At 65.6% G+C, this 55,961-nt stretch carries 55 protein-coding genes and 1 tRNA gene (1 of these 56 running past the window's edge); 28 read left to right on the top strand and 28 right to left on the bottom strand.

The annotated features are described in order from the left end of the window. The 11 genes from RBB42_RS19525 to RBB42_RS19475 all read right to left on the bottom strand — a co-directional run. Positions 1-863 carry the 5' portion of an ABC transporter permease gene (locus RBB42_RS19525; protein WP_305971256.1) on the bottom strand. It extends 181 nt beyond the left edge of the window, so only the first 863 of its 1,044 coding nucleotides appear in the window; the start codon lies at positions 861-863; its stop codon lies beyond the left edge, outside the window. A 52-nt stretch (positions 864-915) separates the two neighbouring features. Continuing rightward, entirely contained in the window at positions 916-1,545 is a 630-nt protein-coding gene (locus RBB42_RS19520) for a LysE family translocator (RefSeq protein WP_305971257.1), read from the bottom strand. Further along, positions 1,545-2,639: an ABC transporter permease gene (locus tag RBB42_RS19515; protein ID WP_305971258.1), complete on the bottom strand. Its 1,095-nt coding sequence runs from the start codon at positions 2,637-2,639 to the stop codon at positions 1,545-1,547. The genes RBB42_RS19520 and RBB42_RS19515 overlap by 1 nt, the downstream gene beginning before the upstream one ends. Before the next feature lie 38 nt (positions 2,640-2,677). Further along, positions 2,678-4,294, bottom strand: coding sequence for an ABC transporter ATP-binding protein (locus tag RBB42_RS19510; RefSeq protein WP_305971259.1), 1,617 nt, complete (start codon positions 4,292-4,294; stop codon positions 2,678-2,680). Between the two features lie 580 nt (positions 4,295-4,874). After that, positions 4,875-5,879: a BMP family lipoprotein gene (locus RBB42_RS19505; protein ID WP_305971260.1), complete on the bottom strand. Its 1,005-nt coding sequence runs from the start codon at positions 5,877-5,879 to the stop codon at positions 4,875-4,877. Positions 5,880-6,004: 125 nt separating this feature from the next. Next, complete coding sequence (locus tag RBB42_RS19500; RefSeq protein ID WP_305971261.1) at positions 6,005-6,418, bottom strand: GNAT family N-acetyltransferase; 414 nt, start codon at positions 6,416-6,418, stop codon at positions 6,005-6,007. Continuing rightward, positions 6,415-7,056 (bottom strand): tRNA (adenosine(37)-N6)-threonylcarbamoyltransferase complex dimerization subunit type 1 TsaB, encoded by a 642-nt coding sequence (gene tsaB, locus RBB42_RS19495; RefSeq protein ID WP_305971262.1) that lies wholly within the window; start codon positions 7,054-7,056, stop codon positions 6,415-6,417. The genes RBB42_RS19500 and tsaB overlap by 4 nt, the downstream gene beginning before the upstream one ends. A 117-nt stretch (positions 7,057-7,173) precedes the next feature. Further along, a complete protein-coding gene (locus RBB42_RS19490) occupies positions 7,174-7,737 on the bottom strand; it encodes a NifU family protein (protein WP_305971263.1) in 564 nt (187 codons plus the stop codon). A 94-nt stretch (positions 7,738-7,831) separates the two neighbouring features. After that, entirely contained in the window at positions 7,832-8,287 is a 456-nt protein-coding gene (locus RBB42_RS19485) for a universal stress protein (RefSeq protein WP_069209279.1), read from the bottom strand. Between the two features lie 55 nt (positions 8,288-8,342). After that, positions 8,343-9,002, bottom strand: coding sequence for a hypothetical protein (locus RBB42_RS19480; RefSeq protein WP_305971264.1), 660 nt, complete (start codon positions 9,000-9,002; stop codon positions 8,343-8,345). A gap of 18 nt (positions 9,003-9,020) precedes the next feature. Next, positions 9,021-9,881 (bottom strand): branched-chain amino acid aminotransferase, encoded by an 861-nt coding sequence (locus RBB42_RS19475; RefSeq protein WP_305971265.1) that lies wholly within the window; start codon positions 9,879-9,881, stop codon positions 9,021-9,023. 296 nt (positions 9,882-10,177) lie between these two features. On the opposite strand from RBB42_RS19475, the gene fdhF reads away from it, so the two are divergent. The 4 genes from fdhF (at position 10,178) to RBB42_RS19455 (ending at position 15,513) form a co-directional block, all read left to right on the top strand. Next, a complete protein-coding gene (gene fdhF / locus RBB42_RS19470; RefSeq protein ID WP_305971266.1) occupies positions 10,178-12,961 on the top strand; it encodes a formate dehydrogenase subunit alpha in 2,784 nt (927 codons plus the stop codon). Positions 12,962-13,017: 56 nt separating this feature from the next. Next, positions 13,018-13,953: an HNH endonuclease gene (locus tag RBB42_RS19465; RefSeq protein WP_305971267.1), complete on the top strand. Its 936-nt coding sequence runs from the start codon at positions 13,018-13,020 to the stop codon at positions 13,951-13,953. Positions 13,954-14,054: 101 nt separating this feature from the next. Continuing rightward, positions 14,055-15,257, top strand: a complete 1,203-nt coding sequence (locus RBB42_RS19460; RefSeq protein ID WP_305971268.1) for a hydantoinase/carbamoylase family amidase — start codon at positions 14,055-14,057, stop codon at positions 15,255-15,257. A 67-nt stretch (positions 15,258-15,324) separates the two neighbouring features. After that, positions 15,325-15,513, top strand: a complete 189-nt coding sequence (locus tag RBB42_RS19455) for a hypothetical protein (protein ID WP_305971269.1) — start codon at positions 15,325-15,327, stop codon at positions 15,511-15,513. Positions 15,514-15,558: 45 nt separating this feature from the next. On the opposite strand, the gene RBB42_RS19450 is transcribed toward RBB42_RS19455, so the two are convergent. Next, on the bottom strand, positions 15,559-16,254 hold the full coding sequence (locus RBB42_RS19450; RefSeq protein ID WP_069209274.1) for a response regulator transcription factor: 696 nt from the start codon (positions 16,252-16,254) through the stop codon (positions 15,559-15,561). A 9-nt stretch (positions 16,255-16,263) separates the two neighbouring features. Continuing rightward, positions 16,264-18,171, bottom strand: coding sequence for a hybrid sensor histidine kinase/response regulator (locus tag RBB42_RS19445; protein ID WP_305971270.1), 1,908 nt, complete (start codon positions 18,169-18,171; stop codon positions 16,264-16,266). A 226-nt stretch (positions 18,172-18,397) separates the two neighbouring features. On the opposite strand from RBB42_RS19445, the gene RBB42_RS19440 reads away from it, so the two are divergent. From RBB42_RS19440 to RBB42_RS19395, 10 genes are all read left to right on the top strand, one after another. Beyond that, positions 18,398-20,371, top strand: a complete 1,974-nt coding sequence (locus RBB42_RS19440) for an AMP-binding protein (RefSeq protein WP_306043428.1) — start codon at positions 18,398-18,400, stop codon at positions 20,369-20,371. 190 nt (positions 20,372-20,561) lie between these two features. Next, positions 20,562-21,317: an ABC transporter ATP-binding protein gene (locus RBB42_RS19435; protein WP_305971305.1), complete on the top strand. Its 756-nt coding sequence runs from the start codon at positions 20,562-20,564 to the stop codon at positions 21,315-21,317. Positions 21,318-21,405: 88 nt separating this feature from the next. After that, positions 21,406-22,359, top strand: coding sequence for a branched-chain amino acid ABC transporter permease (locus RBB42_RS19430; protein WP_043136078.1), 954 nt, complete (start codon positions 21,406-21,408; stop codon positions 22,357-22,359). 82 nt (positions 22,360-22,441) lie between these two features. Further along, positions 22,442-22,690: a hypothetical protein gene (locus RBB42_RS19425; RefSeq protein WP_305971272.1), complete on the top strand. Its 249-nt coding sequence runs from the start codon at positions 22,442-22,444 to the stop codon at positions 22,688-22,690. A 1-nt stretch (position 22,691) separates the two neighbouring features. Then, a complete protein-coding gene (locus RBB42_RS19420; protein ID WP_305971273.1) occupies positions 22,692-22,967 on the top strand; it encodes a hypothetical protein in 276 nt (91 codons plus the stop codon). 3 nt (positions 22,968-22,970) lie between these two features. After that, on the top strand, positions 22,971-23,456 hold the full coding sequence (locus RBB42_RS19415; protein WP_305971274.1) for a hypothetical protein: 486 nt from the start codon (positions 22,971-22,973) through the stop codon (positions 23,454-23,456). A gap of 28 nt (positions 23,457-23,484) precedes the next feature. Beyond that, positions 23,485-24,561, top strand: coding sequence for a branched-chain amino acid ABC transporter permease (locus RBB42_RS19410; RefSeq protein ID WP_305971275.1), 1,077 nt, complete (start codon positions 23,485-23,487; stop codon positions 24,559-24,561). Positions 24,562-24,650: 89 nt separating this feature from the next. Further along, positions 24,651-25,946, top strand: coding sequence for an ABC transporter substrate-binding protein (locus RBB42_RS19405; RefSeq protein WP_305971276.1), 1,296 nt, complete (start codon positions 24,651-24,653; stop codon positions 25,944-25,946). 113 nt (positions 25,947-26,059) lie between these two features. Further along, a complete protein-coding gene (locus RBB42_RS19400) occupies positions 26,060-26,884 on the top strand; it encodes an ABC transporter ATP-binding protein (RefSeq protein WP_043136089.1) in 825 nt (274 codons plus the stop codon). A 62-nt stretch (positions 26,885-26,946) separates the two neighbouring features. Continuing rightward, entirely contained in the window at positions 26,947-27,363 is a 417-nt protein-coding gene (locus RBB42_RS19395; protein WP_305971277.1) for a cupin domain-containing protein, read from the top strand. Positions 27,364-27,411: 48 nt separating this feature from the next. Here the strand turns inward: RBB42_RS19395 and RBB42_RS19390 are convergent, their stop codons facing one another. Next, positions 27,412-28,281, bottom strand: coding sequence for a hypothetical protein (locus RBB42_RS19390; RefSeq protein WP_305971278.1), 870 nt, complete (start codon positions 28,279-28,281; stop codon positions 27,412-27,414). 197 nt (positions 28,282-28,478) lie between these two features. On the opposite strand from RBB42_RS19390, the gene RBB42_RS19385 reads away from it, so the two are divergent. Together RBB42_RS19385 and RBB42_RS19380 are read left to right on the top strand one after the other, a co-directional pair. Continuing rightward, positions 28,479-29,651 carry a phenylacetate--CoA ligase family protein gene (locus RBB42_RS19385; protein ID WP_305971279.1) on the top strand — a complete coding sequence of 391 codons (1,173 nt, stop codon included), beginning with the start codon at positions 28,479-28,481 and terminating at the stop codon, positions 29,649-29,651. A 214-nt stretch (positions 29,652-29,865) separates the two neighbouring features. Then, positions 29,866-31,554 carry a peptidoglycan-binding protein gene (locus RBB42_RS19380; protein WP_305971280.1) on the top strand — a complete coding sequence of 563 codons (1,689 nt, stop codon included), beginning with the start codon at positions 29,866-29,868 and terminating at the stop codon, positions 31,552-31,554. A 109-nt stretch (positions 31,555-31,663) separates the two neighbouring features. On the opposite strand, the gene ykgO is transcribed toward RBB42_RS19380, so the two are convergent. Both ykgO and RBB42_RS19370 read right to left on the bottom strand, forming a co-directional pair. After that, positions 31,664-31,789, bottom strand: a complete 126-nt coding sequence (ykgO, locus tag RBB42_RS19375) for a type B 50S ribosomal protein L36 (protein WP_305971281.1) — start codon at positions 31,787-31,789, stop codon at positions 31,664-31,666. A 99-nt stretch (positions 31,790-31,888) separates the two neighbouring features. Beyond that, a tRNA-Val gene (locus RBB42_RS19370) sits at positions 31,889-31,963 on the bottom strand. Positions 31,964-32,114: 151 nt separating this feature from the next. Between RBB42_RS19370 and RBB42_RS19365 the strand changes: the two genes are divergently transcribed. Beyond that, positions 32,115-32,978, top strand: a complete 864-nt coding sequence (locus RBB42_RS19365; protein ID WP_305971282.1) for an N-formylglutamate amidohydrolase — start codon at positions 32,115-32,117, stop codon at positions 32,976-32,978. A gap of 10 nt (positions 32,979-32,988) precedes the next feature. On the opposite strand, the gene lpxK is transcribed toward RBB42_RS19365, so the two are convergent. From lpxK to RBB42_RS19340, 5 genes are all read right to left on the bottom strand, one after another. After that, on the bottom strand, positions 32,989-33,984 hold the full coding sequence (gene lpxK / locus RBB42_RS19360) for a tetraacyldisaccharide 4'-kinase (RefSeq protein ID WP_305971283.1): 996 nt from the start codon (positions 33,982-33,984) through the stop codon (positions 32,989-32,991). Further along, positions 33,984-35,189 carry a 3-deoxy-D-manno-octulosonic acid transferase gene (locus tag RBB42_RS19355; RefSeq protein WP_305971284.1) on the bottom strand — a complete coding sequence of 402 codons (1,206 nt, stop codon included), beginning with the start codon at positions 35,187-35,189 and terminating at the stop codon, positions 33,984-33,986. Before RBB42_RS19355 ends, lpxK begins: the two co-directional genes overlap by 1 nt. Positions 35,190-35,193: 4 nt before the next feature. Further along, positions 35,194-35,433 carry a DUF4170 domain-containing protein gene (locus RBB42_RS19350; protein WP_043136110.1) on the bottom strand — a complete coding sequence of 80 codons (240 nt, stop codon included), beginning with the start codon at positions 35,431-35,433 and terminating at the stop codon, positions 35,194-35,196. A gap of 149 nt (positions 35,434-35,582) precedes the next feature. Next, positions 35,583-36,356: a 3'(2'),5'-bisphosphate nucleotidase CysQ gene (locus RBB42_RS19345; protein WP_305971285.1), complete on the bottom strand. Its 774-nt coding sequence runs from the start codon at positions 36,354-36,356 to the stop codon at positions 35,583-35,585. Beyond that, the gene (locus RBB42_RS19340; RefSeq protein WP_305971286.1) at positions 36,343-37,686 is read right to left on the bottom strand and encodes a TldD/PmbA family protein; all 1,344 of its coding nucleotides are present in this window, start codon (positions 37,684-37,686) and stop codon (positions 36,343-36,345) included. The genes RBB42_RS19345 and RBB42_RS19340 overlap by 14 nt, the downstream gene beginning before the upstream one ends. A gap of 191 nt (positions 37,687-37,877) precedes the next feature. On the opposite strand from RBB42_RS19340, the gene RBB42_RS19335 reads away from it, so the two are divergent. Beyond that, the gene (locus RBB42_RS19335) at positions 37,878-38,276 is read left to right on the top strand and encodes a hypothetical protein (RefSeq protein WP_305971287.1); all 399 of its coding nucleotides are present in this window, start codon (positions 37,878-37,880) and stop codon (positions 38,274-38,276) included. A gap of 15 nt (positions 38,277-38,291) precedes the next feature. On the opposite strand, the gene RBB42_RS19330 is transcribed toward RBB42_RS19335, so the two are convergent. Further along, on the bottom strand, positions 38,292-39,041 hold the full coding sequence (locus RBB42_RS19330; protein ID WP_305971288.1) for a phosphodiester glycosidase family protein: 750 nt from the start codon (positions 39,039-39,041) through the stop codon (positions 38,292-38,294). A 4-nt stretch (positions 39,042-39,045) separates the two neighbouring features. Further along, complete coding sequence (gene rbfA / locus RBB42_RS19325; RefSeq protein WP_305971289.1) at positions 39,046-39,441, bottom strand: 30S ribosome-binding factor RbfA; 396 nt, start codon at positions 39,439-39,441, stop codon at positions 39,046-39,048. Between the two features lie 113 nt (positions 39,442-39,554). Between rbfA and dapB the strand changes: the two genes are divergently transcribed. After that, positions 39,555-40,364, top strand: coding sequence for a 4-hydroxy-tetrahydrodipicolinate reductase (gene dapB / locus RBB42_RS19320; RefSeq protein ID WP_305971290.1), 810 nt, complete (start codon positions 39,555-39,557; stop codon positions 40,362-40,364). Positions 40,365-40,462: 98 nt separating this feature from the next. Here the strand turns inward: dapB and RBB42_RS19315 are convergent, their stop codons facing one another. Next, a complete protein-coding gene (locus RBB42_RS19315; protein WP_305971291.1) occupies positions 40,463-40,660 on the bottom strand; it encodes a DUF1674 domain-containing protein in 198 nt (65 codons plus the stop codon). 87 nt (positions 40,661-40,747) lie between these two features. Here RBB42_RS19315 and RBB42_RS19310 point away from each other — a divergent pair, with 87 nt between their 5' ends. The 7 genes from RBB42_RS19310 to RBB42_RS19280 all read left to right on the top strand — a co-directional run bounded on the left by RBB42_RS19310 (position 40,748) and on the right by RBB42_RS19280 (position 49,482). After that, positions 40,748-41,995: an RsmB/NOP family class I SAM-dependent RNA methyltransferase gene (locus tag RBB42_RS19310; RefSeq protein WP_305971292.1), complete on the top strand. Its 1,248-nt coding sequence runs from the start codon at positions 40,748-40,750 to the stop codon at positions 41,993-41,995. A 91-nt stretch (positions 41,996-42,086) separates the two neighbouring features. After that, on the top strand, positions 42,087-43,835 hold the full coding sequence (locus RBB42_RS19305; RefSeq protein ID WP_371931805.1) for a heparinase II/III family protein: 1,749 nt from the start codon (positions 42,087-42,089) through the stop codon (positions 43,833-43,835). A 45-nt stretch (positions 43,836-43,880) separates the two neighbouring features. Beyond that, positions 43,881-45,470, top strand: a complete 1,590-nt coding sequence (purH, locus tag RBB42_RS19300; protein WP_305971293.1) for a bifunctional phosphoribosylaminoimidazolecarboxamide formyltransferase/IMP cyclohydrolase — start codon at positions 43,881-43,883, stop codon at positions 45,468-45,470. A gap of 182 nt (positions 45,471-45,652) precedes the next feature. Beyond that, positions 45,653-46,123 carry a signal peptidase II gene (lspA, locus tag RBB42_RS19295; RefSeq protein WP_305971307.1) on the top strand — a complete coding sequence of 157 codons (471 nt, stop codon included), beginning with the start codon at positions 45,653-45,655 and terminating at the stop codon, positions 46,121-46,123. Between the two features lie 54 nt (positions 46,124-46,177). Next, the gene (locus RBB42_RS19290; RefSeq protein WP_305971294.1) at positions 46,178-46,699 is read left to right on the top strand and encodes a DUF3035 domain-containing protein; all 522 of its coding nucleotides are present in this window, start codon (positions 46,178-46,180) and stop codon (positions 46,697-46,699) included. A gap of 102 nt (positions 46,700-46,801) precedes the next feature. Next, the gene (locus RBB42_RS19285) at positions 46,802-48,166 is read left to right on the top strand and encodes a M16 family metallopeptidase (RefSeq protein WP_305971295.1); all 1,365 of its coding nucleotides are present in this window, start codon (positions 46,802-46,804) and stop codon (positions 48,164-48,166) included. After that, complete coding sequence (locus RBB42_RS19280) at positions 48,163-49,482, top strand: M16 family metallopeptidase (protein ID WP_305971296.1); 1,320 nt, start codon at positions 48,163-48,165, stop codon at positions 49,480-49,482. The genes RBB42_RS19285 and RBB42_RS19280 overlap by 4 nt, the downstream gene beginning before the upstream one ends. Positions 49,483-49,569: 87 nt before the next feature. Here RBB42_RS19280 and dapA read toward each other — a convergent pair whose 3' ends face one another. Beyond that, positions 49,570-50,445, bottom strand: a complete 876-nt coding sequence (gene dapA / locus RBB42_RS19275; RefSeq protein ID WP_305971297.1) for a 4-hydroxy-tetrahydrodipicolinate synthase — start codon at positions 50,443-50,445, stop codon at positions 49,570-49,572. A gap of 145 nt (positions 50,446-50,590) precedes the next feature. Here dapA and RBB42_RS19270 point away from each other — a divergent pair, with 145 nt between their 5' ends. Then, complete coding sequence (locus RBB42_RS19270; protein ID WP_305971298.1) at positions 50,591-52,543, top strand: lytic transglycosylase domain-containing protein; 1,953 nt, start codon at positions 50,591-50,593, stop codon at positions 52,541-52,543. Between the two features lie 105 nt (positions 52,544-52,648). Here the strand turns inward: RBB42_RS19270 and RBB42_RS19265 are convergent, their stop codons facing one another. Together RBB42_RS19265 and mnmC2 are read right to left on the bottom strand one after the other, a co-directional pair. Then, positions 52,649-53,518, bottom strand: a complete 870-nt coding sequence (locus RBB42_RS19265) for a DMT family transporter (RefSeq protein ID WP_305971299.1) — start codon at positions 53,516-53,518, stop codon at positions 52,649-52,651. 52 nt (positions 53,519-53,570) lie between these two features. Next, positions 53,571-54,245, bottom strand: a complete 675-nt coding sequence (mnmC2, locus tag RBB42_RS19260) for a tRNA (5-methylaminomethyl-2-thiouridine)(34)-methyltransferase MnmC2 (protein ID WP_305971300.1) — start codon at positions 54,243-54,245, stop codon at positions 53,571-53,573. Between the two features lie 48 nt (positions 54,246-54,293). Between mnmC2 and RBB42_RS19255 the strand changes: the two genes are divergently transcribed. Then, complete coding sequence (locus tag RBB42_RS19255; protein WP_305971301.1) at positions 54,294-55,334, top strand: NAD(P)/FAD-dependent oxidoreductase; 1,041 nt, start codon at positions 54,294-54,296, stop codon at positions 55,332-55,334. A gap of 106 nt (positions 55,335-55,440) precedes the next feature. Here RBB42_RS19255 and RBB42_RS19250 read toward each other — a convergent pair. Then, a partial coding sequence (locus tag RBB42_RS19250; RefSeq protein ID WP_305971302.1) for a hypothetical protein occupies positions 55,441-55,961 on the bottom strand: 521 nt, incomplete at its 5' end.

The following is a 55,961-nucleotide window of genomic DNA, read 5'->3' as shown; positions in this document are numbered from 1 at the left end:
AGCAGGCAGGCGCCAAGCGCGTACCAAGGGCGCCATTTCGAGAAGATCAGCGCGGCAAGCGCGATATAGCCGCGGCCCGCGGTCATTTCCTTGCCAAAGAAGGGCTGCAGCCCGGTGGCCATGTAGGCGCCGGCGATCCCGCAGAGAACCCCGCAGATGGCGACGGCGGCAAACCGCAGCCCGACGACCGAGACACCTGCGGTGTCCACGGCCTCGGGCGCCTCACCTACCGCGCGCAGGCGCAGGCCGAAACGGGTGCGGAACAGCACCCACCATGTCGCGGGCACCAGCGCGAAGGCCAGGTAGACCAGCGGTGCGTGCCCGGACAGGAGATCGGAATAGATCGGCCCCAGGACCGGCACGTCACGCAGGCTGTCGGCAAAGGGCAGATGCCATTCCGACAGCCGTGCATCGCCGGTCAGCGTCGGTGTCTTGCCCCCCTGCCGAAACCAGCTTTGCGCGATCAGCACGGTCAGGCCGGAGGCGAGAAAATTCAGCGCCACCCCCGAGATCAACTGGTTGCCCCGGAAGGTGATCGAGGCCAGGCCGTGGATCGCCGAGAGCGCCATCGACGCGGCAATGCCGGCCAGAAGCCCCCAGCCGACCGGCGGCAGCAAGGACCGGAGCCAGGTCAGGCCGATGCTCGCGTCGGTCAATGGCAGATGCAGGGTCCATGTCTCGTTGGTCACGGCCAGGTAGGCCACCGCGGCGGAAAAGAAGGCCGCGATCAGCATCTTGCCCTCCAGCCCGATGTCAAAGATGCCCGCACGTTCCGAGAAGAGCCCGGCCAGGCAGGCGAGCAGCAGCGGGGTCGACAGGCGGATGGTCGATTCAAGGACCGGGATGAGCGTGGCGAGATCCATGTGCGGTGTCAGCCTCTTGGTTCGAGGGAGGGCGGATGGGCGGGAAACCTGGTCATGGGCGTGCCAGCGCCAGGCGAAGGGCGGCAAAACAGAAGAACGCGCCGAGCGCCCCGTCAATGGCACGCCGGGCGCGCAGGTAAAGCGCGACCATCGGGCGGGTCGAGAAGGTCAGCGCGTAGAGCGCGTGGATCAATGCCGAGTTCAGGGCGGCGCCAAGGACAAAGAGCACCGCGACCGGCCAGGGGGCGGTGCCGCCCAAGGCCAGCGTGACGATGGCCAGATAGGCAAGAATGGCCTTGGGATTGCTGACCTGAAGCAAGAGGCCGCGCCGGTAGAGGCGGGCGGGACTGCCGTTCAGCCTCGTCACGGGCGGTGCTTGTCCCGGGGTGGCCGCAGAGCGCAGCGACTTGTAGCCGAGCCAGGCCAGGTAGCCCGCGCCCAGGATCTTGATCAGCGTCACGGCATGGGACCATGTCAGGATCAAAGCGCCAAGGCCGGCGATGGCGCCCGAGGCCATGAGGATCGAACCGGTCACGATCCCCGCGCTCATCGCAAGGGCCTGCCGTCTGCCTGTGCCCATCGCGGTGCCGATCACCGCCAGCACGTTTGCCCCCGGAGAGGCCAGTGCCAGTGCGTGCACACCCCAGGCGATCATGAGCGAGGGCAGGTGGTCGGTCAGCATCAGGCCTTGCCCTTGCGCAGGGCGAGAAAGAGTTTTTCCAGCGGCATCCGCACCATGTTGTCCAGCGCCCCGGTAAAGAGGATCACCAGCGCCTGGATCACCGTGATCAGCTGTTGCGGGATGCCGGTCCAGAAGGCCAGTTCCAGCCCGCCCTGGTAGAGAAAGCCGAAGAGCAGCGCCGCCATGAAGATGCCGAAGGGGTGCGAACGCCCCATGAGCGCCACGGCGATGCCGATGAAACCCGCGCCTTCGGAGGCGTTCAGGACCAGCCGTTCAGCCTCTCCCATCGTGGCGTTCAGTGCCATCATCCCGGCAAGCCCACCCGAGATCAGCATGGCGATGACCGTGATCCGGACCGGCGAGATGCCTGCGTAGCGTGCCGCGCTCTCGGAATGGCCGAAGGCGCGGATCTGATAACCCAGCCGCGTGCGCCAGATCAGCAGCCAGACGGCAAAACAGGCCAGTACGGCCAGGAAGAAGGAGACATTGACCGGGGCCGAACGGAACAGGACCGTGTCAGCGGTCGAGAACATCTCCTGGAAGGTGGGCAGGTGGGTCGGCTCCGGGAACGGGCCGGAGGCCGGTTCCATCGCGCCGCGCGGGCGCAGCATGTTGACCAGGACGTAGTTCAGCACCGCCGCGGCGATGAAGTTGAACATGATCGTGGTGATGACGATATGGCTGCCGCGTTTCGCCTGCAGGTAGGCGGGGATCAGTGCCCAGGCCGCCCCGAAGACGCCTGCCGCCACCGTCGCCCCAACCAGTGCCAGCGTCCAGTGTGGCCAGGGCACGTAGAGACAGACCAACGCCACGCCCAGCCCGCCCAGCAGCACCTGGCCTTCGCCACCGATGTTGAACATCCGCGCATGAAAGGCGACCGCCACGGCTAGCCCGGTGAAGATGAAATTCGTGGTGTAATACAGCGTATTGCCGATCCCGCGCGATGAGGTCAGGCTTTCCTTGACCATGATCGAGAAGGCCTCGACCGGGTTGTGCCCGATGGCAAGGATCACCAGCGCCGAGATCAGCGAGGCCAGAAGGATGGAAATCAGGGGCACGAGCACCGCGTCGGCCCAGCCGGGCATCTTATCCATTCTGCGGCTCCTCCGGAAAAAACGGTTCCACGCGACGATCAGCTTTTGCCATGCCGGCTTGCCTCCCGCTTTTCCTGTGCTTCCAGTTGTTCGTCCACCACCTTGATCAAGGGCTTGTCCTTGTCGGGCATCTCGGTCACCCCGGCCATGAGAAGCCCCAGTTCGGTCTGGTTGGTCTCTGACGGCAGGCGTTCGCCCATGATCTGTCCGTCGAACATCACCGCGACCCGGTCCGAGAGCGACAGGATCTCGTCCAGCTCGACCGAGACCAGCAGGATCGCCTTGCCCTGGTCGCGCAGGGCGACGATCTGCTGGTGGATGAACTCGATGGCGCCGATGTCGACGCCCCGGGTTGGCTGCCCCACCAGCAGGATGTCGGGATTGCGCTCGATCTCACGCGCCAGGACGATCTTTTGCTGGTTGCCGCCGGAAAAGTTGCGGGCGGCGAGATTGGCATTCGGCGGGCGCACGTCGAAGCGTTCGATCTTGCCCTCGGCATCGCGCTTGATGGCGGCATTGTCCATCAACAGCGCGTTCTTCTGGTATTTCGGATCGTGGTGATACCCGAAGGCGACGTTTTCCCAGGCGGTGTAGGGCATGATAAGCCCTTCGTGCTGTCGGTCCTCGGGGACATGGCTGATGCCGCGCGCCCGCCGCGACTGGCCGTCCGAATAGCGCCCGGTGAGGTCGATCTCCTCTCCGTTGACGCGCACGGTGCCGGTGGCGGTCTTCATCCCGCCCAGAACCTGCAGCAGCTCTGACTGGCCATTGCCAGACACGCCCGCGATGCCCAGGATCTCTCCGGCCTGCACCTTGAGCGAGATGCCCTTGAGCCGGTCGACCCCGGCGCTATCGGTATGGCGCAGGTCTTCGACCTCCAGAACGGACTTTCCGGGCTTGGCGGGCGTCTTGTCGACCCGCAACAGCACCTTTCGGCCCACCATCAGCTCCGCCAGTTCCTCGGGCGAGGTCTCGGCGGTCTTGACGGTGGCGGTCATCTCGCCGCGTCGCATGACGCTGACGGTATCGGTGATCTCCATGATTTCGCGCAGCTTGTGCGTGATCAGGATGATTGTCTTGCCCTCACGCTTCAGCCCTTCGAGGATACGGAAGAGATGGTCGGCCTCTGCCGGGGTCAGCACGCCGGTGGGTTCGTCCAGGATCAGGATTTCCGCCTCGCGGTAGAGCGCCTTGAGGATTTCCACACGTTGCTGATGGCCGACGGAAAGATCCTGGATCATCGCGTCCGGATCGACGTTGAGTTCGTATTCCTCGGCCAAGTGCTTCAGAACCCCGCGCGCCTTGGCCAGCGAAGGTTTCAGAAGGCCGCCGTCCTCGGCCCCCAGGATGACGTTTTCGAGGACGGTGAAGTTCTTTACCAGCTTGAAGTGCTGGAAGACCATGCCGATGCCGGCTCCGATCGCGGCCTGGCTGTCGGGGATCTGGGTCTGGTTGCCGTTGATCCAGATCTCGCCCGCGTCGGCCTTGTAAAACCCGTAGAGGATTGACATCAGGGTCGATTTTCCCGCGCCGTTCTCGCCGATGATGCCGTGGATCGTGCCCGGCATCACTCGGATCGAGATGTCCTTGTTGGCCTGCACGGGGCCGAAGGACTTGGAGATGCCTTTCAGCTCGATGGCGGGGGTGTCGGTCATGTCTGGACGGCTTTCGTTGGCGAAGACTATCTTAAGGAGTGACGATCGTTGACCTGTTCTTTGTCTGAACAACACAGCTTCCTTCACCCACGGAGGGAAGCTTTTTGTATGGTTTGGCTGATTTGGCCTGCTCTTTGCTACAGGTGGGAAGGCTGATTGATTGGTAGCCTAGTTTAGTCATGCATTGAGAAACGACGTCGCTGCGTAGCTGCTTGTTGGCATCGTAGCTGTAAGTCTGGCCACCATGAACTTGGCCACCGTAGCTGTTGCACTGTGTACTGTAGCCAGTCGAGTAACAGTTTGTTTGAACTGGAGTTACAAATGTGGGTGTCGTACGAATCTGTTGATTTACAGGAACACTTTGCGCGGCACGAACCTTGCAATTCAGCAAGTCAGTTTCCAGTTTCGACGGCGAAGCTCCAGCCTTGTACCAAAGATTTGTTGATGTGCATCCAGCAGATACGGCTAGACAACAAAGAACCGCGAGATTGCGAGCAACCAATATTTTCCCTTTCGTAGTCAACATACCCACCGTTGTGAAACAGCAGGTATGCTCTGGATTTTCAACTTCTGCTAAAGATCAGAAGTCCAGCGCCGGGCAGCTGTCGTCCTCGGAGTAGTCGTGGACGGTGACTTCGCCCGCGATGATCTGCTCACGCGCTGCATCGACGGCGGCCTTCATCTCTTCCGAGACGAGGTCGGCGTTGTTGTCGTCCAATGCATAGCCGACACCGTTGCTCTCCAGGCCCAGGGCGATCACGCCGGTTTGCAGGTCGGCGCCCGCGGTCATCGCGTCAAAGACGGCCACATCGACGCGTTTCAGCATCGAGGTCAGGACCGAGCCGGGGTGCAGGTAGTTCTGGTTGCTGTCGACGCCGATCGACAGGATGCCCTCGTCTGCAGCGGTTTGCAGCACGCCCAGTCCGGTACCGCCTGCAGCGGCATAGATCACGTCCGCGCCCTGGCTGATCTGTGCCTTGGCCAGTTCGGAGCCCTTGACCGGGTCGTTCCATGCGGCGGGGGTGGTGCCTGTCATGTTGGCGATCACGGTCGCGTCGGGGTTCACCGCCAGCACACCCTGGGCATAGCCGCAGGCGAACTTGCGGATCAGCGGGATGTCCATGCCGCCGACAAAGCCGACCGTATCGGATTCGGAGGCCATCGCCGCCATCATGCCGACGAGGTAGCTGCCCTGGTGTTCTGCAAAGAGAATCGACAGGACGTTCGGATGCGCCTCGGGGTCGACGTAGCCGTCGATGGTCACGAACTTGGTGTCAGGATAGTCCGGCGCCACGGCAGCGATCTGCGAGGCGTAGGAGAAGCCGGTGGTCACGACCGGGTTGAAGCCGGCTTCGGCAAAGCGGCGCAGAGCCTGCTCACGCTGGGCTTCGGCCTGGATCTCGATGTCACGATAACTGCCGCCGGTTTCTTCTGCCCAGCGTTCCGCGCCGTTGTAGGCTGCCTCGTTGAAGGATTTGTCGAACTTGCCGCCGAGGTCGTAGATCAGCGCCGGATCGGCCAGCGCGGCGCCGGCGCTCAGCGCCAGTGCTGCGACGGTGCCGAGGGTCTTGGCAAAGAAGGTCATGAGAGGCTCCCTGGTGTGACGGGTGCAAAAGTCACCCGTTCCGTTTGTGATGGGCCAATCAAAGCCGCAGGGGGCGGGAGGGGTCAACCGGTTTTTGCCACGCCGCCACGGTGGCGCGGGTGACGTCAGGGCAGTGCGCGCGACATGACCACGGCGTCGTCCGGCGGGCCGTCCGGGCGCGGGTAATACCCCTGGCGCAGACCGGTTTCACCGTACCCGTGGCGGGCATAGAAGGCGCGCGCCGGCGCATTGGCGCTGGCGACCTCCAGGAAAATCCGCCGCGCGCCCCGTTCCACTGCCTGCGCGTGAAAGAGGCGCAGCGCGCGGCTGGCGGCGCCCCGGCGCTGGTGGTCGGGGTCGGCGGCAAGCGCCAGAATTTCGGCCTCGTCCACGATCACCGTGCCGAGGACAAATGCGTGCTCCGTGCTGGCCAGCAGGGCATGCGGACGGGCCAGTGTTTCGGCGAATTGCGCCGCTGTCCAGGGCTTCATGTGCCGGTAGGCACGCGCGGCCAAGGCCGCCAGTGCCTCGGGCGTCATTCCAGGATCACCGGGGGCGCATCGCGCGACGGTGCGGCATCGGCGGGCTTGAGGTAGAGCGGGGCAGGGCGCGCCGGCTTGTCCTGCCAGCGCGTGGCAGCGATATGCGCGATCGCCTCGGCAGGGGCATGGCGGGCGGGGACGGCCTTGGTGCCCAAATGCTCGGCCACCAGCGCGGCGGCGGGGCCAACGCAGGTCAGCCCGGATTGCGCCCAGGCGTCGGGCATCCCGGAGATGGCGATCAACTGTGCGGGGATCGGCGGCACAATGCGCTGAGACTGGACATAAGCCTGGTCGCGCGGGGCACTCAGGCAGGCGAGCACCGGGCCCGGGGTGTCCAGCGCCACGGCCTCCAGCAGGCTCACGCCCACCGCCGGGATGTTCAGCGACAGGGCCAAGCCGCGCGCGGCGGCCACCGAGAGTCGCACGCCGGTGAAATTGCCGGGGCCGATACCGACGCCGATGGCGCTCAGGTCCTGCCAGTTTGCGCCGCCCTGGGCCAGGACCTCCTCCAGCAGGGGCATCAGGCGCTCGGCCTGACCGCGCGCCATGTCCTCATGCGCGGCGGCGACAATGCCGCTGCCGTCCATCAGTGCCGCGCCGACATGCGCAGAAGACGTGTCGAAACCGAGAATCATGGGAGAGGTTATTGCCGCGTGGCGCAGGGGTTGCAAACCCGCCCTGACGAGAACCTGCAAAGCAAACACCGCGCCGAGGGGCGCGGTGAACACATATCACGATCCATTGTTCGCGGGTCAGACGGCGACGGGGCGCACCTCTGTCACCTCGGGGATGTAGTGGCGCAGCAGGTTCTCGATCCCCATCTTCAGCGTCAGCGTGGACGAGGGGCACCCGGCGCAGGCGCCCTGCATGTGCAGATAGACGACGCCGCGATCGAACCCGTGGAAGGTGATGTCGCCACCATCCTGCGCCACGGCCGGTCGCACGCGGCTGTCCAGCAGTTCCTTGATCTGGCCCACGACCTCGGCATCGGCTCCGTCGTGCTCGGCGTGGCCACCGGCCTGTGTGGCACCATCCGCCATAACCGGCTGGCCGGACTGGAAATGTTCCATGATCGCGCCCAGGATCGCGGGCTTGAGATGGTCCCAGTCGGTCGCGTCGTTCTTTGTCACGGTCACGAAGTCATTGCCGAAGAACACGCCCGCCACCCCGTCGACGGCGAATAGCCGCTGCGCCAGCGGCGAGGCGCTGGCGGCCTCGGCCGAGGGGAAGTCGGCCGTCCCCATCTCCAGCACCGTATGGCCGGGCAGGAACTTGAGCGTGGCGGGGTTCGGCGTCGATTCGGTCTGAATGAACATCTGGGATCACCCTTTTCTGGTTGCTCCCTATATGCGCCTCCATGCGCCGACCGTCAAGGATTGGAACCGTTCTAAAGTATGCGCCGCCCGGGAATCAGGTGATGGCTTCCAGCCGTTCCTTGGACAGATCCCCCGGCACGATCGTGACGGGAACCGGCAAGGCGCCAGAATTGCGGGTCATGTGGCTAACCAGCGGGCCGGGGCCCTTCTTGTCCGCGGCGGCCCCCAGGACCAGCAAGCCGATTTCCGGGTCGTCGTGGACCTGTGCGATGATTTCGGTCGTCGGGTCGCCTTCGCGGATCACCAGTTCCGGATCGACGCCCTGCTTGTCGCGCATCCACTTGGCGAAGACCTCGAAGTGCGCGTGGATACGTTCGCGGGCCTCTTCGCGCATGATGTCCCCCACGCCGATCCAGTGATTGAACTCGTCCGGGGGGATGACGGACAGGATCGCGACGCCGCCTCCGGACTTGGCGGCACGCATGGCCGCGAAACGCATGGCGTTCAGGCACTCGCGGCTGTCATCGAGGACGACGAGGAATTTGCGCATAAGGTCTCTCCTGGAGGCGGATCGTGGCAGAGGGGCGGGCCCCTGTCCAGCGCGGTCAGGGTTGGGGATCAGGGGACAACAGGTCCGGTGCGATTGCGTCGATCAGATCGAAACCGGCCGTGTCGAGGTGAAAGAGGGCGAGTTGCGGGAAGTTGTCGAGCGCATATAGCCCGCTGTCGCTGGGCATTCGGGTCATCAACTCTTGCAGGACCTTCGTCAGGACGTCCCGGTCGACCTGGCCTGTCCCGATGCTGGGTGCAAGGGTCATGGCGGTCTCTTCGAACCGCAGGTGCAGGCCGTCCGAGACGGTGACCTGGCAAGGCACTTCTGCCACGCGTGACAGATCGCCGATGGCCTCGGCATAGTCTTGCAGGCTGTCAAAGCCATCGGTTTGCAGCAGGCAGGCACGGGGACAGAAAGGGGGATGCGGGGGGCGGTCGACCCGGATCGCGTAGGTCAGCAGAAGCAGCCGCCAAGGGTCGCCGCTATAGGTCTCTTCGGGGCCGAAGTCGATGATGTCGGCGCGGGTCACGCCCGGCGACAGGTGCAGTCCAGCGCGGGCCAGAACGGCCATCTGTTCATCCAGCGACGGGCCTTCGGGCGGCGCAGATCCCGGGAGGCGCCGTGCCGTGGGGCGGTTGGCACGCTGGACCGCCACGATGGCAGCCACGAACAGCCCCAGCACCACAAGGATGACGACGAGTTTCAGTCCCATCCGCGCACGTCCGCCCGATCAGGCACTGAGTGCCCAGTCCCAGTAAAGCTCGCGCACCCGCCGCGTGACCGGGCCGATTTGATAGGACTTGTCTTCGAAGCCGGTCACCGGGGTCACCTTGTTCATGTTGCCGGACATGAAGACCTCGTCCGCCTGTTCGAAGTCCTCGAAGGTCAGCACGGCTTCCTGCACCTCGATCCCGTCGGCGCGCAGGTTGGCCATGTGGCGGGCGCGGGTGATGCCGGACAGGAAGGTGCCGTTGGGGATTGGTGTCAGCACGACGCCGTCCCGGACCATGAAGATGTTGGCCGTGGCGGTTTCGGCCACGTTCCCCATGACGTCCGTCACCAGCGCATTGGCGAACCCGCGGCCGCGGACCTCTGCCAGCATCCGGGCGTTGTTGGGGTAAAGACAGCCGGCCTTGGCATTCACGACCGAGCTTTCCATCACCGGGCGGCGAAAGCGCGTGCGCCCCAGCGTGGCGGTGGCGCTGTCGGGCGCCATTGGAATTTCCTCGAGGCACAGCGCAAAGCCGGTCTCGTCCGGCTGCGGGACGATGGCGGTCGCGTCTCCATGGATGCCCCAGTACATGGGCCGGATGTAGACCGCGCTGTTCTGCGCATAGGCCTTCAACCCTTCTTCGACGATGGCCACCATGTCCTCGGTCGTGACTGTCGGGCGCAGCATCATCGCCTCTGCCGAGCGGTTGACCCGGGCGCAATGGGCGTCAAGGTCGGGCGTGACGCCCTGTGCAAAGCGCGCGCCGTCGAAGACGGACGACCCCAGCCAGGCGCCGTGGTCCGCGGCGCGCATGACCATCGCGTCGCCGTCGTGCCAGGTGCCATTGAAATAGGTGCGGATATTCGTGCCGGTCGCCATGTCAGTCTCCTTCGAGTTGGCGAGAAGCTAGGCGGGGCGGCGAGGAAGGTCCAGAGGCGTCGGGCCGCACCGCCGGATGGCGCAGGATGTCCGCGCCGGGCGAAAATGGCCAACAGGCAGGGGATTGCGGTCCGAATGCTGCGCTGGCGTCGAAACCCGCAACCACGGCGCCGCAGGATCACGCCCCGTCGCCCATCGGAAACGCACGAGGCGCAAAAATGCCTTCGAAGGTCGGGATTGATAGGCGCGTGTCCAAGGTGACATGCTTAAGGTGCCCCAAACGACGGGAGACGCGCATGTCCGAGACGATCCGATTCACGCTCGACGGCCAGGAGGTCGAGGCGGAAAAAGGCATGACGATCTGGGAAGTGGCCAATGGCCGCGGCCTCAAGATCCCGCACCTCTGCCACAAGCCGGCGCCGGGCTATCGCCCCGATGGCAACTGCCGCGCCTGCATGGTCGAAATCGAGGGCGAGCGCACGCTGGCCGCCTCTTGTATCCGCGAACCGCAGGACGGCATGGTGGTGCAGACCGCCACCGCCCGGGCGGAAAACGCCCGCAAGATGGTCATGGAACTGCTGTTGGCCGACCAGCCAGAGCAGGCGGCGGCCCATGACAAGTCCAGCCACCTCTGGGACATGGCGGCCGAAAGCGGCGTGTCCGAGTCGCGCTTCCCGACGCTCGAGGCCGAGCGCATCCCGCTGCTGGACGACAGCCACGTCGCGATGAAGGTCAACCTGGATGCCTGCATCCAGTGCGGACTGTGCGTGCGCGCCTGCCGCGAGGTCCAGGTCAACGACGTGATCGGCATGGCCGGCCGCGGCCACGATGCCTACCCGGTCTTCGACCTGGATGACCCGATGGGCGACTCCTCTTGCGTGGCCTGCGGCGAATGCGTGCAGGCCTGCCCGACCGGCGCGCTGATGCCGTCGAGCGTCATGGACGAGAACCAGCAGGGTGACAGCAAGGACTTCGACGAAGAGGTCAAGTCGGTCTGCCCGTTTTGCGGCGTGGGCTGCCAGGTCTCGGTCAAGGTCAAGGATGGCAAGGTCAAATACGTCGAGGGCATCAACGGCCCCGCGAACGAAGGCCGCCTTTGCGTCAAAGGCCGGTTCGGGTTTGACTATATCCACCACCCGCACCGCCTGACGAAACCGCTGATCCGCCGCGACGACGCGCCGGAGAAGGGGCTGAACGTCGATCCGAACAACCCCTGGACCCATTTCCGCGAAGCGACCTGGGAAGAGGCGCTGGACAAGGCCGCGCATGGCCTGGCGGACCTGCGCAGCTACTACGGCGGCAAGTCGGTCGCCGGTTTCGGCAGCGCCAAATGCACCAACGAAGAGGCCTATCTCTTCCAGAAGTTCATCCGGCAGGGCTTTGGTCACAACAACGTCGACCATTGCACCCGCTTGTGTCACGCGTCCTCGGTGGCCGCGTTGATGGAAAACGTGGGGTCGGGCGCCGTGACGGCGACCTTCAACGAGATCGAGAACGCCGACGTGGCCATCGTGATCGGTGCCAACCCGACCGAGAACCACCCGGTTGCCGCAACCTATTTCAAGCAGTTCACCAAGCGGGGCGGCAAGCTGATCATCATGGATCCGCGCGGCACCGCGATGGCGCGGCACGCCGATCACATGTTGCAGTTCCGCCCCGGGACGGACGTGGCCTTGCTCAACGCGATCATGAACGTGATCGTCGAGGAAAAGCTCTACGACCGGCAGTACATCGAGGGCTTCACCGAAGGGTTCTTTGAATTCCGTGAGCACATCCGCGCCTTCACGCCAGAGCGCATGTCCGAGCTTTGCGGCATCGATCCGGAAACGATCCGTACCGTGGCGCGCACCTATGCGGATGCGCGGGCGGCGATGATCTTCTGGGGCATGGGCGTGTCGCAGCACATCCATGGCACCGACAATGCGCGCTGCCTGATCTCGCTGGCGCTGCTCTGCGGTCAGGTGGGGCGGCCGGGGTCGGGCCTGCACCCGCTGCGGGGCCAGAACAACGTCCAGGGCGCCTCCGACGCGGGGCTGATCCCGCAGGTCCTGCCGGATTACCAGTCGGTGACCGACCCCGAGGTCCGCGCGCTGTTCAAGCACATCTGGCGGGGAACCGAGATCCAGGAAACGCCCGGCCTGACGGTCGTCGAGATCATGGATCGCGTCTATCGTGGCGAGATCAAGGGCATGTATATCCTGGGCGAAAACCCGGCGATGTCCGATCCGGACGTGGAACACGCCCGCAAGGCGCTGGGCCAGCTGGATCACTTGGTGGTGCAGGACATCTTCCTGACCGAAACCGCGAATTTCGCCGACGTGATCCTGCCCGCGTCGGCGCTGCCCGAGAAGTCCGGCACGGTGACCAACACCAACCGCCAGGTCCAGGTGGCGCGCAAGGCGGTGAACCCGCCCGGCGAGGCGCGCGAGGACTGGGAAATCCTGGTCGAACTGGCGCGGCGCGTCGGGCTGGACTGGGATTATGACGATCCGAAATCCGTCTTCGACGAGATGAAGATGTCGATGCGGTCGCTGCACCACATCACATGGAAGCGGCTCGAGGCGGAATCGGCCGTGACCTACCCCTGCACCGGCCCCGACGACCCGGGGCAGGCGGTGGTCTTTGGCGACGGTTTCCCACGCCGCGCGGGCCGGGCCATGTTCGCCCCCGCCCGGGTGACACCGCCGGCCGAAGTGCCCGACGACAGCTTTCCGATGATCCTGACCACGGGACGGCAGCTGGAACATTGGCACACCGGCTCGATGACCCGCCGGGCCAGCGTCCTGGACGCGGTCGAGCCCGAGGCGAACTGCTCCTTGCACCCGTCGACCCTGCGCAAGCTGGGGGTCGAGCCGGGCGGCTTCGTGCGGCTGACCACGCGGCGCGGCTCGGTCGAGGTCATGGCCCGGTCGGACCGCAACGTGGCGCCGGACATGGTTTTCCTGCCCTTCGCCTTTGTCGAGGCGGCGGCCAATATCCTGACCAACCCGGCCCTGGATCCCTTCGGCAAGATCCCCGAGTTCAAGTACTCGGCGGTGCGGGTCGAGGCCGTGGGAGCCGAGGGGGTGGCGGCGGAGTGACGAAATGAACGATGCCTGGCTTGCGTTTTCCGCGCATGCCAGGCTTTCTGCCCCACATGGGCAAGGCTGTTTTTTCGCACAGGGCGGATTCGATCTACGATGACGCGCCGGATGTGCGTTACGAGTTTCCAAAGGCGTACCTGAAGGCCGTGAGAGAGGCCGTTGGCGACTGGATTGTTTACTATGAGCCGGTTAAAGCAGGGCCTCGCGGTTACTTTGCTGTCGCGCAAGTGCACGAGGTGATCGAAAGCCCGAGTGGCAACGGTATGTGGTGGGCGATGATCTCGCCCGGTTCTTATCTTGAGTTCGACAGTTTCGTGCCTCGGCTTTTGCATGGCAGCCCGCTGGAAGCGGCCCTACGCGAGCCGGACGGTTCGCCGAAAAAAGGCGGGGCTCAGCAACTCGCGGTTCGTCGCTTGCCGGATGCAGATTTTGCGCGGATCGTGAATATGGGACTTCCGCAGGACTTGGAGGCTATCGAGGCCAGCCGCTATGATCGGAAACCAGAGGCCGCCGATCCTGCTGCTCTCTTCGAAAGGCCAGTGCATGAGCGCCTGACACGGCGCGCCTATCGTGACGTGGCTTTTCGGCGGAAGGTGCGGGCCGCTTATGACGAACGGTGCGCCATCTCAGGGCTGGGATTGCGAAACGGGGGCGGGCGGCCCGAAGTGCAGGCGGCTCATATCCGTCCGGTCGAGGAGAACGGCAGTGACTCGGTTCGCAATGGTCTTGCGCTCTCTGCAACGCTGCACTGGATGTTCGATCGGGGTTTGATTGCTCTGGTTATTCCTGATCCGGCAGCACCCGGGGATGTCAGGGTCCTCGTGTCTGACAACAAGGTGCCGCGGGATGTGGCGGATCGATTGATACGGCCCGAAAGGCAATTGACCTTGCCCAAGGATCGGCGTGACTGGCCGCATCCTGCAAATATCCAGTGGCAACGGGAAAACCGTTTCGGCATGGGGGATCCCTCCGATCTGTTTTCCGGGTGAACGGACCTTGTGGGTGGGTGTCCTACAGCTTGACCGGCCATTTGCAGAGCCGAGAGCCCGCGGGTTAGGGTCGCGGCGAACTGGAACCTGGAGGGGCGGAAATGGTCGCGGTCGATGAAAAGCGTTTTCTGGAGGATCTTCACACCCTGCGCTCCTTCGGGGCGGCGGGTGTCGGCAAGGGGGTGCGGCGGCCCGCCTATACAGAGGCGGACATTGCCGCGCGGGACTGGCTGGCGGACCGGATGCGCGACGCGGGGCTGCAGCCGCACTTCGACCCCATGGGCTCGCTCTTCGGCCTTGTCGAGGGGCGGTCCCTGCTGATCGGGTCGCATTCCGACAGCCAGCCCGAGGGCGGCTGGCTGGACGGCGCGCTGGGAGTCATTGCCGGTCTCGAGGTGGCGCGCGCTGCGAAAGAGGCCGGAGGGCCGCCGATTTCCTGCGTCTCCTTCCAGGACGAGGAAGGGCGGTTCGGTGTCACCACCGGCAGCGCGGCCTGGTCGGGGGCCCTGGCGCGCGAAAAGGTGGACGGGTTGGTCGACCCCCAGGGCGTGACCTTGCCAGAGGCGCGGGCCGCGATGGGGGACCGGCTGGGGGACTGGATCGACCCGGGCCGTTTCACGGGTTTCCTGGAGATGCACATCGAGCAGGGCCCGGTGCTGGACACAAGCGGCGAGGCCGCGGGTGTGGTCGAGGCCATCGTCGGTATCCGCGACATGGTGATCAGCTTCGAGGGACAGCAGAACCACGCGGGCACCACGCCGATGGCCCTGCGCAAGGACGCTTTTCAGGCGCTGGGCGCTTTCAATAGCCTTCTGAACGACCGGCTGCGGAACGTGGTGACCCCGGCGACGGTCTGGACCATCGGACATGTCAGCGTGCACCCAAACGCGCATTCCATCGTGCCGGGACGGGTTAAATTCTCGATGCAATGGCGGGATGGAGATCCGGACCGGCTGGACCGGATGGAGGCGATCGTGCGCGAGACGGCGCAGGAGATCGCGGACGACAGGGGGCTGACGCTGGAGTTCGGTCCGATGCTGGGCGTGGCGCCGGTGTCTATGGATGCGGACTTTCGCGCGGCGCTGCGCGAGGCGGCGGAAGAGACCGTGCCGGGCCGTTGGCGCGAGATGCCGTCGGGGGCGCTGCACGATGCTTCGAACATGTCGCTCATGATGCCAGCGGCGATGCTCTTCGTGCCCTCGATCGGGGGCATCAGCCATGACTTTGCCGAGGACACGGACGAGGACGACCTGGTGCGCGGCCTGCAGGTGCTGGCGGGGGCGACGGCACGGATCGCGGGGTAAGACGCGGGAATTCCGGAGTTTCGCGACGCCCCTGCCTGCTCTAGGCTGATCCGCAGGAGGTGCGGTCATGGACCCAGTGTCGATTGGATTTTATGCCTCGGTCTGCGGATTGTTGGGCCTAGCGGGACCGAAACTGGGCGCGGCGCCGATCCGGCTGGGCGTCGGGGCGATCGTCGGTGTGATCGCGGTCAGCGTGCTGCCGCATGTGAAAACCCTGTTGGGGGTGGCAGAAGCTTATACGACGATACAGCCCTGAGGCGCGTCGGAAAGAGGCCCCGGGTCAGGTCCGGGGCGGGGTCGTTCAGCTCCAGCTGACGTCTCCCAGAAAGATATAGCCCGCGCCGTAGATGGTCTTGATCAGGCGGGGGTTCTTGGGGTCTTCGCGAAGCTTGGTGCGCAGGCGCGAGATACGCACATCCATCGCCCGGTCAAAACTTTCGCCCGCCGCGCCGCCGAGGGATTCCTGCATATGGGCACGGGTGATCAGGCGCTTGGGGCTTTCCAGGAACAGCCGCAGTACCTCGCCCTCGGCATGGCTGAAGGTGGTTTCCTCGCCGGTCTCGTCCTCGAGCGCGTAGCGGTCGAAATGCGCGGTCCAGCCGTTGAACCGTGCGGTGTCCGAGGGGGCGGACCGGGTGCGGGTGCGCAGGCGGGCACGGATGCGGGCCACGACCTCGGCCGGATCGAAGGGTTTGATGATGTAGTCATCCGCCCCCAGTTCCAGCCCTGTCACCCGGTCCTGCACCTGTGCGCGACCGGAAATGATGATGACCGTTGCCCCCTGTTCCAGCGCCAGCCGGTGCACCAGGGTCAGCCCGTCGCGGTCCGGCAGGCCCAGGTCGACGAGGCAGACATCGGGCGTGGTGCGGCGCAGGGCGGCTTCGAATTCCGTCGCGCGGCCAAAGGACATGGTGCGGAACCCTGCCTCTGCCAGCGCGTCGGACAGCATCTGGCGGATGGCCGGTTCGTCGTCGAGAATGGTGACAAGGGCGCTCATGGAGGCGGGTTAGCCCATCTGCGCGGGCGCCGGAAGAGGCACCAGCCCGAGGAAGCCGGCAAGGTCGGCGGCGGAGAAGGGTTTGGGCAGGACGGGGCCAAGCCTATGCGCGCGACGGTGCAGGGTGTGATCCGGCGGCAAGGAGGTCATGAAGCGGACGGGCAAATGCGGCAGGCGCTGCGCCAGGTCGAGGCCCGGACGGTCACCTTCCAGCGAGATATCCGACAGGACCAGCGCGATATCGGGCAGGCCTTCGGCCAGGGTGCAGGCCTCGTCCACCGAGGCGGCCTCGACCACCGAAAACCCCAACCCGGTCAGCATCTCGCGGATGGCCTCGCGCAGGTCGGGGCTGTCTTCGGCCAGAAGGACAAGGCCGGTGTCCGGCACGGGCGCCTGTGCCGCCCGGCGCAGCGGCAGACGCAGCGAGACGCGCGCGCCATGCCCGGTGTTGGCCAGCCGCACCGAGCCGCCCGCAAGTTTTGTCATGTCATAGACCATCGCAAGGCCCAACCCCGACCCTTCGCCGCCCTTGGTGGTGAAGAAAGGTTCAAGCCCGTGGCGCAGCGCGGTGTCGGAAAAGCCCGGCCCGCTGTCCTCGACCGACAGTTCCAGCCAGGTGTCCTGGACCTCTTGCGCCATCAGGGTGATGACCCCAGCCTCGCCGCAGGCATCGCGGGCATTCAGTACCAGGTTCAGCAGCGCATCCTGCAAGAGGCCGGGATCGGCCATGTAGGCGCCGCTGGTGTCGTCCCGCGTCCGCAATTCCATCCCTTCGGGCAGCGAAGGCGTGGCGAGCGTGCACAATTCGCCAAGAAAATCGGGCAGGGACAGCGGGCGGGGCTGCCATCCCCGCTGACTGGTCATGTCGGCGATCCGGTCCAGCAGCCGCCCGCCACGCCGCGCCGCCGAAAGCGTGGCAGAAATCAGCGGTTCCGCCTCCGGTCCAACCGCCATCCGTGCCAGCCGTGATTGCATGCCCAGGATGATGGTCAAAAGGTTCGAGAAATCATGCGCAAGACCCGAGGTCAGCTGTGCCGCGATCTCCCGGCGCCGGGTCTGTTGCAGGGCGGCGCGGGCCTGGGTTTCCTCGGTCACGTCCTGCGACAGGATGTAGACGCCCGGTTCCAGCGGATCGGGGGTGAAAACGCCCCGGATCCGGCGTGAGGACATCTCGTCGTGGAACTCGAAGGTGCTTTGCCGTCCGTCCTGCGCGGCCTCCAGATGCGGGCGCACCTTGGAATAGGCCTGCGGCCCCAGCGTTTCCGAGATGTGCAGTCCGAGGATATTGGCCGGACGACCGGGCATCACATCGCCCAGCCGGTTGTTGGAAAAGGTATAGTGCCCGCCGGCATCGACCCGGGCGATGTGGGCGGGCATCATCTGGGTCGTCGTGCGGGTGCGGGCCTCGGTCTCGACCAGTTCGCGGCGCGCCTCTTCCAGTGCCTTGTTGGTGGCCGCGAGATTGCGGTTGGTGCGGGCCAGTTCCTCGGACCGTTTCAGGATCTCCTCGGACAGGAGTTCCGAGCGCGTGCGCAGCAACTGTTCCTGCGCCCTGGTCTGGGTGATGTCCGTGTAGACCGTGACCCAGCCGCCCTGCGGCAGCGGCGCCCCTTCGACGCTGATGGTGCGGCCGTTGGCGCGTGTGCGCTCCATGTAGTGCGGCTCGAACGCGCGGGCGGTCTCGACGCGGTCATGGATGAAGGTTTCCGGATCGTCGACGGGGCCGTATTCGCCGCGTTCGACAAGGTGGCGGATGGTGTCCTCGAACCGGGCGCCGGGCGTGGTGAGGGCATCTGGCAGATCGAACATCTGCGCAAAGGGCGCATTGCAGACCGCAAGCCGCAGGTCGCTGTCATAGATCGTCAGGGCCTGCTGGATGAGGTTCAGCCCGGCCTGCGTGAGCGCGAGGTTCTTCATGGCCCAAGCCTAGGGCGGTCGCGGCGGCGGCGCCAGAGGGCTGCGCAGCTGTCCGGGCCGTTCGCCGCCCTGTAGGAATTCGTTACATTTGGGAAATCTTGCGGAAAAAGTTGACCGCAAGCTTGGGACTTGCCCAAATGAAGGCCAGAATCGCGACCAACAGCGAGCGGCCCGGACAGCTGGGCATCACGAGGGATGTCGGGGGACCGGCATGGGAGGAAAAGACTTGGCACATTTGGCTGAGGGCGCGGAAGGTCTGCGCTCTGTCCCCGCACTGTTGCATCGCAATGCCACCGAGTTCGGCAATGCGCCCGCCTACCGTGAGAAGGAATACGGGATCTGGCAAAGCTGGACCTGGGCGGAGACGGAAAAGGAAATCGAGGCGCTGGCCCTGGGCCTGCTGAACCTGGGTGTCAACGAGGGCGATTACGTCGCCATCATCGGGCGCAACCGACCCACGTTGTACTGGTCGATGGTTGCGGCGCAAAGCGTCGGCGCGATCCCGGTGCCGTTGTACCAGGATGCGGTGGCCGAAGAGATGGAATACGTTCTGGGTCATTGCGGCGCGCGCTTTGCCATCGTCGCAGACCAGGAACAGGCCGACAAGGTGATCGAGGTGCAGGACGACCTGCACCAGTTCGAGCATCTGATCTATGTCGATCCGCGCGGCATGCGGAAGTACGACCATTCCCACCTGCATGAATTCAGCCACATCCAGGAGCAGGGGCGCGCGGCGCGAGAAGAATTCCTGCCCGAGTTGAAGCGGCGGCGGGAAAAACTGACCTACGACGACACCTGCGTGATGCTTTATACCTCGGGCACCACGGGAAAGCCCAAGGGCGTGGTCCTGTCCAACCGGAATATCATCGAGGCGGCCAAGTCCTCGTCCCAATTCGACCATTTGCGGCGCAGCGACAGCGTGCTGGCCTATCTGCCGATGGCCTGGGTGGGGGATTTCATCTTTTCCATCGGCCAGGCCTACTGGTGCGGTTTCTGCGTGAACTGCCCCGAGGCGCCGCAGACCATGTACGAGAACCTGCACGAAATCGGGCCGACTTATTTCTTTGCGCCGCCGCGCTATTTCGAGGAACGCATCACCGCGCTGACGATCCGGATGGAGGATGCGGGCCGTTTCAAGAAATGGCTGTTCGACACCTTCATGGCCCATGCGCGCAAGGTCGGGCCGAAGATCCTCGACGGCAAGCCGGTGGGGATGATGGACCGGCTGAAATACGCGCTGGGCCAGGTCCTGGTCTATGGTCCGGTGCGCAACCGCGCAGGCATGACAAAGGTGCGCGTTGCCTATACCGCGGGTGAGGCGATCGGGCCGGAAATCTTCGATTTCTGGCGCTCGCTGGGGATCAACCTCAAACAGCTCTACGGTCAGACAGAGGCCAGCGTTTTCATCACCGTGCAGCCCGATGGCGAAGTGCGGTCTGACACGGTTGGCGTGCCGGCGCCGGGGGTGGAAATCCGCATCGCCGAAAATGGCGAGGTCTTCTATCGGTCGCCCGGCGCCTTCGTGGAGTACTACAAGAACCCCGAAAGCACGCGCGACACCAAGGACCCCGAGGGCTGGGTGGCCACGGGCGATGCCGGTTTCATCGAGGAAGACACCGGGCACCTGCGCATCATCGACCGGGCCAAGGACGTGGGCCAGATGGCGGATGGATCGCTCTTCGCGCCGAAATACGTCGAGAACAAGCTGAAGTTCTTTCCCAATATCCTGGAGGCGGTGGTCTTCGGCGCGGGCAAGGATCGCTGCACGGCATTCATCAACATCGACCTGACGGCGGTGGGCAACTGGGCAGAGCGGAACAACATCGCCTATGCCTCGTACCAGGAACTGGCGGGGCATCCGCAGGTTCTGGAGACGGTGCAGAAACACGTCGAGGAAGTGAACGAGAGCGTCGCGCAGGACGACATGCTGTCGGGCTGCCAGGTGCACCGCTTTCTGATCCTGCACAAGGAGTTGGACGCTGACGACGGCGAGTTGACCCGGACCCGCAAGGTGCGCCGCAAGATCATCGGCGAGAAGTTCGATGACCTGGTGACCGCTTTGTACGACGGATCGGAGAGCGTCTACACCGAGACCGAGGTCACCTACGAGGACGGGCGCAAGGGCAAGATCAAGGCGACGCTGGAAATCCGCGACGCCAAGGTCTGGCCGGTCAAGCCCAAGGCCATGGCGGCGGAATGATGGTCGGACGCTCCCGCGCCTGCGGCGCGTATCGCCCCGCCCACCATCCCTTTGGGCGCCCTTGCCCGGGAGACGTGCCCGGTGCCGGCGTATTCCGGGGCATTTTCACCAAGAAAACACAAGGGGCAGTCGCGTGAAGGATACCGAAGGCTATGTCACCGCGGACGGGCGCCAGATCGGCGGCGTGCTGATGGAGATGAAGAACATCACGCTGAAATTCGGCGGGGTGACGGCGATTTCCGATATCTCCTTTGACGTGCACGAGGGCGAGATCCGGGCGATCATCGGGCCGAACGGGGCGGGCAAGTCCTCGATGCTCAACATCATCTCCGGCTTTTACACGCCGACCGTTGGCGAGGTCTGGTACAAGGGCGAAAAGCGCCCGCAGATGAAACCCTACGAGGTCGCCCGCATGGGTGTGGCGCGCACCTTTCAGAACATCGCACTGTTCGAGGGGATGACGGTGCTTGACAACGTGATGACCGGCCGACTGACGCATATGAAGGCCTCGATCGCAAGCCAGGCGCTGTGGTGGGGCCGGGCGCGCAACGAGGAGATGGAGAACCGCGAGATCGTCGAGAAGGTCATCGACTTTCTCGAGATTCAGGCGATCCGCAAGACGCCGGTGGGGCGGCTGCCCTACGGGTTGAAAAAGCGGGTCGAACTGGCCCGCGCGCTGGCCGCCGAGCCGTCGATCCTGCTGCTGGACGAACCGATGGCGGGCATGAACGTCGAAGAGAAAGAGGACATGAGCCGCTTTATCCTGGACGTGAACGACGAGTTCGGCACCACGATCTGCCTGATCGAACACGACATGGGCGTGGTCATGGACCTCAGCGACCGGGTTGTCGTGATGGATTACGGCAAGAAGATCGGCGACGGCACGCCCGACGAGGTGCGCAACAACCAGGACGTGATCGACGCCTACCTGGGGGTGCCGCATTGAGACCGTTTTCGAATCCCGTCCCGGGCTTGCCCCTGGACCTCCACCTTAACCATGAGGCCCCGGATCAAGACCGGGGCGGGGAGAGCTCATGCTGAGAGACATCTTCATCAATCCCTTCGTGGACATGTACGAAGCGCCGGACCTGTTCCTGCAGACGCTCTGGGAGGGGCTGGTGTCCGGCGTGCTCTATGCGCTGATCGCCCTGGGCTTCGTGTTGATCTTCCGCTCCAGCCGCATCTTCAACTTTGCGCAGGGCATCATGGTGGTCTTTGCGGCGCTGACGCTGGTGGGGCTTTATGCCTACGGAATCCCGGCTTGGATCGCGGTGCTGTTGACTCTGGGCGTGATGTTCGTGCTGGCGGTCAGCATCGAACGGGTGGTTCTGCGGCCGCTGGTGGGGCAGCCTGACATCATCCTTTTCATGGCCACCATCGGGGTCAGCCTGTTCCTGATCGGCCTGGGCGAGATCATCTTTGGCGGCGAAAACAAGCAGATGATCACCAGCGAGCTGGGCATTCCGACCGGCGAAACCCTGCTGGAACCCTGGGGTGGGCTGCTGATCCTGCCGCATCTCGACATCACGGTGGTCGTGGTCGGCGGGGTGCTGGTGGCGGCGCTGCTGGCCTTTCTCAACTACACCAAGATGGGCCGGGCGATCCGCGCGCTGGGGGACGATCACCAGGCGGCGCTGTCGGTGGGCATCTCGCTGCAGACGATCTGGGTGCTGGTCTGGTTCATCGCGGGGATCATCGCGCTGGTCACGGGCATTGCCTGGGGCGCGCGCGCGGGGGTCAGCTTTGCGCTAGAGGTCATCGCCTACAAGGCGCTGCCGGTGCTCATGCTGGGCGGGCTGGAAAGCATCACCGGCGCCATCGTCGGCGGGCTGATGATCGGCATCCTGGAAAAGCTGTTCGACGGCTATTGGGGCTACCCGATCCTTGGCGGCAACACCGAGACATGGTTCGCTTTCGTCCTGGCGCTGATCGTGCTGCTGTTCCGTCCGCAGGGGCTGTTCGGGGAACGCATCATCGAAAGGGTCTAGGGCGGTCCGGGTCTGCCCGGATCGGACAAGGTCGGAGGAACGGGGGGCACAGGTCCACCCGACGCCCGGAGGAGGGGCGGAAATGTCGAAGCTGATAGCCATTCTGAACGTGATCGCCTGGGCCGGGTTCTGGTCCTTCGGCTACCTTGCCCTGACCGGCGATCCGGAGGCGGGCGGACGCATGACCATTGCCCTGCTGCTTGCGGCGGCGGGCGCGGCGGTGGGACTCTGGGCCTATTTCTGGCTGGTGCGCCATTCCGAGTCGACCGGCTATGCGAAACCGGCAGCTAGCCGCGCGCGCTACGAAGCGGATGAAGGGCTGGAGGGCTGAGATGAACACGACTGGGGAAAAACGGTCCGCGACACGCCCCGTGCAGCGCCCCGATCCGGGGATTGCCGATCTGGCACGCGGCGCCAACGGGCTGGGTGAAAGCGATGACATGGTCATGATGACCCATGCCATGACGGGCATGGTCTCGGCGGGGATGCACGGCGCGCTGGCGGTGGGCCTGTCCGGCGCCGCACTGACGCTGAACATGATGGCGCGCCTGGCCGGGCTCGGGACCGAACCGCGGCGCGGCCCGCAGGACGACCGGGAGGATGGCTGACCGATGACCGAGGCCGCCGCAGATAAGGACGGTTTGCTGACGGCGGGGCTTGTCTCGGCCGGAGTGACCGGCGTGACTGCCGTGGTGCTGGGGTTCTTTCTCTTCGTGATGCTTGGCGGGGGGCCGGAACTCCTGATCGGTCTTGTGATCATTGTCGTGACCGTGCCTGTGCCCTGGGTCTGCCTTTCGGTGCTGAGCCAGGTGCGTGCGGCCGAACAGAACATCGGCGAAACGGCACCGCCGCACTGGCAGGGCTGGGGCACGCTTCTGCTGGCCTCATCGTTCTGGGTGGCGGTGAACTGGGCAGTGATCGCGCTGGTGCGGATGCAGCAGGCGGATCACCCCGGGCAGGACCTGAGCTGGATCCAGATCGGATCGGTGGCCGGCTTCCTGTTCGTGCCGCTGCCGGCGCTGATCGCGCTGTTGAATTTCTGCCTGCGGGGACGGCCTGTCCGTCCCGGCGGCTACATCGGAGAAGCCGCGGGCTGAACCGCGACGAGACAAGGGGAGGACGGCGATGCTGTATCGCACCGCTGGGCAGTTCAAGACGAGTTACGAGGCCGACCAGGCGCTGTTCCCGGTCAAGCAGGATGCCTTCCTGCTGGGCTTTATCCTGGTTCTGGCATGGGTGATCTTCCCGCTGACGGCCAGCGAGTTCACCTTCCAGACCCTTCTGATCCCGATCCTCATCTATTCGCTTGCCGCGCTGGGGCTGAACATCCTCACGGGCTATGCCGGGCAGCTGTCGCTGGGCACGGCGGCCTTCATGGGGGTGGGGGCCTATGCCTGCTACAAGATGATCACGATCATGCCGTGGATGAACCCGATCATCGCGATCCTCCTGTCGGGCGTGTTCAGCGCGGGCGTCGGCGTCGCCTTCGGCATCCCCAGTTTGCGGATCAAGGGTTTCTACCTGGCGATCGCGACTCTGGCGGCGCAGTTCTTCCTGGTCTGGCTGTTCGAGAAATGGGCCTGGCTCTACAACTACAACGCCTCGGGCGCGATCCAGGTGCCGAACCTCGACATTTTCGGGCTGTATGTCTCCGGCCCGCAGGCGGATTCGATCGTCCAGTACTACCTGGTGTTGTTCATCGTCTGCCTTTTGACCTGGGTCTGCATCAACCTGACGCGCGGCAACCTTGGCCGGACGTGGAAAGCCACGCGCGACATGGATATCGCGGCCGAGCTGATCGGCATCAACCTGATGAAGTCCAAGCTGACGGCCTTTGCGATCTCGTCCTACATCGTGGGCGTGGCGGGCGCGCTTTTCGTCTTCATGTGGCGCGGTGCGGCAGAGCCCAACCTGTTCGATATTCCACTGTCGTTCCGGATCCTGTTCATCGCGATCATCGGAGGGCTGGGTTCGATCCTGGGCAACTACCTGGGAGCGATCCTGATCGTGGGCCTGCCGGTGGTTCTGAACCTGGTCCCCGAGGCGCTTGGCATCCCGCTGTCGTCCTCGATGGTGGAACACCTGAACTTCATGATCGTGGGCGGGCTGATCGTGTTCTTTCTGATCGTCGAACCGCACGGCTTGGCGCAGCTGTGGCGGCTGCTGCGGGAGAAACTGATCCTCTGGCCCTTCCCCTATTGAGATGGGGGCAGGCTCCCATCCCATGGCCGCTACCTGCGGCCCAACAAGAAAACGCAATACCGAGTGAGACATTCCAAGGGAGGAAAGACATGAAACACTTTACCAGACTGGCCCTTGCCGGCGCGCTTGCGGCGGCGACCGCCGGGGCCTCGATGGCGCAGGAGCTATATGCCCCGAACCTCGCCTACCGGACCGGCCCCTTTGCCGCGACGGGCATCCCGCTGATGAACGGGCAGGCCGATTACCTGGCGATGCTGAACGCGCGTGACGGCGGCATCGGTGGCGTGATGATCAACGGCGAGGAATGCGAAACCGGCTATTCCACCGAAAAGGGCGTTGAATGCTATGAAAAGACCAAGGGCAAGGCGATCGTGACGCAGCCCTGGTCAACCGGCATCACCCTGCAGGTGCTGCCCAAGACCAACGTCGACAACATCCCGATTCTCGCGCCGGGCTACGGGTTCAGCCCGATGATGGATGGCAAGACCTTCCAGTGGGCCTTCAACACCCCGTCCGGATACTGGGATGCGGCGGACATGATCATCCAGTATCTCGAAGGGCAGGGCAGCCTGGACGGCAAGACCATCGCCTTCCTGCACCTTGACCACCCCTACGGCAAGGAGCCGATCCCGGTTCTGGAACAGCTGGCCGAGCAAAAGGGCTTTGAACTGAACCCGATCCCGGTGGGCCTGAAGGAAATGCAGAACCAGTCGGCGCAATGGTTGCAGATCCGCCGGATGCGTCCCGACTATGTCGTGATGTGGGGCTGGGGCGCGATGAACGCGGGTGCCATCACCGAAGCGGTCAAGACCAAGTTCCCGATGGAGAATTTCCTGGGTGTCTGGTGGGCCGGGCATGACGCGGATCTGCGGATCGTGGGCGAGGACGGCAAGGGCTACAAGTCGATCAGCTGGTCGTACCCGAACATGGATGCGCCTGTCATGAAGGATGTGCAGCAATACGTCATCGACGCGGGCAAGTCCAAGACCGACGAGACCGAGATGACAGGCGTCTTCTACTCGCGCGGGATCGTGATCTCGGCCATCCTGGCGGAAGGCATCCGCGCGGCGCAGGCTGAATTCGGCACCCCCGAGATCAATGCCGAGCAACTGCGCTGGGGCCTGGAAAACATCAACATGACCGAGGCGCGGATCGAGGAACTGGGCCTGACCGGCATGGTGCCGCCGTTCCAGACTTCCTGTGCCAACCACACCGGCCATTCGGGCGGCTGGATGCTGGAATGGGATGGCGAGAAGTTCGTCAAGGTCTCCGACCTTCTGACGCCGAACGTGGAAGCCTATCAGGCGCTGGCAGAGGAAAAGGCGAAGGAATACGCCGAGGCCAATGCCCCCTGGCCGGTGAACGAGGACTGCGACGCGATGTGATCGCGCAAGGCCCCGGCGGTGCATCCGCCTCGCCGGGGCCGACTTTCGAGTATTTTCAGAGAGAAGAAGCAGCAGGGGCGGCTCAGGGCCGACCCGGAGCGCGAGGTGAGACGATGCTGGATGCAGGACGGACGGACGAGGCCCTGCTCGAGGTGAACAACATCGAGGTGATCTACAACCACGTGATCCTCGTGCTGAAGGGCGTCAGCCTGACCGTGAACAAGGGCGGGATCACCGCGCTGCTGGGGGGCAATGGTGCTGGCAAGACGACAACGCTGAAGGCGATTTCCAACCTGTTGCACTCCGAGCGAGGCGAAGTGACCAAGGGCTCCATCGTCTACAAGGGCGAGCGGGTCCAGGACCTCGATCCGGCGGCGCTGGTGAAACGCGGCGTGATCCAGGTGATGGAAGGCCGCCACTGTTTCGAGCACCTGACCGTCGAGGAAAACCTGATGACCGGTGCCTACACGCGCAAGGACGGCAAGGCGGCGGTCGAGGCGGACCTGGAGATGGTCTATTCCTATTTTCCGCGCCTCAAGGAGCGCCGCCGCAGCCAGGCGGGCTATACTTCGGGCGGGGAGCAGCAGATGACCGCGATCGGGCGGGCACTGATGTCGCGGCCCGAAACGATCCTTCTGGACGAACCCAGCATGGGGCTGGCGCCGCAACTGGTGGAACAGATCTTCGAGATCGTGAAATCGGTGAACGAGAACGAGGGCGTGAGTTTCCTGCTGGCCGAGCAGAACACCAACGTGGCGCTGAAATACGCCCATTCCGGCTATATCCTGGAAAACGGGCGCGTCGTGATGGATGGGCCCGCCGCCGAGCTTCGGGAAAACCCGGACGTCAAGGAATTCTACCTGGGGATGTCGGACGAAGGGCGCAAATCCTTCCGCGATGTGCGGTCCTACCGGCGCCGCAAGCGGTGGCTGGCCTGAGCCGCCGCCGTCACGGCCCCGATTACCGGCGCGAAGGCCGCTTCATCCAGAGGAATGATGTCATGATCCGTTTTGCCCCGACCTGTCTTGCGCTTGCCGGCGCCGCCATCCTGGCCTTTGCGTCGCTTCTGGGGGCGACGCCCGTGCAGGCCAGTGACCTGGTAGTGCACGAGGTGCTGTCGGAGCAGCCGCTCTCGGATGCGGCAGAGATGAAGGTGGTCATCAGCCGCGTGACGATCAAGCCGGAGGGCATGATCGAGCGACATGCTCATCCCGGCGACATGCATGCGGTCGTTCTGCGCGGCGGGCGCATCGAGGGACCGGACGGCACGGAACAGGTGCTGGAGCCGGGGCGGGTGATCTTTGTGTCCGCCGGGGATGCGCATGGCCCGCTGCGCAACCTCGGCGACGGCGATATCGAGTTGATGGTGACCTATGTCGTCAACATCCTGGAACCCTTTTCCTGGCCGGTCGAGTGACGTGATGGCGCAGAACGAGGCATACCGGAGCGACAGGCGGGGGAGGTCCTACCCGCGCCCCTGTGGCGCCAACGCGTCCTGCGCCGTGGGCCGGGCGGACCGATAGCCATGGTCCCCGCGCATTTCCTCGATCCGGGCCAACGCCTCGGCGCGCGTGTTGCGGATGTTGGGGCGGAAGTCCTGGCTTTCGGCGCGCAGGCGGATGTCGGCCTCTGTCTCGGATCCCGGCGCGTAGCGCACCGTGCCCAGCGAATGTTCCAAGTTCAGCGTCTTGCCCCGATGAGCGTATTGCACCCAGGCAGCCGGCAGGATCTGCGTACCCTCGTAGTTGATCAGGAAAAACCACCTGTCACGCCCGCTGTCGGCGATGCGGCTTTCGATGTGGTCGTAGAAATCGTTGACGTCTCGGGAATGGTTGAAGGTGAACCAGGAAAAATCCACCTCCATGATCTCCGCCCTGTCGTCGAAGGCGATGCGGTGAAAGAAATCCTGGGGCGTGTAGTTCGGGTCGTGCTGCACATGCGCACGTCTGCGGGAGGGTATCTGTCCCAGTCGGACCAGTGCATCGGCCCGGTTCGTGAACAGGTTGGGGTCAAATGCCTCTGTCCGCGCGGAGCGTTCGATCTGGGCCGCGGTTTCCGGCGAGGCGTCGAAGCGCACGGATCCCATCGAGTGCGCCATGTTCAACGCCCGTCCGCGCCGCGCGTAGGCCACCCAGGCCGAGTTGTCGATGCGCGTGCCGTTCAGATTGATCAGGAAAAACCACAGTTCCTCGCCCGTGTCCGCGATGCGCGTCTCGATCCGGTCATAGAACCGGTTGACGGTGGTCGAGTTGTCGAAAACGAAGCCGGAGAAGTCGACCTCCATGATCTGGCGGACATCGTCGAACCGGATGCGGGCATCAATATCGTCGTGCATCTCTGGGCCTCCTCTCCCTTTGACTTGGCAGACCCTAGGGGTTGGGACGGCGGGGCACCTTGTTCCAAATCAATATGCCTGCCGGCGCAACGGGGCGGTGGCGTTGACACCGGACGGCTCCGGCGCGTCCGGCCTGGACCGGGGAGGCCTGGCAGGACCGCCTGCGCCCGGACGACGGAATTTCGAAGGAGAGCGTGATGAGCACCTATTTCGACGAGCTGGAGACGCGCAGTCGCGATGCGCGCGAGGCGGCACAGCTGGAGGCGTTGAACGTACAGCTGAACAGACAGGGGATCGACCCGCTGGAAGACCTGTCGGGCCTGTCCGATCTGCCGGTGCTTCGCAAGGCCGACCTGGTGGCGAAACAGGCTGCGGAACCGCCGTTTGGCGGTCTGCCGGTGTCGAACCTGGCGCATGTCTTTCAAAGCCCGGGACCGATCTACGAGCCCGGCGGCATCAGCCATGACTGGTGGCGGATGGGCCGTTTCCTGAACGCCTGCGGCATCGGGCGCGGCGACATCGTGCAGAACTGTTTCGGCTATCACCTGACCCCGGCGGGAATGATCTTTGAATCCGGTGCGCGGGCGGTGGGGGCCGCGGTTCTGCCTGCCGGAACCGGCCAGACCGAGCTGCAGGCCCGGGCGGCCCGAGACGTCGGGGTGACGGCCTATGCGGGCACGCCGGATTACCTCAAGATGATCCTGGAAAAGGCCGACGAGATGGGGCTGGAGCTGGGCATCACGCGGGCGGCGGTCGGGGGCGGCGCGCTCTTCCCCTCGCTGCGCCAGTATTATGCGGACCGCGGCATCCAGTGCCTGCAATGTTACGCGACCGCGGACCTGGGAAATGTCGCCTACGAGAGCCCCGAAATGGAGGGCATGATTCTCGACGAACATGTGATCGTCGAACTTGTTACGCCGGGCACCGGCGATCCCGTCCCGGAGGGCGAGGTGGGGGAGATCGTCGTGACGACGCTGAACCCCGATTACCCGCTGATCCGCTTTGCCACCGGCGACCTGAGCGCCGTGCTGCCGGGCGAAAGCCCCTGCGGACGGACCAACACCCGGATCAAGGGCTGGATGGGCCGCGCCGATCAGACGACCAAGATCAAGGGCATGTTCGTACGCCCCGAACAGGTGGCGCAATTGGTGGCCAAGCACACCGAGATCGCCCGCGCCCGCGTGGTCGCCAGCCGCGAAGGCGAGATGGACGTGATGACGGTGCGGATCGAGGCGGATGGTGGCGATGCTTCGACCTACGAGGGGACCGTGGCCGAGGTGCTGAAGTTGAAGGGACGGGTCGAACTGGTGGCGCCCGGGGCGCTGCCGCGCGACGGTTTGGTGATCGAGGACCAGCGCAGCTACGACTGACGGGGCAGGGGGCTCTGCCCCCGTCCCCGCGGGACTCCCCCTGAGTATTTTCAGGCCCAAAGAAGCAGGGCCGCGCCGGCCCGTTTTCGCATGTGTTGAGGCGGGGCAAGGGTGAATTGGGCGAAAGGCCGCCCATTTTCCCCGTCGGTGACGCTTGTCCTGTGGCAGTCAGGCAGTAGGCTTGGGTGATAACAGACGACCGGGAGGACCTCTCATGCGGATATTCGCCCTTGCCCTGGCGGGCGCGATCCTGGGCGCGACGGGCGCCCAGGCAACCGGCGACGCGCTGGTGATCGGCAACAGCCGCTATACCGCCGTCCAGACGCTGTTCGGTGCCCAACGCGTGACCGTGGCGGCCGATGCCCTGCGCGACAAGGGGTTCGACGTATCGCTGACGCAGGACGCGGATGCCGCCGGCATGCGCCGCGCCTTTGCCGAATTCGCCGCGAAGTTGGACGATGACGGCGGGCCGGTGGTGATCCTCCTCTCGGGTGCTTTCGTGCACGGGGTCGGGGGCAGTTATCTTGTTCCCGTCACCGGGTCGGGGCGAATCGACGAGGCCGACGTGCTGGTTCAGGGGTTCCCTCTGGATGCGGCGCTGTCGATCCTTTCGGCTTACCAGGGGCGCGCCTTCCTGGTCCTGGGAGAGACCCCGACCGATCCCGAACTGGGCCTGTTCCTGTCAGAGGGTCTGGGCGACCTGGACATTCCGCAGGGCGTGACGGTGATCCGCGGACCGTCGGTGGACGTCGCGCGCTATGCGGCGCGGGACCTGGCCCGGACCGGACGTTTTGTGTTGCGCGCGGCGCTGGACTACGAACTTGAGGTCGAGGGCTTCGCGCCTCATACGCAGGTGATCGTGCGGGCCGAGGACGTGACTGGGGCCCGCGATCCGTCGGATCCCGCGCGCCCCGATCCATCGGCCTTTACGCGGGCGGCGGATGACGCGGCCTGGCGGCTAGCGCAAGAGGCCGATTCGCCTGACGGCTACCGCGCTTACCTGGACGGCTTTCCGGACGGGCAGAACGCCAATGCCGCGCGTCAGCGATTGAACGCGCTGAATTCCGAGCCTTTCTACCGCGAGCGCCGGGCCGAAGAGGCGCTGGAACTGACACGCGAGCAAAGGCGCAGCATCCAGCGGGCGCTGTCGATTCTGGGGTATGATACGCGCGGCATCGACGGGATCTTTGGCGATGGAACCCGCGGCGCGATCCGGCGCTGGCAGGAGGATTCGGGCCTGCGCGTGACAAGCTATCTCAGCCGCGACCAGATCGCGCGGCTGGAGGATCAATCGGCCCGGCGGGCCGCGGAATTGGAACGCCAGGCAGAGCAACGGCGGCTGGAGCGGGAACGCGAAGAGCGGGCCTATTGGCGGCAGGTCGAAAGGCGGGGCGAGGAAGACGGTTTCCGCGACTACCTGCAGAAATATCCCGAAGGTCAGTTCGCCGATCAGGCTCGCCGGGTCCTGCAGGAGATAGACGACCGCCGCGCCGAACAGGCCGCCGGCCAGGATCGGCGGGACTGGGCCAAGGCCGCACAGGCCAACACGACAAGCGCCTACCGGGCCTATTTGCAGGACTGGCCCAACGGCGCCTTCCGCGCCGAGGCGCAGCAGCGAATCGCCCTTCTGGAACATGATGCCGCCAAGGTGCGCGACGCGGTGGCGGCACGGCAGGAAGAGCAGGGGATGAACCTGAACTTCGTGGCGCGCCAACTGGCCGAGCGGCGGCTGAAACAGTTGGGGCTGAAGCCGGGCAAGGTGGATGGCCGATTCGACGATAACACCCGGGCGGCCATACGCCGATACCAGGATTCGCGGGGATTGCGCGTGTCCGGTTATCTCGACGAACAAACCGTGGTTCGGCTCTTGGCGGATGGTGTCATCGGGCTGGATCGGGATTGATCCGGTCCGCCCTTCGAACCGGGGACCTAAGCAAAGAAAAACCCCCGCGGCATATGCCAGCGGGGGTTATTCGGATCGGGCCAGAGGCCCTCAGGCAAAAAGCCGAGGTTCAGCCCTGGCGTGCCTTGAACTTGCGCTGCGTCTTGTTGATGACGTAGACGCGGCCCTTACGGCGCACAACGCGGCAGTCGCGGTGGCGCTTCTTGAGCGAGCGGAGCGAGTTTGCGACCTTCATGGTCTTCTCCTGTCGTCGCGGCGCGCGAGCGCCATTGGTTGCGGCCAATACCCGACGCACCGAGAGGCATGCCTCCCGGGGTGCCGGGCGATGAATTCATGGTGGGCGATACTGGGATTGAACCAGTGACCCCTTCGATGTCAACGAAGTGCTCTACCGCTGAGCTAACCGCCCTATATGACCCTTGCGCATTCCCGCCCGCCTCTTTCGAAGCACCCGGTGATGCGCGCCGGTGGAGGGGTCTATAAATGGCTTCTTTGCGGGGATCAAGGGCTTTTGGAGGGTGGAATTTTTGGTCTATCCTCTTCTCTGAAAAGGAGAGCGGATGCCTGAAACTTCGTACCACCTGCACATGCCCGAGACACCCGCGTCGCGCGTGGTTTTCGCCTCTCCGCATTCGGGCCGGGACTATCCCGACAGCTTTCTGCGTACCACGATTCTGGACAATCACAGCATCCGGACCTCCGAAGACGCCTATGTTGACCGTCTTTTTGACTGTGCGCCGGAATTCGGGGCCGCTTTGCTACGGGCCGGGGCACCGCGTGCCTACGTCGATCTGAACCGAGCCGCCGACGAACTGGACCCGGCGCTGATCGAGGGTTTGCGCCGCGGCGGGCACAATCCGCGGGTGGCCAGCGGGCTTGGCGTCGTGCCGCGCGTGGTGGCAAACGGACGCGCAATCTATCGCGGCAAGCTGACGCGGGCAGAGGTGGATCGGCGAATCGCGCGAATCTGGCAACCCTACCATGACCAGCTGCAAGCGTTGCTGGACGACGCCCGCGAGCGCTTTGGCGAGGCGGTGCTGATCGACTGCCACTCGATGCCGCACGAAGCGTTGGACGGTTCTGCCCGTCACGGCGGACGGCGGCCCGAAGTCGTGATCGGTGACCGGTTCGGCGCTTCGGCCCGTCCCGAGATCGTCGAACGTGTCGAAGCGGCCTTTGCCGCCGCGGGGTTCGTCGTGGCGCGCAACGCGCCGTTTGCCGGGGCCTACACGACGCAGAATTACGGTCGGCCGTCGCGCGGTCAACACGCGGTGCAGGTGGAAATCGACCGGGCGGTCTACATGGACGAGGCCAGGATCCTGCCGAACGCGGAGTTCGATTCTGTCCGGCGCCGGTTGCGCGACGTGGTGGCGGAACTGGCGGCACTTGGCACCGAAGGTCAGCAGCAACTGGCAGCTGAATAAGCTTTTGCGTCTATTGCTCGAACAGGCGGTCCAGCGCCGCATCCAGCGGCGCGGGATCGTGAACTTCCAGCCGGACAGGCAGGGTCAGCACCTCGCGCCGCATCTCGGGCGGCAGACGCACCGCGTCCTTTTCCGTTGTGACCAGTTGCGCGCCCAGCAACTGGGCCTCGCGCATCAGCCGGGTAACAAGCGCCTTTGTGAACGGCTGGTGGTCCTCCAGCGCCTCGGCGCGGCGGATATCGGCGCCAAGGCTGCGCAAAGTGGCAAAGAATTTTTCCGGGTGGCCGATTCCGGCAAAGGCCAGCGTCGGCAGGCCTTCCCAGTCCATTCCTGTCTGGAGGGGCGCAAGGTGCCCGGTCAGATGCGTTAAAGGGATGAGCGACTTCCAGTCGGCGGTAAACCGTTTCTGCGCCGCGTCGGGTCCGATCGACAGCAACAAATCTCCTCGCGACAGACCGGCCGCCAAGGATTCGCGCAGCGGCCCGGCGGGCAGGCAGCGGGCATTGCCGAACGCGGCGACCGCGTCGACACAGATGATGGTCAAGTCCTTGGCCACATCCGGGTTCTGCAGCCCGTCGTCGAGGACGATTACGTCGGCTCCTGCGGCTTCGGCCTGGCGCGCGCCTGCCGCCCGATCACGCGACACCCAGGTTGGGCAGAAGGCGGCGATCAACAGCGGTTCGTCCCCGGTCATCTCGGCAGTGTGGCGGCCAGGATCGACCTGCTCGGGGCCGGTGATGCGTCCGCCGTAGCCGCGTGACACCACATGCGGGACAAGCCCGCGCCCGATCAGGCGCTGAACAAGGGCGATGACGGTCGGGGTCTTGCCGGTCCCGCCGGCGTTGACGTTGCCGACACAGACCACCGGGATGGCGGGACGTACCTTTGGCGGGCGGGCCACCCGGCGGGCCGTGGCCCGCGCTGTCAGTGCCGCAAGGGGCGCCAGCAGGCGCGCCTGCCACGCCGGGGTATCGGGCGGTGTCTGCCAGAAGCGGGGCGGGCGCATCAGTGCTCGGCTCTCTCGTCCAGCGTGTCGCAGATCTCGGACAGGATCCGGTCGACCAGTCGCGCACTGGACGAGATCACGTCCCAGCCCGCGTGGGCCATGACCGCCGCCTGGTCCGGCGCCACGAGGTGTGACACCGCTGCGCCAAGGGAGTCGCCGTCGCGCACGATGCGCGCGGCCCCTGCGCTGACCAACCGCGAGTAGGCGCCGAGATGCGCGCCCACGTTGGGGCCGTAAAGCACCGCCGCGCCAAGCGCCGCCGCCTCGAACGGGTCCTCTCCCGTGCCGCCGGTGGTCAGGGATCCGCCCAGAAAGGCCAATGGTGCCAGCCGATACCAAAGGCCCAGCTCATCCGGTCCACCGGCCAGCAGGACCTGGGTATTCTCGTCCGGCATTTCGCCATTTTCCCAGTCGCAGACGCGCATCTGGTCGCGGCGCAGCATGGCAGCGAACCTGTCCCCGTCCGCGGGATCCGCCGGGGCAAGGATCAGCAACAGCCGGTGGGCCAGCCTGCTGGCCTGTCGATGCGCCATCAGCACGTCGCGCGCCTCGTCTGGACGAATGCGGGCGGCGAGCCAGATGGGACGCCCGGCAATCAGGCTGGCAATCTCTTCGTGCAATCCGTCAGAGCAGTCCAGCGGCGCCTCGGTATCGAGGAAAGGCGTGGCGTCATGCACGCGGCCGGATTCGATGCCCATGCGGCGCAGACGGCGGCTGGCTTCCGGGCCGGTGGTGTAGAGGCTGTCGAACAGCCCCAGAACAGCAGGTGCGGGATCGGGCAACCAGCGCGGTGCCTCCGCCGGAAAGGGCGCGTCGGCAAGATCCAGCGCGATCATGTGGCTGCCGCTCTCCGCAAGGGCCGACAGCAGGCCGGGGCGCAGGGACTGCCCGGTCCAGAGCGTTACATCCGGGCGCAACTGGCGCAGGCATCGCAGATCCTCGGCGGCCATGTCGCGAGGCATCGGCACGGTGATCACCCCCGGACGCGACGGCACCCGCCCACTGAGCCAGACCGTGACCTCGGGGCGCTGTGACGTCAGCCGCGCGGCAAGACTGGCCAGGGCGCGCCCGGTTTCGCGGTCTTCGGCGAAGCCCCACACGAGCGGGCCGGAGGGGCGCACGGGCCAATCCGGAGCCTCGCCCGCGGCAGAGGCGCTGCGCGCATAGGCCAGATAGGCCGAGAGGCTCAGCGCGCGGCGCGTCATGGGATCAGCCCAGTTCCTCGGTCGAGGAAGCCTCTTGCGCTTCTTCGCGTAGTCGATGGAGGTGGGCGATGAAATAGCGCATGTGGGCATTGTCCACGGTGCGCTGCGCCTCGGCTTTCCAGGCGTTGTAGGCCTCTTCGTAATTGGGAAAGATGCCGACGATGTGCAGGTCGTTCACGTCCTTGAAGACGGTCTTCGACGGATCGACGAGTTCGCCGCCGAAAACGAGGTGAAGGCGTTGCATGAGGCGCGCTCCCTTTGGGTTGCGGGGTCAGCGCGACCCTAGCGAACGCGCACCGTTGGTCAAGGCGCGGTGAAGGGCCAAGGCGCCGGTGGGTCGGGCATTGCCCCCGCCTTGGGCGGTTTGCAGCCGGGGCTGTCCGCGCGACGGCGCTATCGCCTGCGCTGCATCAGTGCCGAATGCAGCTCGGGGTTTGCGGCGATGATGCCTTCGGCCTTTGGTACCTTGGCGTTGAACCGCAGCGGCGCGCCCGTGCCATCGGTGATGCGGGCCCCGGCCTCGGACAGGATCAGGGCGCCGGGGGCGATGTCCCATTCCCATGTCGGACGAAATGTGAACATCGCGTCGTAACGGCCCTCAGCCACGAGGCTTTGCCGATAGGCCAGCGACGGTCGGTAGCTGCGCTTGAGCTTTGGCAGGCCGCCGGGCCAGTGTCCGGAATCCATGCTGGGGCGGGTGGCCAAGACCTGCGCCTCGTCCGGACGGACGGTGGTGCTGGCGGTGACCGGATCGCCGTTCAGATGCGCGCCGCCGCCAAGGCGGGCGGAATAGAGCTTGTCCATCATCGGCAGGTAGACGACCGAAGCGATGGCCTGTCCGTCCTCGACCACCGCAAGCGCATGCGCCCAGGTGTCTTCCCCCTCGATGAAAGAGCGGGTGCCGTCGATCGGGTCGATGATGAAGACGCGTTTCGCGCCCAGCCGGTCGGTGCCGTCCGGGGTTTCCTCGCTCAGCCAGCCGTAGTCGGGTCGTGCCTCGCGCAGGAATTGCGTCAGCAGCGTGTTCACCGCGAGGTCGGCCTGAGTGACGGGGCTGTCGTCGACGGCCTTGTACTGCACACCAAGGTCGCCGCCGACGAAGGCGGTGGCCACCTCGGCAGAGCGGCGGGCCGCTTCGATCAGAAGATCGAGATCATTCGCCGGCAAGGGTCAATCCTTCGACCAGCAGGGAGGGGACAACGCGGCTGAGATATGTGCGCGCGTCATTGGCCGGCACGATGGTCCGCAGCATGTCCCGCAGGTTGCCGGCGATGGTCACGCCGGACACGGGGTAGGCGGGTTCGCCGTTCTCGATCCATATGCCGGCCGCGCCGCGCGAATAATCGCCCGTATTGGGGTTGATGGTAGAGCCGATCATCGAGGTCACCAGCAGGCCTGTGCCCATTTCGCGCATCAGGTCCTCGCGGCTCTGCGTGCCCTGTGTCAGGGTCAGGTTCCACGATGCGGGGGAAACAGAGGCCCCGCCGCGCGCGGCATTCGCGGTGCTCTGCATACCCAGCTTGCGCGCATTGGCCAGGTCCAGCGTCCAGCCGGTCAGAACGCCCTTGTCGATCACCGCGCGTTTGCGGGTCGGCAGGCCCTCGGCGTCGAACGGACGCGAGGCGCTGGCACGGGGACGGTGAGGGTCTTCGATCAGGCTGAGGTGTTCGGGCAGGATCTGTTCGCCCAGGGCCTCGCGCAGCCAGGACTGGCCGCGCGCCACCTGCGCGCCGTTCGCTGCGGCAACCATGTGACCGATCAGCGAGGCCGCGACCCGTTCGTCGAACAGCACAGGGTAGGCGCCGGTCTTGGGCTTGCGCGGGTTCAACCGTTCAAGGGCGCGGGCGGCGGCACTGTCCCCGATATCCTGCGCGCTGCGGAGATCGGACTGAAAGGTGCGGCTATCGCCGTCGCTGTCGCGTTCCATGCCCAGGCCCTCGCCCGCGATGGCGACGCAATAAAGAGCGCGCGACGTCCGCTGGTAGCTGCCGGAAAACCCGTTGGTCGCTGCAAGGGCGATGGTCTGCGCGGTATATTGCGCTGCGGCGCTGTCGATCCGGGTGATGCCATCATGGGCCAGGGCGGCGGCCTCTGCCTGCCGCGCATCTTCCTCCAAGGCTGCGGGGGCCGGTTCCGGCGCGGGATCGGCCAGTTCCAGCTGCGCCACGTCCCAGTCCGTGACGATCTGATCGGGATCGGCCAGCCCGGCGTAGGGGTCCTCGGGCGCCTCTCGCGCCATTGCCACGGCGCGGGAAGCCATTTCGGCAAGCGCCTCTGGCCGGATGTCCGACCCGGAGATCGAAGCGCTGCGCTGGCCCAAAAAGACCCGCAGGCTGAGATCGCGGTATTCTGCCCGCTCCGCCTGTTCCAGGACACCGGCGCGCACGTCCAGCGACTGTGCCGCGCCATTGACCGCCAGGGCATCCGCGGCATCGGCACCTGCCTTGCGGGCGGCGTCAAGCAGGGCATGTGCAAGCGATTGGCAGGTGTCGGTCATGGGAGCCTCTGAATTGATGTGCCTTCGAGGTAAGCCGGACCGGGAAGAGAGGCAAGGCCAAGGCTGTTTCCGTGTTTCCGGATTCGGGTAAAGCCTGTTATTATTGGCCTATCTGGGGGGCGGCGATGTTCGGAGCCAAGGCGATTTGTGAAGGGCGCATTGCCTTGCTGAGCGCCGTAAAGCCCTTTTCCATGATCGATGTCAACGTCCGCCTGGGCAGCATCGCGGCGGGGAATGAGCCGGGGCTGAGCGTGGATATGCCGATGCTCACGGATGCGCGGGGCGTGTCTCTGGCTCGCCTGCCCACCGAACAGTTCATGGAGTACTTTCGCCGCCGGTCGCGTGAAGGCATTCCACACACAGGCAACCTGTTAGCCTGCGTTTGTGGCGACACCGGGTCTTTCGGGATGCTGCGCATGTTCGGCATCCTGGCCGAACTGGAGGGTATCCGCCCCGAGAAACGGTACTTCGTGAGCCAGGACCTGTCGGAGGTTTCCGCATGGATGGCCGAACAGGTCGGAATGGAAGACGGGGCGGCCGACCGGATCGCGGCAGAGGTGGATCTCTTTCGGGAAGAGCTGCGGGTCTGAGCCCGCAGAGGTGGTCTACCGCGCGGGCTCGGTGACGGCCACGATCGGCCCCATGCGGCGACCAAGGTCGGCGCGGTTGATCTGGGGCGCGTAAAGCCGCGATATGTTTCCGTCCAGGAACAGCGCGTTGGGCAGCATCAGAACGTCCCGGAACAGGCGGGCGAATTCGTGGAAGGTGACCGTGTTCTGCGAGATCGCAAAAACGGCCCGGTCGCCGTCGGCCGAGGTGCCGACGCCATTGCGGATGTAGCGCGACGAACTGTCCGGCAGGAACCGCGGGTGAAGGGCGCCCTCGATCACCAGCATCGGGCCGGACTGGGTGGCATGGCGGCAAGCCGGGCGGCGGGCCAGGAAATCGCGCGTCTCGATGACCCGCGCCCAGCCGTCGCCAATGCAGAAGATGCCATTCGGCAGAAGGCCGAAATTGCCCTGTGACGGGCCCGAGATCACGCGCATCTCTTCGCGACCGTCCTCTAGGTAGAAGCCAACCGGTGAACGGTCCTCATGGTACATCCCGGCGTTCATGGCAAAGACCAGCTCTTCACCCTCACTGGCCAGTTCGGCCTTGAGCATGCTGAAATGGCCGTACGCATCGCCGCTTTCGTCGGAACGAAAGAGGCGCAGCTTCTCGCGCGTGGGATCGACCTCGCAGACGACATATGCATTGCCTTCGTGGTCGACGTCGCGACATGTCACCGCCTGCGCCGCCGGGGCAATGGCCAGCGTGGCGGTCAGCAAGGCGAGGCAGGCGGCAATCCGGCGCATCTGTTCAGTCGTCGAGATCGCGCCGCACGGCGTCATCTGCAAACAGACGCCGGGTGTCGTCGAGGTGGTCGAAAGTCTCGTCGAGACGAAAGCGCAGCTCTGGCGCGAATTTCAGGGTCAGACCGCGTGACACGGCGCGGCGCAGCTCTCCCTTGTTGCGTTCCAGAAGTTCGAACATGTCGTCCTGATGCTCGCCGCCGAGGGGCACGACATAGGCGGTCGCCACCTTGAGGTCGGGCGAAACCCGGACCTCGCCCACGGTGATCGAGAGCCGGTTGAGATCGGGATCGTGGATATCCCCGCGCTGCAGCACCTCGGACAGGGTGCGGCGGATCAGCTCGGCGACCCGAAGCTGGCGTTGGCTGGGCCCGGGGCCATCGTGGAATCTGTTTCGTGCCATGGGTCCAGACTTAAGCTTGCTGTCTTCGTTTGCCAAGCGCCCCGAGCGGGGCGTGCATTTACCGGACAGGAGCGGTAACAGGGGCGGAACAGTTGCGTCAAGGAGCGGGAACGATGGAGGATTACGGCGTTGTGGTGACCGGCGTTTCGGGCCGGATGGGCCAGATGCTGGTACAGCAGGTGGCGGCGCACGAACGGTTGCACCTTTGCGGGGCCCTCGAACGGCCCGGACATCCCTGGATCGGGCAGGACCTTGGGCTGGCCTCGGGCGGGGCCGCGATAGGAGTCATGGTCTCGGACGACCCGCTGGAGGCCTTCGCCCGCGCCCATGCGGTGATCGATTTCACCTCGCCGGCGGCAACGGTGGGCTTCGCCGAATTGGCGGCCCAGGCGCGCCTGGTGCATGTGATCGGTACGACGGGGTTGGCCGAAAGCGACCTGGAAAAGATCGCCCTGGGGGCCCGTCACGCGGTGGTCGTGCGGGCAGGGAACATGAGCCTCGGCGTGAACCTGCTGACGACGGTGACGCGACAGGTTGCGGCGGCGCTGGACATGGACTGGGACATCGAGATCGTCGAATCGCATCACAACCAGAAGGTGGATGCCCCCTCGGGTACGGCGCTGATGCTGGGTGAGGCCGCGGCCGAGGGACGCGGTGTCGCGTTGTCCGACGTGTCGGATCGTGGCCGCGACGGGATCACCGGCGCGCGCAAGAAGGGTGACATCGGGTTCCATGCGATACGGGGCGGCGACATCGTGGGAGAGCACGAGGTCATCTTTGCCGCTGCCGGAGAACGGATCGTGCTGAAACACATTGCCTCCGATCGGGCGCTCTTTGCCCGCGGCGCGCTGAAAGCCGCGCTCTGGGGGCAGGGCATGGGGCCGGGCGAATACGACATGCTGGACGTGCTGGGGCTGAATTAAGCCCCGCGCCCGCGCATCGCCCGGAGCGACGCCCACCCGCGCGCTCCGTTCGGCACGCGGGCGCGGGAGGTCTGGCGTACTATTCGGGTGCGCCCGGATCAGAAGTCGATCGCGAGGCCCTTCTTCTCCCAATCGCCGTAGCGCACGGGTTCCGGACCATCGCGGCCGCCCAGTTCGGGCGGCGCCGCCTTTGCTTCGGCCTCGGCCTTGGCGCGGCGTTCGGCGGCTTCGGCAAGCGCGCGCTGCGCAGCGGGGGGAAGATCGGGCCTGTCGGCCTTGTGGTCGCTCTCGGACATGGGCTTTCCTCGTCTGATGCCGCTTGATATACGCCCGCCGGTCTGTCGGGCAACCCCGCCCCCCAACCGCCGTTCCGGAGATCGCCCATGTCCAAAGCCCCCAGCCCGGCCCGCCTTGCCGCCGTCGACCTGCTGGACCAGGTCCTTGGCCAGGGGCGGCCGCTGTCCGAAAGTGAACGGCTGGACGCGCTGGCGCCGTCGGATCGCGCGGCGGCGCAGCGGCTGGCCACGGAAACGCTGCGCGGGATGGAGCGGGCCGACCGGCTGCTCAAGCCGCACCTGCGCAAGGCACCGGCGCCAAGGGTCATGAACATCCTGCGACTGGGCACGGTCGAGCTGTGCCTTGGCGGGGCCGCGCATGGGGTGGTCAGCGATTGTGTCGAGATCGCCGCCGCAGGCAAGCGCACGCAAGGCGCGCGCGGGCTGATCAACGCGGTCTTGCGCAAGCTGGCAGACGAAGGGCCGACTGCCTGGGGCAAGCTGCGCATCCCGCGCCTGCCGAAATGGCTGCGCGCCCCGCTGGTCGAGGCCTGGGGCCCGCAGGCCGTGGCCAACATGGAGCGCGTGCATTTCGAGGGCGCCCCGCTGGACCTGACACCGAAATCGGGCGCGGATCTTTCGGCGCTGGGGGGCGAGGTGTTGCCCACCGGGTCCGTGCGTTTGCGTGATGCGGGGCAGGTAAGCGCCTTGCCCGGTTTTGCCGAAGGCGACTGGTGGGTGCAGGATGCGGCCGCCGCGCTGCCGGCGAAGTTGCTGGGGAACGTGGCGGGGCAACAAGTGCTGGACATGTGCGCAGCCCCCGGTGGCAAGACGTTGCAACTGGCCGCGGCAGGGGCCGCGGTCACGGCGCTGGACCTGTCAGAGGCGCGGTTGAAGCGCGTGCAGGAGAACCTCGACCGTACCGGGTTGACGGCGACGCTGGTTGCCGGGGATGTGCTGGAGCACGAGGGGCAGTACGACGCGATCCTGCTGGACGCGCCCTGTTCCGCCACCGGCACCATCCGGCGGCACCCGGACCTGCCACACGCGCATGAAGGCGAGCGCATCAGCGAGTTGATTGGCCTGCAGGAAGCCATGCTGGACCATGCGCTGCGCCTGCTCAGGCCCGGTGGGAAACTGGTCTATGCCACCTGTTCGCTGATCCCGGACGAGGGCGAATGCCAGGTGGACGAGGCGTTGGCCCGCCATCCGGACTTGAAGGTGATCCCGCCCGACGCGCCCTGGATCGAGGACCGCTGGCGGTCCGAAGAAGGGGGATTGCGGCTGCGGCCCGATTATTGGGCGCCCAAGGGGGGCATGGACGGGTTCTTCATGGCGCTCCTCACGCACGATTAACTCTGTGGTGACTTCCGCCGGGGAGCGATGTATCCTGCGATCAACAAGCCCGAAACGGGCGACCCGAGGCAGATCGCAGAGCAACCGGCCCATGTCCACGGCGCGAAACTGGCGAACCGCGCATGCGCGGATGATGAACCGCATGCAAGCGCGCATGTCGGCCAGCGCCCGACCGGCCGAAGGCTTCGTCTCGCAACCGGAACCGCGCACCGTGGGTTTCTTTGCCCGGGGGCGGCAGATGCTGGCCGGAAACCTGATGTTCGCGGGACACCTGGTGCAGGCCGAGGGTCGGTCGATCTGGGCCATAGATCCGCCCGATCCTGCCTTCGATGAGGAAGTCCACGGCTTCGGCTGGCTCGATGACTTGGCGGCGGTGGGCGACGCCAAGGCACGGGCGCTGGCACAGGACTGGCTGTGGGATTGGATCCGCCGCTATGGCAAGGGCCGGGGGCCCGGTTGGACGCCGGAACTGACCGGGCGGCGGGTGATCCGCTGGATCCACCATGCGCTGTTCCTGTTGCGCGGACGCAAGGCCGACGACAGCGAGGCCTTTTACACCGCGCTGGCCGCGCAGACCCGTTTTCTCGCCAAACGTGCCCATGTGGCCGCTCCGGGTCTGCCACGTTTCGAGGCCATGACCGGGCTGCTCTACGCGGGCCTGTCCCTGCAGGGAATGGAGGCGCATGTGGCACCCGCGCGGGAGGCGCTGGGCAGCGATTGCGCGAAACAGGTCGATGCGCAGGGCGGTATTCCCACCCGCAACCCCGAGGAATTGCTGGAGGTCTTTACCCTGCTGACCTGGGCGCAACAGGCCTTGCAGGAGGCTGAACTGGATCTCGATCCGCGCCATGTAGAGGCGATCGGGCGGATTGCGCCGACGCTGCGGACCCTGCGCCATGCCGACGGTGGGCTGGCGCGGTTCCATGGTGGGGGGCGGGGGCTGGAAGGGCGGTTAGACCGCGCGCTGGCCGCCTCTGGCAACAAGAAACGACAGGCAGACGGGTTGGCGATGGGGTTCGCCCGGCTCTCGGCCATGCGCACCTCGATCATCGTCGACGCGGCGCCGCCACCTGCCGGTGCCGCCTCCGCTCGCGCCCATGCCTCGACCCTGGCGTTCGAACTGACCTCGGGGCGGCGGCCCGTCATCGTCAACTGCGGTTCGGGCGGCGGGTTCGGAGAGGAATGGCGCCGGGCGGGCCGCGCCACGCCCTCGCATTCCACGCTTTGCCTGCAGGGGTATTCCTCGGCCCGACTGGGCGCGCCGCGCTGGATCGGCGAGGCCCGGCGGGAATTGCTGGAGGACGCGCCGCGTCACGTCCCGGTACAGATGAGCCATCTGCCGGACAGCCTGCGGTTCGAGGGCGGGCACGATGGTTACGTCACGGTGCAGGGGCTGACCCATGCCCGCAGCCTGGAGCTGTCGCTGGACGGGCGCAGCCTGCAGGGAGAGGATTACCTCGTCGCCCTGGACGCGCCATCGAAGAAACGGTTTGACCGGGCGATGGATTCGATGAAGCTGGCGGGTCTGCCTTTCGAGATCCGCTTTCACCTGCATCCGGAGGTGGACGTGGCTCTGGACATGGGTGGCACCGCCGTCTCTATGGCGCTGCGGTCCGGCGAAATCTGGGTGTTCCGCTTTGACGGGTCGTTGGAAATGGCGCTGGAACCCTCGGTTTACCTGGAAAAGGGACGATTGCAGCCGCGTGCGACGAAGCAGATCGTTTTATCCGGGCGCGCAATGCAGTATGCGACGCGCGTCCGCTGGTCGCTGGCCAAGGCGCAGGAGACGGCCCTTGCCGTTCGTGACCTTGTCCGCGACGAGATGGACGAGACCGCCTGAAACGGTCATTTGCCGCAATTGAACGACCTTCCGAGGGGATCCTCCATGTCCGACCTTCAGCCCGTGCGCCGCGCGCTTCTTTCCGTATCCGACAAGACCGGCCTGACCGATCTGGGCCGTGCGCTGGCCGCCAGGGGGGTAGAGCTGCTCTCGACCGGCGGGTCCGCCAAGGCGCTGCGCGACGCGGGACTCGAGGTGCGTGACGTCGCCGACCTGACCGGTTTCCCGGAAATGATGGACGGGCGGGTCAAGACATTGCACCCCAAGGTGCACGGCGGGTTGCTGGCGCTGCGCGACAACGGCATGCACACGGCGGCGATGGCGGAACACGGTATCGTGCCCATCGACCTGCTGGTGGTGAACCTCTACCCCTTCGAGGAAACGGTGGCCAAGGGTGCCGCCTATGACACCTGCATCGAGAACATCGACATCGGCGGCCCGGCGATGATCCGCGCCGCGGCCAAGAACCATGCCTTCGTCACCACCATCGTTGATGTCGAGGACTATGACGCCCTGCTGGCCGAGTTGGAGGCCAACGACGGACAGACCTCGATCGAGTTCCGCAAGCGGCAGGCGCAGATCGCCTACGCCCGCACCGGTGCCTATGACGCCGCAGTCAGCACCTGGATGGCCGCCGCCATCGGCGAGGCGACCCCGCGCCGCCGCGTGTTTGCCGGAACGCTGGCGCAAAGTCTGCGCTATGGCGAGAACCCGCACCAGAACGCGGCCTTTTACACCGACGGGTCGAACCGGCCCGGCGTGGCGACCGCCGAGCAACTGCAGGGCAAGGAACTGAGCTACAACAACATCAACGACACCGACGCGGCCTTTGAACTGGTGTCGGAATTCCTGCCCGGCGACGGCCCCGCCTGCGCGATCATCAAGCACGCCAACCCGTCGGGCGTGGCGCGCGGCGGCAGCATGCTGGAGGCTTACCAGAAGGCATTCGACTGCGACCGGACCTCGGCCTTTGGTGGCATCGTGGCGCTGAACGGCGCGCTGGACGGCGAGACCGCCGAGGCAATCTCCGAGATCTTCACCGAGGTCGTGATCGCCCCGGCCATCCACCAGGAGGCAAAGGATATCTTTGCCAAGAAGAAGAACCTGCGCCTGATTCTGGCCCCCGGCCTTGCCAACCCGGCATCCGCAGGTCTGGCCTGGCGGCAGGTCGCGGGGGGCCTGCTGGTGCAGGACCGCGACAATGGCGCCCGTGCGCTGGACGACCTGAAGGTCGTGACCAAGGTCGCCCCGACCGAGGCGCAGATGCAGGACCTTCTGTTTGCCTGGAAGGTGGCAAAGCACGTCAAGTCCAACGCCATCGTCTACGTCAGGGACCTGGCCACGGTCGGCGTCGGCGCGGGCCAGATGAGCCGGGTCGATTCAGCGCTGATCGCGGCCAAGAAATCCGAGCGCATGGCCGAGGCGCTGGGCCTGCCCGAACCGCTGACCAAGGGCTCTGCCGTGGCCTCGGACGCCTTCTTTCCCTTCCCCGACGGTCTGATGGAGGCGGCTGCCGCCGGGGCCAGCTGCGTGATCCAGCCGGGCGGCTCTATGCGCGACGATGAGGTGATCGCCGCCGCCGACGAGGCCGGTCTGGCGATGGTCTTTACCGGAATGCGTCACTTCCGCCACTGAGGGCGGTCGGGGATCTGCCCTTGTATTCCTTCGCTCGGCCCAAGCGGATTTGGGCCAGGAAGAAACACGGCGCGGGGCGCGAGACGGCAAAGCCGCTTGCGCGCCCCGTTGCGGCTCACTAGGTCTGCGACCGAAAATTGCGGGAGGCGGTTCTGGCACAGACGGCGAAACGATTTGGCGGGTTGAGGCTGGTGTTCTGGGTGACCCTGGTCATCTTCCTGCTGGACCAGGTGACGAAATACCTCGTCGTTCATGTCATGGGGCTTGGCAACAAGCTGGCCATCGAGGTGCTGCCGCCTTTCCTCAATTTCCGCATGGCCTGGAACTACGGTGTCAATTTTGGTCTCTTTTCAGGCGATGCGGCGGCGACCCGTTGGATCCTGATTTCCGTCGCGCTGGGAATCGTCCTGTTTGTCGTTGTCTGGATGCGCCGCGATCCGCCGGGCGTGATGGGGCTGATCTCGGCCGGTTTCCTGATCGGTGGGGCGCTGGGCAACGTGGTCGACAGGCTGATCTACGGGGCGGTGGCGGATTTTCTGAACATGTCCTGCTGCGGCATCGACAATCCCTATGCCTTCAACGTCGCGGACATCGCGATCTTTGTCGGCGCTTTCGGGCTGATCGTTTTTCCGTCGGGCAAAAAGGCCCCGTGACGCCGGTCCCGAGATGGGGTAAGGCTGGCGAAACTCGGAGACCGGAGGTAGGCGATGCGGCGCGCGCATCTTGTTGCAATCATTGGCCTGGCGGGTATCGCCTCCTGTTCGGCGATCGACCGTGACAAACCCTTGCACGATCTGCGCACCAACAGTGCGCAGCCCGAAGAATTCGCCATTGTCCCGAACAAGCCGCTGGTTCAGCCCGAAAGCTATGCGCAATTGCCGCCGCCGACGCCCGGCGGTCCCAACCGGACCGATCAGACGCCCAAGGCCGACGCGGTGACCGCGCTGGGGGGCAACCCTTCGCGTCTCGTGGCCAGCGGTCTGGGCGTCCCGGCGGGTGACAGCGCGCTGATCCAGCGCGCCAGCCGTTACGGCCGCGATCCGGGCGTGCGCCAGGAACTGGCCGAGAAGGATGCGGACTTCCGCCGGTCCAAGTCGATCTTCAACTGGTCGATCGTGCCGCGGGACGACTACTACCGCGCCTACAGGCGCGAAACGCTTGACCCCTATCGCTGGTTGCGGGTCTACCGGCGCGCCGGGGCAACGACGCCGGCGGCACCGCCTGAATGACGGCCCGCGCCGCGCGCGCCGGTCACGAGACCGTAACTCCGGCTTGAAGTTGCCGCTGCCGCGCGTACCTAATGCGACATCCGGAAAACCAGAGGATGCCGCATGCGCCGACTGACCCTGTTATTCGCTTTCGCCCTATCCATGACCGCGCCTGTCGCCGTCTCCGCCCAGGAGACCGGCAAGGTATCGACCTTCGCGCTGGACAACGGCATGGACGTTGTCGTGATCGAGGATCACCGCGCGCCGGTCGTGGTGCACATGGTCTGGTATCGCGCAGGCTCTGCAGATGAACGTCCCGGGTCCTCGGGGGTGGCGCATTTCCTCGAGCACCTTCTGTTCAAGGGAACCGATACGCTGGACCCCGGCGAGTTCAGCGCAACGGTGGCGCTCAATGGTGGCACCGACAATGCCTTTACCAGCTACGACACCACGGCCTATCACCAGCGCGTCGCCGCCGATCGTCTGGGCCTGATGATGAAGATGGAAGCCGACCGGATGGTCAACTTGCGCCTGACGGAAGCCGATATCCTGACCGAGCGCGAGGTGATCATCGAAGAGCGGAACTCGCGCGTGGAGAACAGCCCCGGCGCGCTTTTCCGCGAACAGAAGGACGCGGCGCTCTACCTCAACCACCCCTACGGCACGCCGGTGATCGGCTGGCGGCACGAGATGGAGCAGCTCGATCTGGATGATGCGCTGGACTATTACCGCCAGTTCTACGCGCCCAACAATGCCATCCTGGTGGTGGCCGGTGACGTGACGCCGGAAGAGGTGCGCACCCTGGCAGAGGAGCATTACGGCCCGCTGCCCGCCAATCCCGACCTGGTCGAGCGTGCCCGCCCGACCGAACCGCGGCACCTGTCCGAACGGCGCATGACCTACACCGATCCCCGCGTGTCGCAGCCCTACATCACCCGCAGCTACCTGGCGCCCGCCCGAACCAGCGGTGCCCAGCAGGAAGCGGCGGCGCTGGCCATCCTGTCCGAGGTTCTGGCCGGCGGGCAGACCTCTGTCCTGACACAGAAACTGCAGTTCGAAAGCCAGGTGGCGGTTTACACCGACGCCTACTATGACGACACCACGCTGGATGCCTCCAGCTTTACCCTGGTCGTCGTGCCGGCGGCCGGCGTCAGCCTGCAAGAGGCTGAAGCCGCTCTGGACGACGTTTTATCCGAGGTGATTGCAGAGGGGATCGACCCGGACCAGCTGGACCGGATCAAGTTCCAGATCAAGGCGTCCCGCATCTATGCGCTGGACAATCCCGCCAGCATGGCGCGCCGCTATGGCAACGCGCTGACCACCGGACTGACGGTCGAGGATGTGCAGGAGTGGCCAGAAGTCCTGCAGTCGGTGACGGGCGAGGATATCGTGGCCACCGCGCAAAAGGTGTTCGATCGCCGCCAATCCGTGACCGGCTACCTGATGGCGCCGGACGCACAGACCCCGCAGCAGGAGGTGACCCAATGATCCGCCGCTTTGTCCTTGCCTTCGGCCTGATCTGCGCCGGTTTTGCCGCCCATGCCGAGATCGATATTCAGGAAGTCACCAGTCCCGGCGGCTTCAAGGCCTGGCTGGTCGAAGAGCCGTCTATCCCATTCGTCGCGCTGGAAATCAGGTTCCTGGGCGGGGCCTCGCTGGATGCGCCGGGCAAACGCGGGGCGACCAACCTGATGGTCGGCCTGCTGGAAGAGGGCGCCGACGACCTGGACGCGCGCGGCTTTGCCGAGGCGCGCGACGGCATCGCGGCGCAGTTCCGCTACGATGTCGGCGACGACACGGTCAGCGTTTCCGCGAAGTTCCTGACCGAAACGCGGGACGAGGCAGTGGATCTGCTTCGGTCATCTCTGGTCTCGCCCCGTTTCGACGAGGTGGCCATTGATCGTGTCCGCGCGCAGGTGCTGTCCGGCATCCGGTCCGATGCCACCGATCCGGACGAGATCGTGGGCGATGCCTTTTACGGGCTGGTCTTTGGCGACCACCCCTATGGAACCAACCAGAGCGGCACCATTGAAAGCGTCACCGCGCTGACCCGTGCGGATATCGTCGATGCGCATCGCGCTGCCTTGGCGCAGGATCGCGTCTTTGTGGGCGCCGCCGGTGACATCAGCGCCGAGGAACTGGGCGTGCTGCTGGACAAGCTGTTCTCGGACCTGCCGGAGGTCGGCGCGCCGCAGCCCGCCGACGTGGAGGTGCAGACCGAGGCCGGCGTGACCGTGGTGCCCTTTGACACCCCGCAGTCGGTGGCGATCTTTGGCCAAAAGGGGATGAAACGGGACGATCCCGATTTCTTTGCCGCCTATGTGCTGAACACGATCTTTGGCGGCGGCGGATTCGAGGCGCGGCTGATGAACGAGGTGCGCGAGAAGCGGGGCCTGACCTACGGCGTCTATTCCTACCTTGCGCCGCGAGAGCATGCGGAACTGATGCTGGGCCGCGTGGCCTCCGCCAATGACCGGATCGCCGAGACGGTGCAGGTGATCCGCGACGAATGGACCAAGATGGCCACCGAGGGCGCGACGCCCGAGGAACTGGAGCGCGCCAAGACCTACCTGACCGGCGCTTACCCGCTGCGCTTCGATGGCAACGCGCCGATTGCCCGGATCCTGGTGGGCATGCAGATGGACGACCTGTCGCCCGACTACATCAAGACGCGCAACGCCAAGATCGAGGCGGTCACGCTGGAAGACGTCAAGCGCGTGGCGGGTGAGTTGATGAAACCGGACGAGCTGCGCTTTGTCGTGGTCGGCCAGCCCGAGGGGCTGGAGGCGACGGTGGGGCAGTAACACCGCCGCCGACAAAAAGGAAAAAGGGCTGGAAACCGCGAGGTTTCCAGCCCTTTCCTATTCTGTTCCCGAAAGACCGAAGTCACTTCAGTTCATCAGGCCCGCGTGGCGCAGGGCGCTGTCCACCTTGGCGCGTGTCCCTTCGGTCAACGGCACCAGCGGCAGGCGGACCTCGTCGGAACAGAGCCCCAGCCGCGACATGGCGTATTTCGCGCCGCAGAGGCCCGGCTCTGTAAAGATTGCCTGGTGCAGCGGCATCAGCCGGTCCTGGATCGCCAGCGCTTTGCCGTAGTCACCGGCTAGGCAGGCCTCTTGCAATTCGGCGCAGAGGCGCGGCGCCGCATTCGCGGTTACGGAAATGCAGCCGATCCCGCCCTGGGCGTTGAACCCGTGCGCAGTTGCATCCTCGCCCGAGATCTGCAGGAAGTCCGGACCGCAGGTGATGCGCTGCTGGCAGACGCGGGCCAGGTCGCCGGTGGCATCCTTGACGCCGACAATGCGCGGCAGCTTGGCCAGTTCGCCCATCGTGTCCGGCGACATGTCAACGACCGACCGGCCGGGGATGTTGTAGATGATGATCGGGATGTCTGCGCAGTCGTGTACCGCCTTGAAATGCGCGATCAGGCCGGCCTGGGTCGGCTTGTTGTAGTAGGGCGTCACGACCAGCGCGCCGTCGGCGCCGACCTTGGCGGCATATTCGGTAAAGCGGATCGCCTCGTCGGTGTTGTTCGACCCGGCCCCGGCGATCACCGGGATGCGGCCTGCGACGGCCTCGACAACGCAGGCGATCACCTCTTCGTGTTCGCGGTGCGTCAGCGTCGGGCTTTCGCCGGTCGTGCCCACGGGAACCAGCCCGTGCGACCCTTCCTCGATGTGCCATTCGACCAGCTTCTTGAGCATGTCGAAATCCACGGCGCCGTCCTTGAACGGCGTGACCAGGGCAGGCATTGAACCTTTAAACATGACACGCTCCTTTCATTTTTCCGGCCCGGTGTGGCTTGAGGTGGAAACCTGCCGACCCCGCGACTATGTGAGTTGCACGAGCCGTTCCCGGACCTATCCTTTGCAAGAAGCGTCTATTCCTTTTCATTGCGGAAAAAGCAAGTCGATGTCACGTCTCCTTGCCTTGTTGTTGCTGTTCGTCACCGCCCTGCCGGCATTTGCGCAGGAGCGAGGAGCCTCGTTGGCCAAGGCCATGCAGTCCATGCGCGAAGGCAACTGGGCGGCGGCCCGAATCGCCGCGCGGGGCGACGGGCAGGCCGCGGTGGACGTGATCCTCTGGCACGCGCTGCGGGCGGGTCGGGGCGATGCGCGCGAGGTGCAGGATTTCCTGTCGCGTCACCCGGACTGGCCGGGGCTTCCCTACCTGCGCGAGAAATCCGAACCCGCCATGTCCGAGGCCTCGCTGGATGGGATCCGGGCTTTCTTTGCCGATGCGCTGCCGCAGACCGGCAGTGGCGCGCTGTCCCTTGCCCGGGCGCATATGGCCGAAGGCAACGAAGGTGCGGCACAGGCCGATATCGTCCTGGCGTGGCGCACCCTGTCGATGACTTCGGATGAACGCCGCGCCTTCCTGACCACTTGGGGAGAAATCCTGCGCGACCATCACGAGGCCCGGCTGGACATGGCGCTGTGGCAGGGGTGGAGCCGGGACGCCGGCCAGATGATGGGGCTGGTCGATGAGGGCTGGCAAGCGCTGGCGCAGGCGCGTCTGGCACTGCGGTCATCTGCACCGGGCGTGGATACCCTGATTGCCAAGGTGCCGGACCAACTGGCCGATCACCCCGGACTGGCCTACGAGCGGTTTCTGTGGCGCGTGCGCAAGCGGCGCACCGAGGACGCCATCGCGCTGTTGCGTGCGCAATCGGCCAGCCCGGCGGGGCTGGGCGAACCCTGGGCCTGGGCGCCCGAACGGATCGACCTGGCCCGCGAGCGGATGCGTTCAGGCGCCTATGCCGAGGCCTATGAGATCGCCGCCCGGCACTGGCTGGTCGACGGCAGCGAATTTGCCGAGCTGGAATGGATCGCCGGGTTCATCGCCTTGCGCTTCCTCGACCGGGCCGACCTGGCCGTGATGCATTTCGAGAACTTCAGCGATGCGGTCTGGACCCCGATCTCGGTGGGGCGCGGCGGATACTGGCTGGGCCGTGCCTACGATGCGGCGGGCGAGGTTGAGAAAGCGAAAGCGGCCTATGCGATCGGGGCCGAGTACCAGACCTCGTTCTATGGCCTGTTGGCCGCGGAACGCGCCGGACTGCCGCCGGACCCGACCCTGGCTGGCAACGAGGCGTTTCCGGACTGGCGCCAAGCCGACTTCACCAAGTCCAGCGTCTTCGAGGCGGCTGTGCTTTTGCTGGCCGCGGGAGAGACCAACCTGGGCGAGCGTTTCCTGACCCACCTGGCCGAGTCGCTGGACCGCGAGGACATGGGACGCATGGGCATGATGCTGATGGAGATGAACCGTCCGCATATCCAGGTCATGCTGGGCAAGCGCGCGGCACAGTTCGGCATCCAGTTGCCCGGTCCCTACTACGCGCTGGATCCGCAGGTGACCGAAGGCGAATATCCCGTGCCCAAGGAACTGGTCCTTTCGATTGCGCGGCGCGAGTCCGAGTTCGATCCGGGGGTGATTTCCGGGGCCGGCGCACGTGGTTACATGCAGCTTATGCCCGGCACGGCCAAGCTGGTCTCTGGCCAGCTGGGGCTGGAGTATGATCTTGACCGCCTGCTGACCGATCCGGGCTACAACGCCAAACTGGGCTCGCGCTACCTTGCCGGGCTGTCGGAGCGGTTCGACGGCAACGCGGTTATGATGGCGGCGGGTTACAACGCGGGCCCGGGGCGGCCGATCGGCTGGATGGAACGCTTTGGCGATCCCCGCAAAGGCGACATCGACATCATCGACTGGATCGAGCTGATCCCTTTCGACGAGACCCGCAACTATGTCATGCGCGTTACCGAGAGCCTGCCGGTCTACCGCGCGCGGCTGGGCAAACCGCCGCACCCGGTGCCTTTCAGCCAGGAACTGGTGGGCGGCACGCTCAAGGCTGTGCTGGATTGACATGTGTCAGCCGGGGCAGGGGGCGCTGTCCCCTCTGGACCTGCCGTCCATTCACCCCCGGAGGTATTTGGGGCCCAAAGAAACACCGCGGCTGTCTGCGGGTCGTCAGCCCTCTTTCTGACGCGCGCGCCAGAGGGTGAACAGCCCGGCCGCCACGATCATCGCGGCCCCGAAGACCACGTTCCAGCGCAGCGTCTCGTCAAAGACGACCAGCCCAAGGGTGCTGGCAAAGACCAGTTGCAGGTAGGCAAAGGGTTGTACCGCGCTGGCCTCGGCCACCTCGTAGACGCGGATCATCAGGTAGTGACCGGCCGCTCCGGTCAAGCAGAGGAGGCCCATCCAGGCCCAGTCGGGGCCGGTCATCGGCACCCAGAACCAGGCCCCGATCGCCGTGGCCACACCGACGCCGGACACCCCGGTGTAAAAGAACGAGGTGGCGGAGCTGTCGCCACGGGCAACATAGCGCGTCAGCAGAGCGTATAGCGCGAACATCAGTGCCGCCAGAAGCGGGATTGCGGCGTAGGGTGAGAAGACCCCGCCCGAGGGTTGCAGGATGATGATGACCCCGACAAAGCCCACGGCGATGGCCGTCCACCGGCGCCAGCCGACGTGTTCGCCCAGCACTGGGCCAGACAAGGCGGCCACCAGCAGGGGATAGGCCGCAAAGACCGCGTGGCTTTCGACGAGGCCCAGAAAGACGAAAGCCAGAACCATCACGTTGATCTCGACCACCAGCAGCGCGCCGCGAAAGACCTGCAGCCAGGGAAAGGCGCTTTGCGCCGCGGCGCGCAAGCCGCCTGCCTTGCGCCCCGCGATCGTCAGCACGAAGGCGGCGAAGAACCAGTAGCGGATCATCACCACCATCATGACGTTGTATTCCGCCGCCAGGTGGCGTGAAATGCCATCCTGCAGGGCAAAGACGAATGTGGTGGCCACCATGAGCCAGATGCCGAGGCGCGTGTTCTGCTGAGCCATTGCGATATGTCCGGGGTCTCGCCGTCGCGTGGCATGGCCCCGTCGCGCAGGGTCAGCCGGGGATCGGCGGTTTTAGAGCTGTCGTCATGTGACGTTTTCGGCCATATCCCGGCATGCGTGTGACCTCAAGCCCCGCCGCCGCCAGGGCGCGACGCACATGGCCTGCCGCTGTGTAGGTCGCCGCGGTGGCGCCGGGGGCCATGTGGCGGGCGACCTCTTCCATCAGCGCCGCGTCCCAGAGTTCGGGGTTCTTGGCCGGAGAAAACCCGTCGAGGAACCAGGCATCAGCCATCCCTTCCCAAAGCGGCAGGGTTTCGCGCGCGTCGCCTTCCACCATCTCGAACCGCAGGTCGGGCAGGTCGATACGCCTGTTGCCCCAGTGCGGGGCGAGTTCGCTGGCGAGATCCGCGATCTCGGGAAACCTTGCCTGCGCGCGGGTCATGTCTGCGGGCGGCAGGGGGAAGGCCTCGTAAGTGGTGAAGTGTAGGATGCCGGTCTGACCCGAGATCCGCCAGAGCTGCAGCGCGGCGAGCAGGTTCAACCCGGTGCCGAACCCCAGCTCGGCGATACGGAACCCGTCCCGGAACCGGTCCGGCAGGCCGTTGCCCGACAGAAAGACATGCGCGGTTTCGGCCAGCCCGTTTTCGAGACTGTAATAGGGGTCGTCAAAACGGGTCGAGACCGGGATCTCGTCCCGCCAGTCCAGATCGCTGCTCTGGTCGGGCATGGCATTCTTCCTTATCAACGGGCCGAGTTCTGACGAGGAGGGCAGGCAATGGCAAGCGTCGAGGTGACGGTGCGCGGGGCGGGAATTTTCGGCCTGTCGGTGGCCTGGGCGAGTGCCCTGCGCGGTGCAAAGGTGCGTGTGGTCGATCCCAATGGTCCCGGCGCCGGGTCGTCGGGCGGGATCGTCGGCGCGCTGGCACCCCATGTGCCCGAGAACTGGAACGAGAAGAAGGCCTTTCAACTCGACAGCCTGCTGATGGCGGAGGGGTACTGGGCGCGGGTCGAGGCAACCGGCGGCGTCAGTCCGGGCTATGCCCGTACGGGGCGGTTGCAACCGCTGCCGGACGAAGCCGCCATTGCCCTTGCGCGAACCCGTGCCCGAGGGGCCGAGGCGCTCTGGCAGGGCAGGGCGATCTGGGAGGTGATCCCCGCCGAAGGATTGTCCGGCCTGTCACCGCTTACCCCATCTGGCATGCTGATCCGTGACACGCTGACCGCCCGCATGTACCCGCGCCGGGCCTGCACCGCACTGGTGGCGGCGCTGGAGGTGTCCGGCGTAGAGATCGTGACCGAGGCGCCGGACGTCGGCGCTGTGGTCTGGGCGACGGGCTGGACGGGCCTTCGCGATCTGACCGATGCTCTTGGGCGCAAGGTCGGCGACGGGGTGAAAGGGCAGGCCGTCCTCCTGCGCTACGCGGCGCAGGACGATCCGCAGCTGTTCGTGGATGGGCTGCATATCGTCCCCCATGCGGATGGGACCGTGGCTGTCGGCTCGACCTCGGAGCGTGAGTTCGACGATCCCATGTCGGTGGATGATCAGTGCCAGGGGCTGATCGACCGCGCCTATGCGGCGGTGCCTGCCTTGCATGGCGCGACCGTGCTGGAGCGTTGGGCCGGCGTGCGTCCGCGCGCCCGCTCTCGGGCGCCGCTGCTGGGGGCCTGGCCAGGGCGTGCCGGGCATTTCGTGGCCAATGGCGGGTTCAAGATCGGCTTCGGCATGGCCCCCAAGGTGGGCGAGGTCATGGCCGATCTGGTGCTGGAAGGCCGCGACGGCATCCCGGCGGGATTCGGTTTCGACGCCCTGCGCTGAGGATGTCGGGCGTTTGCCCGTCAGGGACGCGACTGTTGCAGGGAGACGCGCGACCGCTGGATGACGCGCATCCCCTCACCGGCTGCAATCGGCGGGGCCTTCTGGGTCAGCGCACCCAGCCCTCGCCCGGTATCCAGCTATAGCCGGCCCGCGACTTGCCCTCCGACAAACCCGTACCAAAGCCGAATGTCACCGTGTCCGGATCGCAGTCCAGCCGGGCGAGCTCTTCTCCATCTTTCGAGACGATCACGCCGCCGAAGAGCTGTGTCGTTTCGGCGGTACCGACCTGCCGTTCGGCCCCGGCGAAGGCGGTATAGCGGTATTCCTCGTTGTAAAAACTCGCCTCTTCCCAGATGTCCCGTCCGACACCCGGCCAAGGTTGGTAGTCGAGCATTGCGTAGGGTTCGAAAAGCTCCATTTCGGGGCGCCCCGGCAGACCAAAGCGGTAGACGGCGGCATCCTGTTCCGCGCACACCTCAAGGATCTTTGTGGATGCCTCTATGCGGCACTGGACAAAGGTGGCGTCAGGCGTGGAACAGTCGGCGACAACCGGGCCGGCGGCGAGGAGAAACAGGGAAAGACAGCGGAACATGAAAGCCCTCGGGAAAATGAATCGTGCCGGACCAT

It is taken from the genome of Mameliella sp. MMSF_3455 (genome assembly GCF_030733205.1).
Lineage (GTDB): Bacteria > Pseudomonadota > Alphaproteobacteria > Rhodobacterales > Rhodobacteraceae > Antarctobacter.
This window is presented reverse-complemented; position numbering and strand designations above follow the sequence as displayed.

Coding starts and splice junctions, on each gene's coding strand:
- RBB42_RS19520 (WP_305971257.1), bottom strand. CDS start 1,545: ATGCTGACCGACCACCTGCCCTCGCTCATGATCGCCTGGGGTGTGCAC.
- RBB42_RS19515 (WP_305971258.1), bottom strand. CDS start 2,639: ATGGATAAGATGCCCGGCTGGGCCGACGCGGTGCTCGTGCCCCTGATT.
- RBB42_RS19510 (WP_305971259.1), bottom strand. CDS start 4,294: ATGACCGACACCCCCGCCATCGAGCTGAAAGGCATCTCCAAGTCCTTC.
- RBB42_RS19505 (WP_305971260.1), bottom strand. CDS start 5,879: ATGACCTTCTTTGCCAAGACCCTCGGCACCGTCGCAGCACTGGCGCTG.
- RBB42_RS19500 (WP_305971261.1), bottom strand. CDS start 6,418: ATGACGCCCGAGGCACTGGCGGCCTTGGCCGCGCGTGCCTACCGGCAC.
- tsaB (WP_305971262.1), bottom strand. CDS start 7,056: ATGATTCTCGGTTTCGACACGTCTTCTGCGCATGTCGGCGCGGCACTG.
- RBB42_RS19490 (WP_305971263.1), bottom strand. CDS start 7,737: ATGTTCATTCAGACCGAATCGACGCCGAACCCCGCCACGCTCAAGTTC.
- RBB42_RS19485 (WP_069209279.1), bottom strand. CDS start 8,287: ATGCGCAAATTCCTCGTCGTCCTCGATGACAGCCGCGAGTGCCTGAAC.
- RBB42_RS19480 (WP_305971264.1), bottom strand. CDS start 9,002: ATGGGACTGAAACTCGTCGTCATCCTTGTGGTGCTGGGGCTGTTCGTG.
- RBB42_RS19475 (WP_305971265.1), bottom strand. CDS start 9,881: ATGGCGACCGGCACGAATATCCGCACCTATTTCAATGGCACCTGGCAC.
- fdhF (WP_305971266.1), top strand. CDS start 10,178: ATGTCCGAGACGATCCGATTCACGCTCGACGGCCAGGAGGTCGAGGCG.
- RBB42_RS19465 (WP_305971267.1), top strand. CDS start 13,018: ATGGGCAAGGCTGTTTTTTCGCACAGGGCGGATTCGATCTACGATGAC.
- RBB42_RS19460 (WP_305971268.1), top strand. CDS start 14,055: ATGGTCGCGGTCGATGAAAAGCGTTTTCTGGAGGATCTTCACACCCTG.
- RBB42_RS19455 (WP_305971269.1), top strand. CDS start 15,325: ATGGACCCAGTGTCGATTGGATTTTATGCCTCGGTCTGCGGATTGTTG.
- RBB42_RS19450 (WP_069209274.1), bottom strand. CDS start 16,254: ATGAGCGCCCTTGTCACCATTCTCGACGACGAACCGGCCATCCGCCAG.
- RBB42_RS19445 (WP_305971270.1), bottom strand. CDS start 18,171: ATGAAGAACCTCGCGCTCACGCAGGCCGGGCTGAACCTCATCCAGCAG.
- RBB42_RS19435 (WP_305971305.1), top strand. CDS start 20,562: ATGGAGATGAAGAACATCACGCTGAAATTCGGCGGGGTGACGGCGATT.
- RBB42_RS19430 (WP_043136078.1), top strand. CDS start 21,406: ATGCTGAGAGACATCTTCATCAATCCCTTCGTGGACATGTACGAAGCG.
- RBB42_RS19425 (WP_305971272.1), top strand. CDS start 22,442: ATGTCGAAGCTGATAGCCATTCTGAACGTGATCGCCTGGGCCGGGTTC.
- RBB42_RS19420 (WP_305971273.1), top strand. CDS start 22,692: ATGAACACGACTGGGGAAAAACGGTCCGCGACACGCCCCGTGCAGCGC.
- RBB42_RS19415 (WP_305971274.1), top strand. CDS start 22,971: ATGACCGAGGCCGCCGCAGATAAGGACGGTTTGCTGACGGCGGGGCTT.
- RBB42_RS19410 (WP_305971275.1), top strand. CDS start 23,485: ATGCTGTATCGCACCGCTGGGCAGTTCAAGACGAGTTACGAGGCCGAC.
- RBB42_RS19405 (WP_305971276.1), top strand. CDS start 24,651: ATGAAACACTTTACCAGACTGGCCCTTGCCGGCGCGCTTGCGGCGGCG.
- RBB42_RS19400 (WP_043136089.1), top strand. CDS start 26,060: ATGCTGGATGCAGGACGGACGGACGAGGCCCTGCTCGAGGTGAACAAC.
- RBB42_RS19395 (WP_305971277.1), top strand. CDS start 26,947: ATGATCCGTTTTGCCCCGACCTGTCTTGCGCTTGCCGGCGCCGCCATC.
- RBB42_RS19390 (WP_305971278.1), bottom strand. CDS start 28,281: ATGCACGACGATATTGATGCCCGCATCCGGTTCGACGATGTCCGCCAG.
- RBB42_RS19385 (WP_305971279.1), top strand. CDS start 28,479: ATGAGCACCTATTTCGACGAGCTGGAGACGCGCAGTCGCGATGCGCGC.
- RBB42_RS19380 (WP_305971280.1), top strand. CDS start 29,866: ATGCGGATATTCGCCCTTGCCCTGGCGGGCGCGATCCTGGGCGCGACG.
- ykgO (WP_305971281.1), bottom strand. CDS start 31,789: ATGAAGGTCGCAAACTCGCTCCGCTCGCTCAAGAAGCGCCACCGCGAC.
- RBB42_RS19365 (WP_305971282.1), top strand. CDS start 32,115: ATGCCTGAAACTTCGTACCACCTGCACATGCCCGAGACACCCGCGTCG.
- lpxK (WP_305971283.1), bottom strand. CDS start 33,984: ATGCGCCCGCCCCGCTTCTGGCAGACACCGCCCGATACCCCGGCGTGG.
- RBB42_RS19355 (WP_305971284.1), bottom strand. CDS start 35,189: ATGACGCGCCGCGCGCTGAGCCTCTCGGCCTATCTGGCCTATGCGCGC.
- RBB42_RS19350 (WP_043136110.1), bottom strand. CDS start 35,433: ATGCAACGCCTTCACCTCGTTTTCGGCGGCGAACTCGTCGATCCGTCG.
- RBB42_RS19340 (WP_305971286.1), bottom strand. CDS start 37,686: ATGACCGACACCTGCCAATCGCTTGCACATGCCCTGCTTGACGCCGCC.
- RBB42_RS19335 (WP_305971287.1), top strand. CDS start 37,878: ATGATCGATGTCAACGTCCGCCTGGGCAGCATCGCGGCGGGGAATGAG.
- RBB42_RS19330 (WP_305971288.1), bottom strand. CDS start 39,041: ATGCGCCGGATTGCCGCCTGCCTCGCCTTGCTGACCGCCACGCTGGCC.
- rbfA (WP_305971289.1), bottom strand. CDS start 39,441: ATGGCACGAAACAGATTCCACGATGGCCCCGGGCCCAGCCAACGCCAG.
- dapB (WP_305971290.1), top strand. CDS start 39,555: ATGGAGGATTACGGCGTTGTGGTGACCGGCGTTTCGGGCCGGATGGGC.
- RBB42_RS19315 (WP_305971291.1), bottom strand. CDS start 40,660: ATGTCCGAGAGCGACCACAAGGCCGACAGGCCCGATCTTCCCCCCGCT.
- RBB42_RS19310 (WP_305971292.1), top strand. CDS start 40,748: ATGTCCAAAGCCCCCAGCCCGGCCCGCCTTGCCGCCGTCGACCTGCTG.
- RBB42_RS19305 (WP_371931805.1), top strand. CDS start 42,087: ATGTCCACGGCGCGAAACTGGCGAACCGCGCATGCGCGGATGATGAAC.
- purH (WP_305971293.1), top strand. CDS start 43,881: ATGTCCGACCTTCAGCCCGTGCGCCGCGCGCTTCTTTCCGTATCCGAC.
- RBB42_RS19290 (WP_305971294.1), top strand. CDS start 46,178: ATGCGGCGCGCGCATCTTGTTGCAATCATTGGCCTGGCGGGTATCGCC.
- RBB42_RS19285 (WP_305971295.1), top strand. CDS start 46,802: ATGCGCCGACTGACCCTGTTATTCGCTTTCGCCCTATCCATGACCGCG.
- RBB42_RS19280 (WP_305971296.1), top strand. CDS start 48,163: ATGATCCGCCGCTTTGTCCTTGCCTTCGGCCTGATCTGCGCCGGTTTT.
- dapA (WP_305971297.1), bottom strand. CDS start 50,445: ATGTTTAAAGGTTCAATGCCTGCCCTGGTCACGCCGTTCAAGGACGGC.
- RBB42_RS19270 (WP_305971298.1), top strand. CDS start 50,591: ATGTCACGTCTCCTTGCCTTGTTGTTGCTGTTCGTCACCGCCCTGCCG.
- RBB42_RS19265 (WP_305971299.1), bottom strand. CDS start 53,518: ATGGCTCAGCAGAACACGCGCCTCGGCATCTGGCTCATGGTGGCCACC.
- mnmC2 (WP_305971300.1), bottom strand. CDS start 54,245: ATGCCCGACCAGAGCAGCGATCTGGACTGGCGGGACGAGATCCCGGTC.
- RBB42_RS19255 (WP_305971301.1), top strand. CDS start 54,294: ATGGCAAGCGTCGAGGTGACGGTGCGCGGGGCGGGAATTTTCGGCCTG.